Source organism: Streptomyces atratus (genome assembly GCF_014648655.1).
GTDB classification, from domain to species: domain Bacteria; phylum Actinomycetota; class Actinomycetes; order Streptomycetales; family Streptomycetaceae; genus Streptomyces; species Streptomyces atratus.
Genome location: NZ_BMRN01000004.1, coordinates 173015 through 230685, shown reverse-complemented (window position 1 = coordinate 230685; position 57671 = coordinate 173015). Strand labels below are relative to the sequence as shown.

The window sequence follows — 57671 nt, the reverse complement described above, 5'->3', positions numbered from 1 at the left end:
CCTGTTGCAGCCGGAGGCATACGCGCGCGCATCGTTCGCTGACCAGCTTCCCCCATTGTGCGACGAGCAGATCGAGGCCCAGCTCGCAGCGCGGATGGAGCGGCAACGCCTGCTTCGGGATCGGCCGAACACCAACTACAGCTTCATCCTCGAAGAGCATCTCTTCCTGCGACACACAGGTGGGCGGGCCGTCACCTTGGAGCTCATCAACCATGTGCTTGATCTGTCTCAGCTGCGAAACATCGAGATCCAGGTAATGCCGCAGGTACGCCAGCGCCATGCGGGACTGCACGGCCCCATGCAATTGCTGGAAACACCGGAGAACAAGTGGTTCGGCTACGGCGAAGGCCAGGAGCATGGCCACTTCATGTCCGACCCAAAGGTCGTCAGCACGCTCCAGATGCGGTATGCCAGGATGCGTTCACAGGCTCACTCCCTCGAATACTCCGTGAGCCTATTGCAGCGGATGCGAGGAGCAGCATGAGCACCACAGACCTGGCCTGGTTCAAGAGCAGCTACAGCAGCCCCTCTGGCGACTCCTGCGTAGAAGTCGCCCTCTCCTGGCGCAAGTCCACCTACAGCAGCGGTTCCGGCGACGACTGCGTAGAGGTCGCCACCTGCCCCACCACCGTCCACGTCCGGGACTCCAAGGTCGAGCAGGGCCCCCAGCTCGCCCTCTCCCCCGCCGCCTGGACCGGCTTCGTCGCGTACGCCGTGAGCGGCTGACCGGACTCGGACCACACGACGCCGCGCCGCGCAGAGAATCAACTCCGTTGCGCGGCGCGGCAGGTATCAGTGGTCAGCGGTCAGGCGTCAGGACAGCGCCAGCTCGGTGACGTTGTCAGCCTCCAGGACCCACGTCGCCTTCAGGCCGCCTTCCTTGACCCGCGCGTCGCCGTCGCCCTTGAGGACGCCGATGCGCTTGCCGGACAGGGCGATCTGCCTGACGTCGTCGGCCTCCCGGACCCAGGTCGCGCTGAGGCCGCCCTCCTTCACGTGGGCATCGCCGTTGCCACGCAGGGTGCCGATGCGGTTGCCGCCGTCGCCGGAGACCGTGCCGGGCACCGCGTTGGCCGTGGACGCACCGGTGAGGCCCGGCCAGCGCCGGAACGGCGGCGGCCGCGGAGAGCTGGAGAACGTCGACCGGAACGTTGCTGTCGATCAGGGAGTCGTTGCCGAGCTGACCGAAGCCGTTGCAGCCCCAGGACTTGACGGCGCCGTCCGCCGTGAGGGCAAGGACGTGGTAGCAACCGACGGAGATGGAGACTACGTCGGTGAGGTCCTTGACCTTCTGTGGCGTGTTGCGGAACCCCGACCGCGCCGGCGTACGGGCACTGCGCACCGTCACGTTGGAATGAGCGCGCCCGCACGCCTCTGTGGCCCGTCCGCCGTTCTGTTCCCGTCAGTCCAGCAGGGTCGTGACCACGAGGAAGTCGTCGTGGGCCTCGCCGTACTGCTTGGCGGCGAGGAGGAACATGGAACGGTCGGTCAGGGCCCTGGCCAGCAGGGCCCGGCCCTCCTGCGCGCCCAGGCCGTCCAGGCGGCGGGCGAATGCCACACCCTCGTCGAAGACCGGCCGGAGCGGCTTCAGGATGCGATGGGTGCGGTTCTCCCGCTGGAGCGCCGAACGGATGGTCATCCTGCGGTGGGTGGCGATCAGCCCCGGGAGATGGCGGCGGGGGTCGGCCGCGGCCGCCTCGGTCAGGCGGGCGGCCTCCTCTTCGAGGGCGGGGAGGCCCTCGAAGTACGCCTGCCTGGTGTCGCCCGACCAGAGGGTGGAACCGAACGGCGGCGCGGGTGTCCGGGCCGATGCCGCCGGCTCCTCCGCCCGGCCCGACAGGCCGAGCAGCATGGTCCACCAGGAGAGGATGTTGCTCCAGCTCTTGCGCTCCCCCGTCTCCCCCAGCTCGGCAAGAAGGCCGAGAGCCTCTTTCCTGGCCGCCCCGGCCCCGGCCCTGCGCCCGGCCGCATCCAGCATCTGGGAATGGCGGACCAGTTCCCACGTCAGGATGGCCGGCGACGTGCTCCCGGCATCGAGTTTTCGGCGGCAGGCGTCCACCATGTCCGCGAAGGCGTCCAGGGCCGCGTCGTGAAGTCCGGCGGCGTCCAGTTCGGCCGCCCATTCGACCACGGTCCAGAAGGAGACATCGGACGGCTCTTCCGAGCGTGCGGCCCGGACGATCCTCCCGCAGATCTCCGCAGCCTCCCGGTGACGTCCGTCCTCGGCCAGTACGGCGGCCAGCCGCCCGTGCCCGTAGACGGGGCTCGGCACCTGCCCCCGCTCGAACCCCTGCCGCCCGGCCTCCGCCATCTCCTCACAGATCGCGAAGCCCTCCGTCCGCCGGCCCGCGGTGTAGAGCAAACGCTGGTAGGGGGTCAGGGCGTCGATGAGCAATTCCGTCCTCTTGGGCTCCTGCGCGCCGATCCGCCGGGCGGCGGCCACCGCCTCGGTGTGCAGGGCCAGTTGTATGTCCGGGCGGTCCCGGAACTCCGGCGCGTAACCGAACGAGACCAGTGCCTTGGACAGCTTCGGCATGTAGGTCAGCGGGCTCACCTCGGCCAGCACCCGGTACGCGTCGATCTCTTGCTCGACGCTCAGCCCACCGGATCCGAGCAGCATCGTCCGTGCTCGCAGCACCGCGTCCTGATCGACGTTCTCGGAATGATTCATGACGGTGATTCTGAGAGCCGGAAACAGGGCGGGACAAGGCTCCTGAGCTGTGCCGTCGGTCCTACGAAAAAGGGCCGCTGAACTGTCATGATGGGTGTGGTTTCACCTCTCGGCGCCTTGGGTGGCCCACAAGGGCCGGCTGAACGTCAAAACTCCGACCGTGCCGGGCGTACGGGCCCTGCGTACCGTCCCGTTGGACTGAACGCCCCGGCAAAGGATGCCCCGGGCGACCTTCCGGCACGGTGCATGCGGGAGCGGTGCGCCTTGATAGCGTCGCTCCCGCGATTGCGGACCGCTCCCCGCCGGGGTCGTCGCTGCGCCCGGACGGCCTGCCCTCGACGGCCGACGGAGCGGGCGTGCTGACGGTACGGGGACGTTCGCGGCAAGGACGAAGAGGGCCGACGCATGAGCCTCGCGCAGTTGCACTACACCTCTGCCTCTGCGGAGGACGACGGGGGCGGCGCACGGTTCACGGCGGTCAGCGCCGGTATACCCACGCCGGTACTGTCCGAGGCCGAGCAACTCCTCGGCTACGAGCCGCCGGCCGGGGCCCCGTACCATCCCACGACTGATGAACTCCGGTCGTTCCCCGAGGCATTCAGCTTCAGCGCGCTGTCCGACGGCAGCCATCTGCTGAGCCGTACGGTGGCGCTCGGCGGCCCCGGCGCCGGCCGTTTCCACGCGCACGCGGTACATCTCCCGGCCGGTACCGGGCTGCCGGGCGATGTGCCGGCGATCACGGCCTGGCGGTCACCGAACTGGGCCTCCACCACACCGGACGGCGGCACGCCCGGCCGAATGGCTTCCCTGCCCGCCTCCGCCGCCTTCGGGCCGGAGGCGCTGAACGACTTCGCGGTCTCCCGGAGCCCCTGGCTGGCGGCAGTCTTCGCCGACCTGCGCCGGGCGAGCGAGGAATCGTCGTCGACGCGCGTGGTTCTCGTGGAGCGGCAGAGCGCCGATGTGGCCCGGTGGATCGCCCTGGCCGGGGCCGTCCTCCCGCCGGAGAACGCCCGGCGGCTGACCTTCACGACCTACACGCGCCGCCCGGCGCAGTCTCCGCACCGGGTTGTCGGAGTGCTGCCGCAGGACGCACCGGAACCGAACCACTCCGACGACGGGCACGGGCTCCGGGTGCACAACAGCACCGGGCCACGCCCAGCGGGGCCGGCGGACGACGCCTGGGCCGAGACCTGCGCCCGGATCTGGCGGAGTCGGTCCCCGGAGCTGTTCCGGGCGGCGGCGGAGCTGCCCGGAGAGCCCTTCGCCGCCGGACCGCTCGCCGTCACGGCACTCTGCGCGGGCGTCGCGCTCGGCCCCGTCGAACGCGCCGCGGCCGCCGACTGGGCCGCCGAGCGGCCGTACGCGCTGGACGAGGAGCGGACATGGCTGCTGACCGACGCGCTGACCGCCCCAGGCATCGACCGCACGAGCACCGAACTCGCCTCCGTTGCACGGCTGTTGACCGCACTCGATGGGCGGTCGCCCGCCGCCACGGCCGCATCGCTCGCCGCTCTGCTGGTGACGGAGGCGGTACACGGAGGCGATGTCACACTCGAACCCCCCGCGCGCTCGGCCTTCGCCGAACCGGCCGGGGAGCGTGCCTCCGCCGCACTCGTCACGGCCCTGGGCGACGACCTCCGTACCGAACTCGCCACCGGTGCGCCCACCGTGCCCGGCCGCAGCGTGGCGCGCACCGTGCAACTGCTGCGGATCGCGCGGCTGCTCGACGTGGACTGCGCGGATCTGCTCCCCGATGTCGTACACCGGATGGCCCGGTGCCTGCTGGGCGAAGGGGTGGCCGGCTGCGGGCCGGTGCTGCTCGACCTCCTGGACGAACAGTTCGATGTCCGTACCGCGCTGCTGGGCGAGCTGGACCGGATCGCCCCTCACGATCCGGCGGGAACGGAGCGGCTGCTGACCGGTGTCGCCCTGCCGTTCACCGGGACACAGGCGCTGCCGCATTTGCGGATGTGCGCGGCGGCACCGGACGTCAGGGCGGGCGACGGCGACCGGGTGAAGGTGCTGCACACGGTGCTCCGCGCCGGTGGAATGTCACCCTTCACCGAACCACTGGTGCTGCGCACGGCAGTGGGGCTGGTCTGGGGCGAGGACACGCCCACAGCGGGCGAGGCGCGGCTGCTGCTCGGCGGGACCACCTCCGACGCGCACCGTACGGCCGGTACGTGGTCCGTTCTCGTCGCGGCGGCGCTCGGCGCCCCCGCCGACGACGAGGAGGCCCCCGAACTCGCCCATGACCTGCTGCGCGGCTTCCCGCAGGAGATCGACGCGCGGGTGCGCGGCGCCCTGCTGCTCCTGGAGTTCGCGCGGGACGTGCGGTCGGGGGCGGCGGAGCCCGGCTGGGCGGAACGGGCCCGGAAGCTGTGCGCCGGGGCCGACCCGGTGGAGCCGGGCGTGCGCGACCAGGCGTTCGGCGCCCTGGCCGGGAGGCTGCTCGCTCCGGACCGGCCCGAGGCCGAACTGTACGCGTTCGTCCACAGCGACGACGCGGACCTCATCGCGGCCTACGGCAGGGCCGCCCGCCAGGACACGGTCCTCGGCCGGCTGCGTTCCGAACCTGCCTATGTGGCCGACTGCTTCACCGTCTGGAGCTCCCACCCGCATGCGGGCCGCGCCTGGAACGAGACCCGGGCGGCGTTGCTGGAGGAGGTGCTGCGGCCTGTGGCGCGCGGACTGTCCGCCGGTGAGGTGGCTGCCGTGGAGGAGGCCGCCGAGCGCACGGGCAGCAGCCGCACGGCGGAGGCGTTCCGGGCATGGAACCGGCCGGGCGGCTTCGGCAGACGGCTCGGCAGCAGGCTGACGGCACGGGTGCGGCGGTCGTAGCCAAGCCCAGGGCAGCAAGAGGTCGCGATTCCTCGGGCAACCCGCGGGCGTCAGTTGTGCCGGACCGCGCTTCCCTGAGTCCGTGATCAGGCAGAAGTTACCCATAAGTATGTCGTGACTTTGCACGCAATCGACAGTAGAACCTGTTTCTCTCTGTCGAGAGTGAAGGACGCCACATGAGTGACACCACCATGCATGATGCTGGATCCAAGAGTGTCTCGCGTCGAAGGTTCATCGCAGGAACCAGTTCTGTTCTGGGAGCCATGGCTCTCTTCGGCCACGCCACCTCGGCTCAGGCGAAAGCCGTCTCCACTGCGGCTCCGGTCAGCTCCGGGACCCATGTCCCGGTCCTGGTGATCGGCACCGGATACGGGGGCTCCGTCGCCGCCCTGCGTCTCGCCCAGGCCGGCGTCGACGTACACATGATCGAGATGGGCATGGCCTGGGACACGCCCGGCCCGGACGGCAAGATCTTCGCCAACACGACCCAGCCGGACAACCGGTCCTACTGGCTCCGTACCAAAACCAAACAGCCCCTCAGCAACTTCCTCGGCTTCCCCATCGACAAGGCCGTCTCCCGCTACACCGGGATCCTGGACGCCGAGGAATTCGGCGGCATCACGGTCTATCAGGGGCGCGGTGTCGGAGGCGGTTCGTTGGTCAACGGCGGCATGGCGGTGACCCCCAAGCGCGAGAACTTCGGCGCCATCCTCCCGTCGGTGAACGCCGACGAGATGTACAACATCTACTACCCGCGTGCCAACGCCGGGCTCGGGGTCAACACCATCGACCCGGCCTGGTTCGAGACCGCCGAGTGCTACCAGTACGCCCGGGTCGGCCGTAAGCAAGCCCAGCGTTCCGGCTTCCCGTTCGTCTTCGTTCCCACCGTGTACGACTGGGACTACATGAAGCAGGAGGCGGCCGGTACCGTCCCCAGATCGGCGCTGGACGGCGAGATCCTCTACGGCAACAACTACGGCAAGAAGTCGCTGGCGAAGACCTACATCGCCCAGATCAAGGCCACCGGCAAGGTCACCATCTCTCCGCTGCACAAAGTCACCTCGGTCGCCCCGGCGGCCGGTGGCGGCTACACCGTCGTCATCGACCAGATCGACACCAACGGGGACACCACGGCCACCAAGTCCGTGACCGCGGACAAGGTGTTCTTCGCGGCAGGCAGCGTCGGCACCAGCAAGCTGCTGGTCACGCTGAAGGCCACCGGAGCACTGCCCCGCCTGAACGACGAGATCGGCAAGGGCTGGGGCGACAACGGCAACGTCATGTGCGGGCGCGCCAACCACCTGTGGGACCCGACCGGCAGGGTCCAGGCGTCCATACCCACGGGCGGCATCGACAACTGGGCCAATGGTGGTGCGTTCGCCGAGGTCGCGCCGCTGCCCACCGGGATCGAGACGTACGCCTCGTTCTATCTGACGATCACCAAGAACCCGAACCGAGCCGAGTTCTCCTGGAACGCCGCGACGAGCAAGGTCGATCTGAGCTGGCAGACCTCCTGGAAGCAGCCGTCCATCGACGCGGCCAAGACGATCTTCGACAAGATCAACAAGGCCGAGGGGACGATCTACCGCACCGACCTCTTCGGCACCTACAAGATCTGGGGCGATCACCTCACGTACCACCCGCTCGGAGGCGCGGTGCTGAACAAGGCCACCGACAACTACGGCCGCCTCCACGGCTACTCCGGCCTGTACGTCATCGACGGCTCGCTGATCCCCGGCAACACCAGTGTCAACCCGTTCGTCACCATCACCGCGCTCGCCGAACGGAACATCGAAGAGATCATCGCCGCCGACCTGTAACGGTGAGATCGAAGCCCGGGGCCGGGCGGGCTCACCGACCGGCCCCGGACCCTTCAGCGCCCGGGCAGCGCGCACACGGTGTCGAGGCCCAGCACATGGTTGAGCCGGCCGAACGCCAGCCACGAGCCGATGCTCATGCTCAGCTCCACGATCTCGGGCTGACTGTAGTGCGCGGTCATCCGGGTCCAGAACTCGTCGTCGAGGCCGTGGTGATCCAGGGCGTACCGCTCGGCGTACTCGGCGGCCAACCGGGTCCGGTCGTCGAAGGCGTCGGTGGTGCGCCAGTGGGCCACCGCGTCGGCGAACTCCTCCTCGACCTTCGCTCCGTCCCGCTCGGTCCGCCAATCGAGGCAGAACATGCACCCGTTGATCTGTGCAATCCGCAACCGCGCGGCCTCGAACTCGCGTAGTCCGAGGGTCGTGTGGGCATACACCGACATCGAGAAATTCGCGGCGGCGATCCCGATCCCGGGGATCATCTCCCCCCACACGTACTCGATCGCATCCTTGCCTTCGGGGATATCGATGTTCATCGTTGTCTCCTTCCGAGCCTGCCGACCGCGGGGCGCAGTGGGACGTCGAGCGCGTCGTAAAGTCCGGGTTCCGCGCCCACAAGCCAGTCGATGGCGCTCACGAGCCTGCCGACTGCGGTGGCGTTCCCGCCCGCGGACCGGTTCTCGCCCTCGTCGGTGGCCTCGACCGTGACCTCGATGCGCGGGCGACCCTCGATGACCACCCGGTGTGCGCCGTCGCCGTCGGGCGGCGTCGGCCAGTCCGGTGCGCAGGACCGATGGATGCGCGTGATGTGCTCGATGACGATGCGGGGTTCGCCCTCGACGATGCCTTGCACCTCGAACCGGACAGCGCCCTGGGTGCCCGCCTCGAACTCGCCCATCGTCCTGGTACTCACCGTGGTCTCAAGAGGGCGCCGGTCCAACGTCTCGCGGATGTCGTCGAGTTCGACGCCCAGGGCCCTGGCCATCAGCCGCACCTGGCCGCCCCAGACCATCGTGGGGACCGTCGGCGCAAGCATCAGCGGCTCATAGTCCATCGGCTGTCCCATGCCGACCAAGTACCGGACGGAGTCCTCCTGGTCGTAGGTGGAGTAGTCGAAGATCTCCTGACAGCGGATCACGTCCACGGTGGTGCCGAGTCCGCTGATCAGCAGCGGCAGCACGTCGTTGCCCCAGCCGGGGTCGACACCGGAGACGAACAGCGAGCCGCCGCCCTCAGCGATGGCGGCCAGCACCGGATCCCGCAACTCCGGCGGGGCGCCCAGCTGGTCGTAGAGCGCGTACACCGCAGGGGTGACGACTACGGCTCCGCCCCGGATCGCCCTGATGATGTCGGTGAGGGCCTCGTCGGGGCGAATGTCGCCGGACGCCGCGTACACCACCGCTCGGGGACCGGCGGCCAGCACACTGTCGATGTCGTCGGTCGCGGCAACCCCCAGACCGCGGTCGAGCCCTCCGAGGTCGCCCGCGTCGCGGCCGACCTTGTCGGGGTTGTGGACGAGCACGGCAGTGAGCGTCAGCGCCGGATGGGCGTCGACGGCACGGATCGCCGCGCGGCCGACGTTGCCGGTACCCCAGACAACCGTGGAAATCATGCGCGGAGGGTAGCGAGAGGGCGCATAGGTTCATAGTGGCGTGACCGGAAAGAATTCCAATCGCTCGTGCGTAGCAGGGCGGTGAGTGGGCGTTCCCGGACAGCATGCCGTTCCAGCAAGCCTGCGGCAGCCGGCACCGCTGCGCGGATCGCCGAGGCCATTGCCTCCGGGGACGGTGCGGATCTCGTGGATCGGCCCGCAGACGCCCGCTCCCGAACCGTCCCCGCCCTGAGCTTCCGGACCCGGCCGGACATACGTCACGGCTCCCTCGGAGCGACCGGTACCGTAGAAGGCACGATCTCGTGGGCCTCCTGACGGACTGCGTGAACCGCCAGAGGAACAGATGAGGAAGCCATGACGACGAACCGTGGACGCAAGGACGTCATCCGGGACCGGATGGCCGCGACCGGCGAGTCGTACAACGTCGCCGCCCGCAACCTGAAGGCGATGAAGGACATGGGCGCCACGCGTGAGGCCGTCCTCACCCAGCGCTGGCGTCCCGCCGACTCGTTCGACGTTCCGTGCCCCTGCGGTGGTACGTGCGAGCCTGGCGAGCGGTGCGAGCGCTGCCACGCGCTGCACCGGCATGTGGCGCGCTACCCCGGTAGTGTCACGGACGTGGAGACCTGGGCGGACCGTTACGACTGCACGGGCTGCGCGTCCTCGTACATCCTGACGGTCGTGCTGCCCGGCCGGCCATGGGGTGTCGCCGAGACGGTCGTCCAGGGCGGGTCCGCGGAGCCGGTCGTGCGGGCCAGGGTCTTCCCGGGGATCGCCCACCCGCTGCTGCGGCCGGAGAACCCCGAGAGCGAGGACGAGGGCTGACGCCCGGCGTCAGCCCTCGCTCAGGTCGCGTGGCCGTCAGCCCTCGTCGGGCGTCAGGCGCAGTGAGATCGAGTTGATGCAGTACCGCTGGTCCGTCGGGGTCGGGTAGCCCTCACCCTCGAAGACATGGCCGAGGTGCGATCCGCAGCGGGCACAGCGGACCTCGGTACGGACCATGCCGTGGCTGCGGTCCTGGATCAGTTCGACCGCGTCCGTGTCCTTCGGGTCGTAGAAGGACGGCCAGCCGCAGTGCGACTCGAATTTGGTGTCGGAGCGGAACAGCTCCGCGTCACAGGCGCGGCAGGAGTAGACGCCCGTGGTCTTGGTGTCGGTGTACTCGCCGACGAAGGCGGGTTCGGTGCCGGCCTGGCGCAGGACCGCGTACTCGGCGGGCGTCAGCTCCGCCCGCCACTGCTCGTCCGGCTTCTCGATGTCGTACGACACGTCGCTCCCTCAGCTCGACAGGTGGTCCAGGATCTGCGGGCCGAGGTCCGTGACGTCGCCCGCCCCCATGGTGAGAACGAGGTCGCCGGGCTTCGCCATTCCCGCGATGGCCTCGGGGACCGCCGCCTTGTCGTGGACGGCGGTGACATCGGCGCCCGCGGACCTCGCGGCGTCGATGATCAGGTCGCTGGTGATGCCGGGGATCGGGTCCTCGCGGGCCGGATAGATGTCCAGGACCACGGAGGCGTCGGCCAGTGCGAGGGCTTGGCCCATCTCGGCGCCGAGCTCCTGGGTGCGGGAGAAGAGGTGGGGCTGGAAGACGACCAGGAGGCGGGCGTCGGATGCGGCGCCGCGCATCGCTTCGAGGTCCGCGGTCATCTCGGTGGGATGGTGTGCGTACGAGTCGATGACCTGCACGCCCGCGGCCTCGCCCTTGAGCTGGAGGCGGCGCTTGACCCCGGTGTACTTGCCGAGGGCCGAGGCCAGGTTGTGGGCCGGGATGCCGAGGGCGACACCGGCGGCGAGGGCCGCGACCGCGTTGTGGGCGTAGTGGCGGCCGGGCACGGAGACCGTGAACGTGAGGTACTTCCCGTTCAGGATGACCGTGACCTCGCTGGTCAGACCGCGCGGGGTGACCTTGTGGACGCGTACGTCGGCGGTCTCGGACTCGCCGTAGGTGACGACCTTCACCGAGGACAGGGCGCGCACCCGCTCGGTCAGCTCGACGGCGCCGGGCTGGTCGGCGGCGATCACCAGGGTGCCGTCGGGGACGATCTTGCCTGCGAACGTCTCGAAGGATTCGTAGATCTCGTCCATCGAGGCGTAGTTCGCGTGGTGGTCCAGCTCGACGTTGAGGACGATCGCGACCTCGGGGTCGTACTTCTGGAAGCTGCGGTCGCTCTCGTCCGCCTCGGCGACGAAGATCTGGCCCTCGCCGTGCGCGGCGTTGGTGCCGGGGCCCGCGAGGTCGCCGCCGATGGCGTACGAGGGGTCGAGGTTCAGCTCGGACAGGGCGACGGCCAGCATCGATGTGGTGGTCGTCTTGCCGTGCGTACCGGCCACCGCGATCGCGCGCAGGCCCCCCATCAGGGAGGCCAGCGCGTCGGAGCGGTGCACGACGGGGATCGACAGCTCGGCGGCGCGCACCAGCTCCGGATTGTCGGCGCGGATGGCGCTGGAGACGACCACGCACGAGGCGTCGTCCGCCAGATGTCCGGCGGCGTGCCCGATGTGCACGGTCGCCCCCAGCGCACGCAGCGCCTCGGCCGTACCCGACTCCTTGGCGTCACTGCCCGCGACCTTCGCGCCGCGCTGGGTGAGGATCTTCGCAATGCCCGACATTCCGGCGCCGCCGATGCCGATGAAGTGCGGTCGTTCCATGGCGGCAGGAATACCGGGTGCCATGCGTGTGTCTCCCCAGAAGTCGAAACGAGTACCCGCCCAGCCTATTCGCTGTGCGCGAAGAGCTTGAGCACCGGTACGCCGACCTTGTGCCGGGCCCTGGACGCCCAGTCCCTGTGGAAGAACTCTTCCACGTAGTGCGGCGCGGTCAGCACGATGACTTCATCGGCCTCCGCGTCGTCGACCACGGACTTCAGCTTGTCCAGCGGGTGCTCCTCGACCACCTGCCCGACCGCTTCGGAGCCCGCCTGCCGCAGGGCCTCGAGCGACACTTCGAGCGCCAGTTCGGCGGACTCCCTGGCATTCTTGCCCTCCGGCTCCGCACCCTCCCGGGCGGCTTCCTTCAGTTCGCCCATCGCCAGGTCGTCGATGGCCCGCAACAGCACATCTGCCTGGTCACCGCGCGGCTGCATGAGCACGACGAAGGAGGCCTGCTCCTCCCCGTGCAGGGTGGTGACGAACTCGACGTCCTCGGAAGTGAGGGGCTTCTCGATCATCAAAACGCTGGTGAACACCACGGGCGCCCTTCTGCTTCAGTAACCGTCGCCAGTCTCTGCTGAAACCATCCTTCCCCGTGCTCGCACGGGGACTGCGAGTAATTGTGCCCACCGGGGGCTAACCGGAGCGATAAATTCCGCCGATTGTCAGATCCGACGGTATCGGGTGAAGAGGAACCCGGCCTCTTCCAGCATCGATGTCAGGGCGAATCGTTCCGGCACGGCCACCGAGGGGCCGCCGGCGATCCGCTGCGCGTCTCCGGCGGTCAGCATCGGCGAGAGGGTCAGACAGAGCTCGTCCAGCACCCCGGCCGCCACGAACTGGCCCAGCATCCTGGGTCCGCCCTCGGTCAGCAGCCGCTTGAGTCCGCGGTCCGCCAGCTCCCGTACGGCCCTGGCGGGGTCCACCCGGGACCCCTCCCCCGCGATCACCACGTCGGCGCCCGCCTCCCGGGCCGCCTCGATCCGGTCCGCAGGGGCTCCGTTGCCGGTCAGCACGAGAGTCGGGACGAGCGGCGAGACGAAGAGCGGCAACGAGAAGTCCAGGTCCAGGCTGCCGCTCACCACGGCGATCGCCGGTGCGGGCCCCTGTCCGGCCGCTGCCCGGCGGGCGGCGAAGGCCTCGCGGGCCCTGGCGGGCCGGTAGCCCTCCAGCCGTACGGTCTCCGCCCCCGCCACGACCACATCGGCCAGACCGCGCAGGGTGCCGAAGATCCGCATGTCGCTCTCGCAGGAGATCGGCTGCGAGCGCCCTTCGTGCTGAGCGGCGCCGTCGAGCGTCGAAACCATGTTGGCGCGCAGCCAGGGGCCGTCCTGCTCGGGGTACGCGTAGGCGTCGGCCAGATGGTCCAGACTCCACTCCCCCTCGTCGTCAGCCGGTGTCAGGTCGGTCACAGGGAAGAGGCGTCGCATGTCCTGCAGTCTGGCACGGCGCTTAAGGTTGAGAGTTGTGTCGTCCTCCACCGCCGTGCCGGGGCAGAGCCCCATAGCCGAAACGGCCCCGCTGTCCCTGTGTGCCCTTGAGCCGCACGTCCCCGCCGACCGACTGGTCGCCGAGATGGTGCCGCCGCCGCGCTTCGACTCCGTACGCTTCGATACGTATGTCCCGGACCCCAACCAGCCGAGCCAGGTCGAGGCGGTCGAGGTCCTGAGCGGCTTCGCGACCGGGCTCGGCGGGGCGCACGCCACCGGCTCCGGCAAGCGCAAGTGGTTCAGCAAGAAGCCGGCGGCGCCCGCGGCACCTCTCGGGGTCTACCTCGACGGCGGCTACGGCGTCGGCAAGACGCACCTGCTGGCCTCCCTCTGGCACGCCACGCCCGCCGCGCCGTCGCTGAAGGCGTTCGGCACCTTCGTGGAGCTGACGAACCTGGTCGGTGCGCTGGGCTTCCAGCAGACCGTGCAGACGCTGAGCGGGCACCGGCTCCTGTGCATCGACGAGTTCGAGCTGGACGACCCGGGTGACACGGTACTGGTGTCCTCGCTGCTCAGCAGGCTGGTCGAGGCGGGGGTCGCGCTCGCCGCCACCTCCAACACGCTGCCCGGCAAGCTCGGTGAGGGCCGGTTCGCCGCCGCCGACTTCCTGCGGGAGATCCAGGGGCTGTCCTCGCACTTCCGTCCGCTGCGGATCGACGGCGAGGACTACCGACACCGAGGGCTGCCCGAGGCTCCCGCGCCGTACTCCGACGAGCAGGTCACCGAGGCCGCGTACGCCACCGAGGGCGCCAGCCTGGACGACTTCCCCTCGCTCCTCGACCACCTCGCCCGGGTCCATCCGAGCCGCTACGGCGCACTGACGGACGGACTGCGGGCGGTCTGCCTCACGGAGGTGCAGCCGGTGCCGGACCAGTCGACCGCGCTGCGGCTCGTCGTCCTCGCCGACCGGCTGTACGACCGGGAGGTTCCCGTGCTCGCCTCCGGGGTGCCGTTCGACAAGCTGTTCAGTGAGGAGATGCTGAACGGCGGGTACCGGAAGAAGTACTTCCGGGCGATCTCCCGGCTGACGGCGCTGGCGCGCGACGCAAAGGGGCTGGTGGCGCAGTAGGTTCGGGACGTACCGCCTTTCGCGGGGCGTACCCCCTTCGGGGGCGTACCGCCCTTCGGGGACGTACCACCCGAGGTGCCCCGGGCGCCCCGGGGCTCCCGTATCGACCGCGCACACCGTTTGAAGGGATCCAGCATGGCTACCACGCGTCAGGCCCACACGGTCTGGGAAGGCAACCTGATCGAGGGCAAGGGGGTCGTCACCTTCGACTCCTCCGGCATCGGCGAGTTCGACGTCTCCTGGCCGTCCCGCGTGGAGAAGGCGAACGGCAAGACCTCTCCCGAGGAGCTCATCGCGGCGGCCCACTCCAGCTGCTTCTCGATGGCGCTGGCCCACGGTCTGGCCGCGGCCGGCACCCCGTCGACCCAGCTGACCACCACGGCCGACGTCACCCTCCAGCCCGGCACCGGCATCACCGGTATCCACCTCACCGTCCAGGGCGTGGTGCCCGGTATCGACGAGGCGGACTTCATCAAGGCCGCCGAGGGCGCCAAGGCGAACTGCCCGGTCAGCCAGGCGCTGACCGGCACGACGATCACGCTCTCCGCCTCGCTGGCCTGACCGCAGGGGCCACTCCCGGCCCGGGAGACACCTGGGGCTCAGTGACCCGCATGGTTCCCGTGCGGCGATACGCGTGGTACACACATGCGGGTCACTTCTCCTGTCCGCCAGCAGGGAGTTGCCCCATGTCATCAGAAACGTCACGACTGACCGCAGAAACGTCACGGCTGTCCGCCACCCGTCGCCAGGTCCTGGCCGGCAGCGGCGCGGCCGTTGCCTCCATCGCCTTCACCGGGGCGTTGTTCGAACTCTTCGCGGGTACCGCGGCCGCCCGGGGACACAGCGGGTACGGCCCGCTGGTACCCGACCCCGACGGTCTGCTCGACCTCCCGAAGGGCTTCCGCTACCGGGTCCTGTCCCGGGAGGGCGACCCGCTCCGCTCCGGCGAGGGCCAGGTCCCCAGCAACCACGACGGCATGGCCGCCTTCACGGGCCGGCACGGACACGTCCGTCTCGTACGGAATCACGAGAACCGCGCCACCGGAAGAATCCCGGTCCCGACCGTCGAGGGCCTCACCTACGACCCGATGGGCAAGGGCGGCTGTACCGCCCTGGAGCTCGACGGCCGCAACAACGTCCTCGGCGAACGCGTCGCCATCGCCGGCACGGCGGTGAACTGCGCGGGCGGCCGCACCCCTTGGAACACCTGGCTGACCTGCGAGGAGACCGAGGACAAGGCCGGCACCAACGGCTATACCAAGGACCACGGCTTCATCTTCGAAGTGGACGGCGCCGATCCGCACCGCACCGGGGCCGTGCCGCTCACCGCGATGGGCCGCTTCCAGCACGAGGCGATCGCGATCGATCCGAAGAGCGGGATCGTGTACGAGACGGAGGACGCGTTCGACAAGCCGTTCGGACTCTTCTACCGCTTCCTGCCGAGGAAACCGCTCGGCGGGACGGGCTCGCTGCGGGCCGGCGGCCATCTGGAGGCCATGCGGGTGCCCGGCGTTCCCGACCTCTCCGTGGTCCAGGAGACCGGTGCGAGTTTCGAGGGCGTCGAGTGGGTTCCCGTGCCGGATCCGCAGGCGGCCGGGACCCCGATCCGGTTCCAGGACTTCGGCCCGAAGGGCATCACGCACGCGCAGAAGCTGGAGGGCTGCTACTGGGGCGGATCCGCGGTCTACTTCGTCTCCAGTTTCGCGCGCAGCTCGCAGGGTTCGGCGGCCGACCACTACGGCCAGGTATGGAAGTACGAGCCGAAGCGGCGCCGTCTCACGCTGGTGATCGCCTTCGGTCCCGGTACGGACGTGCAACTGCCCGGCGAGTCCCCCGACAACATCTGCCTGGCGTCCGACGGCGGACTGATGGTGTGCGAGGACGGCGACGGCGCGCAGCATGTGTTCGGCCTGACGCGGGGCGGCGAGGTGTACACGATGGCGCGGGGCCGACAGAACATCGGGACGCCCGAGGAGCCCGCGTGGGGCGAGTTCGCCGGGGTCACGTTCGCTCCGGACGGCGGGACGATGTTCGTCAACTGCTATACGCCGGGAACGACGTTCGCGGTGACGGGGCCGTGGCGCTGATGCGTTGATGTGCAGGGGGCGGGCACCTGTCGCCCGCCCCCTGCACACTTCGGGGCCGGGCCCCTGCGAAGCCTTCTCCGTCCTGGCCGGAGTACGCCGTGCGCTGGGCCTCCTGCCATTCGCAGACCGGGCAGAGCGTGACGCCCTTGACCGACTCCGGGTACTCGGTCGGCTTCCGGCACAGCACGCACTCGGCGTACGGAGGTCCCGCGGCAGGCGTTGCGCAGTACGACTCGTCCACGCGTACGTCGATGCGCTCGTCCATGCGTACGAGCCTGCTCAGCCGCGCATCGAAGTGAGTTTGCAGGCGAGCGCGGCCACCGCCGCTGCGAGAGCGGCGGCTGCGACGAGCGGCAGGAGCGGCACGTGCACCGTGCCGGTCCGCGAGCCGGTGACCAGGCCCGTCACGGCGTGGTTCGCGGGCGAGCCGCTGGTCACCAGGGCCAGCAGTGCGGCGAGCACGGTGGTGGCGACGGACCAGCCGCGCCGGTGGAGCAGCGGCCGGGTGCACAGCGCGCCGACGGCCGCCCCCAGCAGCACGCAGCAGACGGCGGCGAGCAGCCCGGCGAGCCCGGCGGGCAGCAGTGGCACCCGCACCGCGTTGTCGGCGCTGGCCGGCTTGCTGATCAGCAGCACGATCAAGGTGGCGGCCGTGCCCAGCAGCCCGGCACACCCCAGTGCGGCGAGCAGCGACGCCAGATGGACCCGCGGCGATCCCGCCACCGCGGCGGTGACGGTCCGGGCGGCGGGCGGCTCCTGGTTGACACAGAGCTGTACGAGCCAGGCGGTGACGGGCAGGAGCCCGGCGGCGGCGTATCCGAGCGAGTCGAGGACGGGCTGCCCCGACTGCACGCCGATGCCGAGGAAGGCCGCGTACAGCAGAACGGGGGCGAGCCAGCGCTGGGAGCGGATCAGCAGGGCGGTCTGGTAGCGGAGGAGGGCGGTCATGGTGCCTCGGAGGTCGAGCGGGCACCGGGGGCCGGGGAAGCCTTCGTATGCGGAGCGGCCTCCGGCTCCGGAGCGGCGCCGGAGGTGGTCGTGAGGTGTCGGATGTGCCAGGGCGGGCGCGCGGCGAGCAGGGCGCGCAGCAGCGCGTCGGAGTGCGTGGCCGCGACGGTGAGCCGTACCGCCCCGTCTGCCGCGGGCGTGCGCTCGGGCGTACCCGGCAGCGCGGCGGGGAGTGCGGCGCCCGGTGGGCCCGCCGCCTCGATGCGTACCTGCGGCCCGGCCCCCGCGGCTCGTGCCACGGGTACGGCGGCGAGCCCGTGCCCCTCGACCCGGAACGCGGCGTCGACCGCCCCGGTGAGCCGGCGTGGGTCGTGGTCGACGAAGACGACGGTGGAGCCGGCCGCGACCCGTTCGGCCACGGCCCGGTCCAGCTCGTCGCGGGCCGCCGCGTCCAGGCCGGTCCATGCCTCGTCCAGGACCAGCAGCTCCGGTTCGGCGAGGAGCGCCTGGGCGACGGCGACCTTCTGGCTGGTCCCTTTGGAGAGTTCCGGAAGAGGTGTAAGGGCATGGCCGGCGGCCCCGAAACGGGCGAGCCACGCCTGCGCCCGGTCCGCCGCCTCGCAGGTCCGCAGGCCGTGGACCCGGCCGAGGTGGACCAGGTACCCGGCCGCGGTGAACGGCAGCGCGGCCGGGAAGCGCTCGGGCACGTATGCCGTACGGGGCCTGCGGCCGGTGATCCGGCCCTCCGTCGGGGCGTCGATACCGGCGAGCAGCCTCAACAGGGTCGACTTGCCGGTGCCGTTGGCACCCTCGATCCGGATCAGGGTGTGCGCGGGCAGGTCGAGGTCGATCCCGCGCAGCACCCATGGGCCGCCGAGGCCGTACCGGCGGCCCACCGCGCGCAGGTTCAGTTGGCCGACGCCCTCTCGGGCTTGAGCTCGCTGGGTCGTACGATCACGAATCCTTCCCCGTCCAGCCGCAGTTGGACGGCCTCTCCGGACCCGCCGCGCATCATGGAGCCGAAGCTCTGCGAGCGGTGCAGCGATGTGGTCAGGTTGGCGCTCCAGCCGACCACCGCGTCGGTGTCGACGCAGACCGGCTGCTGGGGCGTGACGGGTATCACGATGGGGTGGCCCTCACACATGAGGCCGAGCTTGCCATATCCGGTGAAAACGGTGTTGAAGATGCCGCCACCGGTCATCCCGGCGCCCTTCACGGTCTTGATCTCGTAGGAGAGCGTGGAGTCGAAACAGAGCACGTTGCGGCCGTTGATGGTGAGGACGTCGCCCTGCTCCACGTCCACGATGAAGCAGTTGGCGGCCTCGTGCGCGAACCAGGCCTCGCCCTGGCCGCGGACCGCCATCAGCGGCAGCCCCTCGCCGGTGACGGCGCGCTTGAGCATGCCGCCGAGGCCCTGGCCCTTGCGCTCGAACTGGAGATCACCGCGGAAGGCGATCATCGATCCCTGACGGGCGTGCATCTCGCCGTTGACGGCGTACTTGATGGATTTGGCGTTCTGCAGGGTCATCCCGGGGGCGGTTGCCTGCTGCGCCATGTTCTCGCTGGAAAAGAGATCGCTCTTCATGCGGTGCATCCTCCACCGGAGCGATTCATTCCGCCAAGAAGCGATTCTCGGGCGACTGGCAGACTGGGACGAGTGAGCGACAACGACACCCCCGTATCCCTGTCGGAATCCCCGGCCACGTCCTACTCCCCCGCGGCGGACAGCCCGTTCAGGTCCGAGCGGACACCCCGCGACGAGGCCCAGCAGTACGTACTGCCGCTGGTCGTGCACATCGAGAAGACGGCTCCCCCGGCCCGTACCGACGCGCTGCGGACCGCCGCCCGCGCCGTGCTCGTGATGCTCTCCGACGAGCGGTCGGCCGGCGAGGGCGAGTGGGCGCAGGCGATGCGGGACTGGCAGGACGCCCGGATCCGCAAGGTGGTGCGCCGGGCGCGCGGCGCGGAGTGGCGCAAGGCGTCCGCGCTGCCCGGCATCACGGTCGCCGGCGAGAGCGCCGAGGTGCGGGTCTTCCCGCCCGTGCCTCTGGACGGCTGGCCGAAGGAACTGGCGAAGCTCCAGGTCTCGGGGACGGATCTGGACGACCCCGAGCCGCCGGCCGCGCCCGACACCGCGGGCCCGGTGCTGTGGCTGAACCCGGAGCTGGACATGTCGGCGGGCAAGGCGATGGCGCAGGCCGGGCACGGTGCGCAGCTCGCCTGGTGGGAGCTGTCGGAGACGGAGCGCAAGGCGTGGCGCGAGGCGGGTTTCCCGCTGTCGGTCGCCACTCCGGAGGCGGGCCGTTGGCAGGAACTCACGGTGAGCGGGCTTCCGGTGGTGCGTGACGCCGGGTTCACCGAGATCGCACCGGGGTCGTGCACCGTGGTCGCCGACCATCCCGCGCTGCGCGGCTGAGCGGGGGCGGGGGCCGCTCCGCCCTTGTCCCCGGGGCCCGTTGAACATCCCGGTGCGTTGATACGTACCTCCCGGTACTGCCGCACCGGCAGTATTCGACGCCGTCACGCCCCGGCCCGGGAGAGACCTTGTTGCGACGCATCATGCGACGCATCAACGGAACGGCCCTCATCATCGCGGCGCTCGTCGCCACGCTCGGCGCGCTCGGCCGGCCCGACGGGGCCGCCCGCTCCGGCCGGCACAGCCGTACCGCCGGTGGCGGCGGAGCCGACCGGGGACATGTCGTTCACCTCGCGGCACTCCACGATGCCGATGCCCTGGCCGTCCCGGACCGGGAACCTCAAATCAACCTCTGAACGTCCCCCTCTTCGGATTCACCACCGCCCGCCAGGGCCATGAGCCCTGCACACAGTGGAGGAGGGGGACGACATGAAGCTGGGAATCGGCATCGGCTGGCGGCCGGAGATCGCGGACGCCGTCGAGGCACTGGCGGGGATCGACTGGGTGGAGGCGGTCGCGGAGAACATCTGCACCGACCATCTGCCCGATTCGCTGGTGCGGCTCAGGGCACGCGGTGTCACCGTCGTCCCGCACGGCGTCTCGCTCGGCCTCGGCGGGGCGGAGCGCCCCGACGCGGGCCGGCTCGCGGATCTCGCGGCCCGGGCCGAACTGCTCTCCACGCCGCTGGTCACCGAGCACATCGCGTTCGTACGGGCCGGGGGGCCGCGCACCGCTTCGCCGGGGCTGGAAGCGGGCCACCTGCTGCCTGTGCCGCGGACCTGGGACGCGCTGGACGTGTTGTGCGAGAACGTACGGATCGCGCAGGACTCGCTGCCGGTGCCGCTGGCGCTGGAGAACATCGCGGCGCTGATCTCCTGGCCCGACGAAGAGCTGACCGAAGGGCAGTTTCTGGCGGAGCTGGTCGAACGAACCGGCGTCCGGCTGCTGATCGATGTCGCCAATCTGCACACCAACCACGTCAACCGCGGCGAGGACCCGGCCACCGCGCTCGACGAGCTGCCGGTGGAGGCCATCGCGTACGTACATGTGGCGGGCGGCGTCGAGAAGGACGGCGTCTGGCACGACACCCACGCCCACCCGGTCACCGAGCCCGTGCTCGACGTCCTCGCCGAACTCCGCTCCCGGGTCGACCCGCCCGGCGTACTCCTGGAACGGGACGACGACTTCCCGCCGGCCGAGGAGCTGGCGGGCGAACTGATCACGATCCGCGCCACGCTGGACCGGGCTGCCGCCCTCGGCGCCGGTGCGTCGGCGCACGCCGGGAAATCCGTATCGCGACCTGCCCTGAGCCCCGGTCCGTCCCTGGAATCGGTGCGCGACCGGGTCGCGGTCGCCCAGACCGCGTTGCTCTCCGCCCTCGTCGCGGGCACCCCCGCCCCGCAGGGCTTCGACCACCGCCGTCTCGGGATCCAGAGCCGTGCCCTGGCCGCCAAACGGGCCGGGGTCGTCGCCAAGGTGGCACCCGAGCTGCCGGAGATTCTGGGCGCCGGCTACCGGGAGGCCTTCCTCGCGTACGCCAGGGCCCGTCCCATGTCCGCCGGCTACCGGCGCGACGCGCTGGACTTCGCCGAGGGGCTGCTGATCGCCGGCCTGCCGGCCGACGACGCGGCCCGGCGCCGGCTGACCCACTGGTGGCAGGACCGGGCCGCCGCGCGACCGCCGCGCCGCTCCACCCGGCTGGTACGAGCGGCCCGCGCGGCCCTGGTCGGAAGGTGACCGGCATGAACACCCTCGCAGCGCTGGTGGATCTCGGCATCGTGGTCTCGTCGGTCCTCCTGATCGTGGGGCTCGCCCGTGCCCGTGGCGGGTCCGGCGGCCCCGCCCACGACCTCTTCGAAGCAGCTTTCCTGAACGGTGGTCCGGGCAGAGTGGTGGACACCGCGCTCACCGCGATGCAGACGGACGGGCGGCTCGCCATCGGTGGTCCCGGCATCGTCGCCGTCCAGCAGGTGGACGCCCGTGACCCGGTGGAGCGTGCGGTGCTCCAGGTACACGCCATGGCGCCCAGTGGCGCACTGCACACCCTGCGCGACGCGACGATGCGGCACCCCGCGGTGCAGGAGATCGGCGACGGGCTCGCGGCCCGCGGTCTGCTGGCCTCGCCCGCGGTGAGCCGTACGTGGCTCCGCTGGGGCATCGCGCAGGGGCTGGTCTGTGTGCTGGCCATCCCGCTCACGGTCGTGATGACGGCTGTGCAGTCCGTGAACGACTACGCGGCCGACGCGGACTTCTCCGTACCGTTCATCTTCAAAGTCCTCCCCTTCCTGCTGGTCGGCTTCCCGATCGGCTTCGTCTGCGCCGCCATCGCCCGGGGGCGGGTCACCAAGGCGGGACGCCGGGCCGCCGAGGCGTACCGCACCGCCCATGCGTACAACCCGCACCCGGCGCACCTGGTGGCCACGCACGGACTGCGGGCCCTCCCCGATCCCCTACTGCAGACGCAGCTGATCGCGGCGGCCCGGATGCGCCCGGCGGGACGGCCCCTGCACTCGGGCTCGCGCTCGTCCTCGGACTCCTCCGGCATGTTCGTCGCACCGGTGATGTGGTGCGCCGGTGCGGGCCCCGGCAACGGCAGCTACGGAAGCACGAATAATGGTGGCAGCAGCGGAGGTGGCGGCGGGTGCAGTTCGGGGTCGAGCTGTGGTTCGGGGTCCAGTTGCAGCTCAGGGTCCGGCTGCGGCGGGTCGAGCGGCTCCAGTTGCTCCAGCAGCAGCGGTTCCAGCTGCGGTGGCGGGTCCAGTTGTGGCAGCAGCTCATGAGCGACAGCGGCGTCCCGCTCCTCGGCCCACGCCGCCGAACCGTCCGCATGATGAACAGGCCCTGGCGTTCCACGCCCGTCCCGCATAGAAATCCGCCATGCTCTGGGTACTGCTTCTGCTGGTCGCATGGGGTGCGGCAGCCATCTCGTGCATCCGGCTCTGTGTCGTCGCCGCCCGCACGGGGCTGCTGCACGACGCATCCGCGGATTCCGTACGGACGGCGCCGGACGGTCCTGAACTGACCCTGTACGAGACCGCGTTCCTGGCCGGCGGCCCGCACCGGGTGGTCGATCTGGCGCTGGTCACCATGCATCTGCGGCAGCGGCTGCTGCTCGCCCGCACCGGGTGGGCGACGGTCGTCGACCCGGAGGGCCGGAACGAGATGGAGCGCACGGTGATCCGTGCCATCGGTCCGCAGGGCCAGTCCCCCATACCGCCTGTACGGACGGCCGCGGCGGCTGCCGAAACCGTGCGCGCCCTGGCCGACCGGCTCGTCGCCGCGGGCCTGGCCGTCCCCGGCGGCGCCGGAACCGATGTCGCCGCCGCGGTCCGGGCGGTGCGCGGCGCGGCCCTGCTGGTGGTCGCGATGGGTGCTGTCGCGCTGCTGATACCCGGTCAGGAGCACAGCGCCGACGGTCCGGTGGTCCCGCTGCTGATCTGGTTCGGGCTGCCGCTCGCACTGACGCTGGGCTGTCTGGTCATCGCCCGGATGGAGATCCATCCGTACAGCTCCTGGGCCTCACCCGCCGGGCAGCGACTGCTTGCCGCGAACGAGATTCCGGCGTCAAAGGACCATGGCCTCCTGGCGGCGATTGCCGTACGGGGTGTGCGCGCCGTGGGCGATGCGGCGCTGCGGGCCGCGCTCGGGGTCCACCGTCCTTCCACCTGATCACTGACGAGGAGTCAGCTCGTGTCACGGAGACCGCCGTTGACACAACAGGGACAGCAGTGATGCGACGGGCCGACACCAGGACGGGCTGATGCCCCGCATCGCAGCCGGTCCAGTCGGTTGTCACCTTCTCCCGCAGGTAACTCATGCACTCCCCCGGTGCAGGCTCGGCATCAGGAGAGGAAAGGAGTAATGATGGAAAGCGACCAGCCGACGTCATGTATTTCAGTTTCATAATGAAAATGACCGGCGGCCTGACCGGGCTGATGCGAGAACGGTGGCGACCACCAGCCATTCCTGTTGCGACTGTGTCCCGGCAACGTCGCGGTCTGCCGCCCACAACGTGCCTATGCAAACGCCATAGTGGCTGAACCCGCCCTGCCGTTTCCCTGGTGGTCGGTCGGCGCCGCCCCGGGACCTCGGAGCAGAAGAGAGCCCCCGGTGAAGAACATAGTTGAGCAGTTGCGCGCCTCACCCAAGCCTGCGGCCGACACCCCGGCGCGGCCGGCAGTGTCCGCCGGCGACTGCGGGCTGCTTCTCATCAGGATCACGTTCGGCCTGCTGATGGCGGGGCACGGCAGTCAGAAACTCTTCGGAATATTCGGTGGTGAGGGCCTCACCGCCACGGGCAAGGGGTTCGCCGCACTGGGCTACCACCCCGGGACGGTCTACGCCGCCATCTGCGGCGGCTCCGAGTTCCTGGGAGGCATGGGTCTGGCTCTGGGACTGTTCACGCCACTGGCGGCGGCTGCCCTGATCGGCGTGATGATCAACGCCATGGTGACCGTCACCGCGGCACACGGTCTATGGGAAACGCAGGGTGGCGTGGAGTACAACCTGTGCATCGCGGTCGTCGCACTCGCCATCGCCGCCATCGGCCCCGGACAGCTCGCTCTCGACCGGCCCTTCCGCTGGGGAAAGGGCGGTTGGCGTGAAGCCGCCGTCGCGCTGTGCCTCGGCGGCATCGCCGCCGCCATCGCGCTGAGCCTCTAGCCTCGCCGCGTCGGTCGAGGCGGGGCCTGCTGGCGGTTGGCGGTGTGAGTCCCCGTACGTCGCCGTATTCGCGATGCCCGCATGACGATGTCTCGCGGAGCACTCCGGGCTGCGCTGCGGGCGACTCGAAGCGACAGCTGTCCCGTTCGAGCCCGGCGCCTTCAACAGCACCGCAGAGGGGCACGAGCTCCTCGTGCTTCTCTGTGGGTTCCGGGGTCGCCGCAGGTCGGAGCCTGCGGCGAACCCGGAGCCGAACCCGGTGTCGCTGGAACGGCAGGCAGCGCGGAACGCGCCGGTGCCCGTCGTCTGATCTTCCGGGTTGGGGTGGTCGGAGCCCGCTCGCTACGCGAGTCCGGCCACCAGGTCTGCAACCGACTTCCTGCGCCCCGTGTAGAACGGAACCTCCTCGCGGACGTGCATCCGCGCCTCGGAGGCCCGCAGGTGGCGCATCAGGTCGACGATGCGGTGCAGCTCGTCGGCCTCGAAGGCGAGGATCCACTCGTAGTCGCCGAGCGAGAAGGAGGCGACGGTGTTGGCCCGGACGTCGGGGTAGCCACGGGCCATCTTGCCGTGGTCCGCGAGCATGCGGCGACGGTCCTCGTCCGGCAGCAGATACCAGTCGTAGGAGCGCACGAAGGGGTAGACGCTGATGTAGTTGCGCGGCGTCTCGTCGGCCAGGAACGCCGGGATGTGCGACTTGTTGAACTCGGCGGGGCGGTGCAGCGCCATGTTCGACCAGACCGGCTCCAGCGCCAGGCCCAGCTTGGTGCGCCGGAAGAGGTTGAACGCCTCCTGCAGCTCGTCCGCGGTCTCGGCGTGCCACCAGATCATGATGTCGGCGTCGGCACGCAGACCGGAGAGGTCGTAGGTGCCGCGGACGGTGATGTCCTTCGCCGCGAGCTGGTCGAACAGCTCCTGGACCTCGTCGGCGTAACCGGCACGGTCCGCGGGCAGGACATCGCGCAGCTTGAAGACGGACCACAGTGTGTAGCGGATGACCTCGTTGAGGTCCTTGGCCTTCTTACCGGCGTTGGGGATCTTCTCAGGCGCACTCATACGGCTATTGTCCCGCCTCGCTCCGTGTGCCCTGAACCAGGGTCGACGTGGCGATGATCTCTTCCCCGGACCCGCCGGTGAGGTCGCGGGCGATCTCGTCGGCGGCACGGTGGGCGCTCGCGATGCACGCCGGGATACCGACCCCGTCGTAGACCGCTCCGCAGACCCGCAGGCCGGGCAGCTTGGCGACCTCGTCACGGATCCGGGCGACCCGGGAGAGGTGGCCCACGGGGTACTGGGGCAGCCCGCCGATCCACCGGGTGACCTCGGTGTCCACGGGCTTCGCAGCCAGTCCGGTCGCCTCGGCGAGGTCACGCAGCGATACATCGACCAGCTCGCTGTCCTCGCGGTGCAGGTGGTCCTCCTCGCCGTACCGGCCGACGGAGGTGCGCAGGACGAAGAGGTCGGGGGCGGAGTCGGCGACCCAGTTCCACTTGTGGGTGGAGAAGGTGGAGGCCTTGATGGTGCGGCCGTCGACCGGCGGTACGAGGAAGCCGGAGCGTCCGTCGAGTGCGCCGGTGGCGGCCACGTCGGAGCGCCGGAACGCCATGGTGACGAGCGCCATCGACGCGTACTCGACACCGGCGAGCTCGGCGGAGGCGGCCGGGGACTCGGCGGCGAGCAGGGTGGAGGCGGACCAGGCCGGGGCGGCGAGCACGATGCCGTCGGCGGTGATCACCCGGGTCTCCGTGCGGACGTCCCAGCCGTCGGTGGTACGGGTCAGACCGAGGACGGGGGTGGCGGTCAGGATCTCCCCGCCCGCCGCGCGTACGGCGTCGGCGACCGCGTACGGCAGGGTGCCGATGCCGCCGTCGATGCCCTGGAAGACCGGTCCGGTCTGCTGCCGGGCCGCGGCCCGCTCCTGGATGCGCCGGACACCGTCGAGCAGCGAGCCGCCCTCCCGCACCACCTCAAAGAGCTGCGGCACGGCGGCGCGCATCGAGATCCGGTAGGCATCGCCCGCGTACACGCCGCCGAGCAGCGGCTCCACGAGCCGGTCGACGACCTCGCGGCCCAGCCGGTCGGCGACGTACGCGCCGACCGCGACATCGTCGCCGACGGTGGTCGGGGTGAGGTCGTGTTCCTGAGCGATGCGCGCGAGGCCCTCCGGGGAGAGCACCCCGCTGAGCGCCGCCGGGTCGCCGGGCACGCCCATCACATGGCCCTTGGGCATGGGCCGCAGGGCGTCGCGCGTCCAGACCGACGCGGTGGCGGTGGCGGGTGGCTGGAGGCGGTCGCCGAGCCCGACGGCGCGCGCCAGGGCGACCGCTTCGGGGCGCCGGGCGAGCATCGACTCGGCGCCCAGGTCGACCCGGGTACCCGCGATGTCACCGGTCATGAGTTTGCCGCCGAGCCGTTCGGTGCCCTCGAGGAGGGTGACCCGCAGCCCGGCCCCGAGGAGCCGGTGGGCGGCGGCGAGACCGGCGATGCCACCGCCGATGACGACGACATGACCCGTATCTGTGTCCGCGCGGTTTATTGAACGCTGCATGCCTCCACTCTCTCAAACCTCTTCCGAGTCCTGAACGTGACCGCTTCGAAACCGGTTTCAGGCAACCCGCACCACCGCCCCGCACGTCGAACCGGCACCATCAACCACCCACCTCGGGGGAGCAGTTATGCAGACAGACCGGCATCCTGGCCGTTCATCCGCCCGTCGTTCGCGCACGATCCTGGCCGCCGGGCTGCTGGCCGGCCTCCTCGCGCTGAGCGGCTGCGGCGCCGGCGACATTGCGAGCGACTCGAGTTCCGGGGACAGCAAGAAGGCGATCTCCGCGGACGAGCGGGGCGCCGCGGACACCGCGGCCGGGAAGACCGCACAGGATCCACAGGAGGCCGGCGGTTCGTCGGCGGAGCGGAAGAAGCCCGACGCCCTGCCCGCCGGCACCCATGTCATCCGTACCGCCACGCTCTCGGTGGAGGTGAAGAGCGTGCCGAAGGCCGCCGCGGCCGCTCGCTCGGTCGCGGAGAGTTCGGGTGGCCTGGTGGCCCGCGAGGAGACGGAGCGGGTCGACGACACTCATGAAATGTCACATATCGTACTGCGTGTTCCGCAGGGTGAGTACGACGCGGTGCTGCGGAATCTCACGGGCGCCGGGAAGCTGTTGTCGCGCACGTCGTCCGCGAAGGACGTCACCGACCAGGTGGTCGACGTGGCGAGCCGGATCACCACACAGCGGGCGAGTGTGGCGCGGGTGCGCAAGCTGATGGACCGGGCCGAGAAGCTCACCGATGTGGTCGCGCTGGAAGGTGAACTGAGCAGTCGTCAGGCCTCCTTGGAGTCGCTTCTCGCCCAGCAGGAGTCACTGAAGGACCGCACCACGCTCGCCACGATCACGCTCGATCTCTCCGAGCCGGAGACGATGGCGAAGGACGGCGACGACGACCCCGGTTTCCTGGACGCGCTCGGCGGCGGCTGGCACGCGTTCGTCACGATGCTGCGGTGGCTCGCGATGGCGGTGGGTGCCGCGGCCCCGTTCCTGGCCGCGGCCGCCGTACTCCTGCTGCTGTGGCGGCTGATCCCGGGCCGCCGTCCCGGACGCCGCGCGCCGCGGGCACCCGAGCGGTCCGAGTCCTCGTCCACGCCCCCGGCGTCGTAGCGTGGTCCCTTCGGACTCGGTGTCGAAGGGACCAGGCATGACGGCGGAGCGACTGGTGGTCATCGGCGGTGACGCGGCGGGCATGTCCGCCGCGTCCCAGGCCCGCAGGCTCAGGGGCCCCGACGAGCTGAGCATCGTCGCCTTCGAGCGGGGCCATTTCACCTCGTACTCCGCCTGTGGCATCCCGTACTGGGTCGGTGGCGATGTCGCGGAGCGGGACGACCTCATCGCCCGTACGCCGAAGGAGCACCGGGCCCGCGACATCGACCTGCGGATGCGAACAGAGGTCACGGAGATCGATGTGGCCGGGCGGCGGGTGCGGGCCCTGGACCGGGAGACCGGTGAGACGTACTGGACGGGCTTCGACAAGCTGGTGATCGCGACGGGAGCCCGGCCGGTGCGTCCGGCGCTGCCCGGCATGGACGCGCCCGGGGTGCACGGGGTGCAGACGCTGGACGACGGGCAGGCGCTGCTGGAGTCGCTGGACCGGGTGGCGCCGGGCCCCAGGCGGGCGGTCGTCGTCGGGGCGGGCTACATCGGCGTCGAGATGGCGGAGGCGATGCTGAAGCACGGCTTCGAGGTGACCGTGCTCAACCGCGGCGAGCAACCGATGGCGACGCTCGACCCCGACATGGGGCGGCTGGTCCACGACGCGATGGACGGCCTGGGCATCACCACGGTCAACCGGGCCGAGGTCACCGCGATCCGCACCGGCCCGGACGGTCGGGTCCGCGCCGTCGCCGCGGGCGACACCTCCTACCCGGCGGATGTGGTGGTGCTCGGTATCGGTGTGGAGCCGGAGACGACGCTGGCGCGGGCCGTCGGCCTCCCGCTGGGCCCGCACGGCGGCCTGCTCACCGATCTGTCGATGCGGGTCGTCGGGCACGACAACATCTATGCGGGCGGCGACTGTGTCGAGGTCCTCGACCTGGTGGCGGGCCGTACCCGCCATATCGCGCTGGGCACCCACGCCAACAAGCACGGCCAGGTCATCGGGGCCAATGTGGGCGGTGGCTACGGGACGTTCCCGGGGGTGGTGGGCACCGCGGTGAGCAAGGTGTGCGACCTGGAGATCGCCCGCACCGGGCTGCGGGAGAAGGACGCCCGCGCGGTGGGTCTGCGGTTCGTCACGGCGACGATCGAGTCGACGGGCCGGGCGGGCTACTACCCGGGGGCGCAGCCCATGACGGTGAAGATGCTCGCGGAGTACCGCACGGGGCGGCTCCTCGGTGTGCAGATCGTGGGCCGGGAGGGGGCGGCCAAGCGCGTGGACATCGCGGCCGTGGCACTCACGGCCGGGATGACGGTGGACCAGATGACCGCCCTGGACCTGGGCTACGCCCCGCCGTTCTCACCGGTCTGGGACCCCGTCCTGGTGGCGGCCCGCAAGGCGGTGACGGCACTGCGGAGGGCGGGCACCGCCTGAGTGCCCGGTGCCCGGTGTCCTCTCCCGCTCAGCGCGCGGTCCGTTCGTGCACGTACTCCACGAGCCGCGTCAGCGCGTCCGGGTCCATCGACGGCATGACGCCGTGGCCCAGGTTGAAGACGTGGCCCTCGAGACCTGCGGCCGCGTCCAGCACCTCCTGGGTCTTCTCCTCCACCGTCGCCGTCGGCGCGAACAGCACCGCGGGGTCGAGGTTGCCCTGGAGCGCCTTGCCGGGGCCGACGCGGCGTGCGGCCTCGTCCATGGGAACCCGCCAGTCGACGCCGACGACATCCGCGCCCGCCTCGCCCATCAGGCCGAGGAGTTCGCCGGTGCCGACACCGAAGTGGATGCGGGGGACCCCGTACGGGGCGACGGCCTCGAAGACCTTCGCCGAGGCGGGGAGAACCGAACGCCGGTAGTCGGCGGGGGCCAGCGCGCCCACCCAGGAGTCGAAGAGCTGGACGGCCGAGACACCGGCCTCGATCTGGACCTTGAGGAAGGCGCCGGTGATCTCGGCGAGCCGGTCGAGCAGATCCGCCCAGAGCTGCGGGTCGCCGTACATCAGGGCCTTGGTGTGCTCGTGGTTGCGGGACGGGCCGCCCTCCACGAGGTAGCTCGCGAGCGTGAAGGGCGCGCCCGCGAAACCGATGAGCGGAGTGGAACCCAGTTCGGCGGTGAGCAGGCCGATGGCCTCGGTGACGTAGCTGACGTCCTCGGGCGTGAGGTCGCGCAGCCGGGCCAGATCGGCGCGGGTGCGGATCGGATCGGCGATGACCGGGCCGACGCCGGGCTTGATGTCGAGGTCGATCCCGATGGCCTTGAGCGGTACGACGATGTCGCTGAAGTAGATCGCGGCGTCGACCTTGTGGCGGCGGACGGGCTGCATCGTGATCTCCGCGACCAGCTCCGGCATCATGCAGGAGTCGAGCATCGGGATGCCCTCTCGCACCTTCAGGTACTCCGGCAGCGAACGCCCTGCCTGGCGCATGAACCAGACCGGCGTGTGCGGCACGGGCTCGCGGCGGCACGCCTTCAGGAACGCCGACTCATGGGTGGCGGAAGTCTTCGTCTGCTGGCCCATGGGGCGGTCGTTGGCACTCACACACAGAATCTTCGCACGAAGCCGCAAGCAGCCGGGCCCGCCCGGGTGTCCCTCCCTGCGCGAGGCTCCGGTTCCGCCTACTCTTCCCCGCATGGCTCCGGCTCAGGAACAGTTCTCCGATCAAACCGATGGCGCTGACAGCAAGGACAGCGCGGAGGGTGGTTCCGTCCCGCCCGCGTTCCGGTCGGCAGTGGACGCGCTGCGCTCGGCGCGGCTGCGTCCCGAGCTGGAAGTGGAGCCGACGCGGCCGCCCAAGCGGCTCGCCCCGTACGCGTACGCACTGGAGGCCACGGTCGTGGACGGCGAGGACGATCTCGCCGACGGCCGCCTCGTACTGCTCCACGATCCGGCCGGGCACGACGCCTGGCACGGCACTTTCCGGCTGGTGACGCTGGTACGGGCCGAGCTGGAGCCGGAGATGGCCTCCGATCCGCTGCTGCCGGAGGTGTGCTGGTCATGGCTGACCGGTGCGCTGGAGGCGCGCGGTCTGTCGTACGGGGAGGCGAGCGGCACGGTGACCCGGGCGGGGTCGCACTACTTCGGTGCGCTGGCCACAAGACGCCCGGCGACGCAGATCGAGATCCGGGCGTCATGGACACCGCGCGAGGGCCGTGGCGGGGTGCCGGACACGGCGGCGCATCTGATGGCGTGGGGCGATCTGCTGTGTCAGATCGCCGGCCTGCCACCATCCGGCCCCGCCGATGCCGCAGTGGTGACACTCCCCCAGCGGCGCGGCCCCCAGGTTCCCTGAACCTGTCCTGAATCTGTCCCGAACCCTTCACCTTGCCGGTAACACTGCGTCACAACCGTCGCAATGTCACCGGCATTTTTTCGTACAATCGATCGCATGTCCGATTTGTCCGAATTGTTACTCACCAAATAGTGATCTTCCCCTAAAGGAGGACGGGTCTGCTGCCGAAGAGGTCAATGACCCTTCAAGCACGGTTCGCCCCGGCTTCATCCCCGAGCCGGCCCGTCCCGCCACTCCCCAGGAGGCCTGGTGTCCGTTCTCCTAGAGCAGCCCGCAAGCCTGGTCGCCTACCGCCCGAACAAGCCGACGGCCATGGTCGTCGTGGCCGACCCGCGCGTCCGTTCCACCGTCACCCGCCATCTGTGGGCACTCGGAGTACGTGACGTCATCGAGGCGTCGTCCATCGCGGAGGCCCGTCCCCGCGTCGGCAATCCACGCGACATCTGCGTAGCCGACGTCCACCTGCCCGACGGTTCCGGGCTGACCCTGTTGTCCGAGACCCGAGCCGCCGGCTGGCCGAACGGCCTCGCCCTCTCCGCCGCCGATGACATCGGCGCCGTACGCAACGCCCTCGCGGGCGGCGTGAAGGGCTACGTCGTCACCGGCACCCGAACCAATATCGGCCACCCCACCCGTCCCGGCGTCGCTCCCATCGGCGCCACCGCCGCCCGTATGCAGCGCCGGCCCCCCGGCACCCCGAGCCACCCGGGCGGCTACCGCGAACTGTCCGGCCGCGAGGTCGAGGTCCTCCGGCTGGTCGCCGAAGGCCAGTCCAACAAGGCCATCGGCGTCTCCATGGGCCTGTCCGCCCTGACCGTCAAGAGCCACCTCGCCCGAATCGCCCGCAAGCTCGGCACCGGAGACCGCGCAGGAATGGTCGCCGTCGCCCTGCGAACGGGCATCATCCACTGACCCCCGCACCCCGGCAAGTGCACACAGCCGGCCGCACCGGCTGGTTTACATTCATCGGCGCCCGTCGACGGAACGTTCCGTCGACGGGCGCCGTACATACACAGATACCCTTGACACGTGACCGACGCCCAAGAGACCGCAGCAGACACTTCACTGCGAACCACCGGGGGCGCTCCCCCGGACGACGTCGCCCCGGCGCCGATCCCCTTGCTCGAACCTCGAGAGGGCATTCCCCCGGTGGTGGCCTCCGACGACGCCCTCGCCCGGGTGATCGCCGCCTTCGCCGCGGGCTCCGGTCCGGTGGCCGTCGATGCCGAGCGCGCCTCCGGCTACCGCTACGGCCAGCGCGCCTACCTCGTGCAGCTGCGCCGCGACGGCGCGGGCAGCGCACTGATCGACCCTGTCGGCTGCCCCGATCTGTCGGGACTCGGCAGCGCCCTGAGCGGCAGCGAGTGGATCCTGCACGCCGCCACTCAGGACCTGCCCTGTCTGCGCGAAATAGGGATGACTCCCACCGGGCTCTTCGACACCGAGCTGGCCGGACGGCTGGCCGGATTCCCGCGGGTCGGCCTCGGCGCCATGGTCGAGAGCGTGCTCGGGTACTCACTGGAGAAGGGCCACTCCGCCGTCGACTGGTCAACCCGTCCGCTGCCCGACCCCTGGCTGCGCTATGCGGCGCTCGATGTCGAGCTGCTCATCGATCTGCGCAACGCCCTGGAGGACGAGCTCGACCGGCAGGGCAAGCTGGAGTGGGCGCGGGAGGAGTTCGACGCGATCGCCTCGGCGCCGCCCCCTCCCCCGCGCAAGGATCCGTGGCGCCGCACCTCCGGCATGCACAAGGTCCGCCGCCGCCGTCAGATGGCGGTGGTACGGGAGCTGTGGACCGCCCGTGACCAGGTCGCCCGGCGCAGGGACATCTCCCCCGGCAAGGTGCTGGGTGACGCCGCGATCGTCGAGGCGGCGCTCGCGCTCCCGCCGAACACGCATGCGCTGACCGCGCTGCCCGGGTTCGGCCACCGCATGGGGCGGCGTCAGCTCGAGCAGTGGCAGGCGGCCATCGACCGGGCCAAGGCGCTGCCGGACGCCGAGCTCCCCCAGCCCGGCCAGACCCTCGCCGGTCCGCCGCCGCCCCGCGCCTGGGCGGACAAGGACCCGGCGGCGGCGGCCCGGCTCTCGGCCGCCCGCGCCGCGGTGTCGGGGCTCGCCGAGCGGCTCCACATGCCGCAGGAGAACCTGATCACCCCGGACACGGTGCGCCGGGTCTGCTGGGAGCCGCCGAAGAATCCGACCTCGGACGCGATCGAGTCCGCGCTCACCGGGTACGGCGCGCGGCGCTGGCAGATCGAACAGGTGGCCCCGCTTCTGGTCCGAGCGCTGATGTCGGCGGCCTGAGGGCTCGCCCCTGAGGGTCGAAATCACGCCAGGTTGCGCGGCCTCCGGCCGAACTCTGTCCTCAATCGCCGGACGGGCTGCTTTCACCGCCCCGCCCGGCGATTGCCGTTTCCGGCGCAGCCCCGACACGTCCGGCGGTCCACTGTCGGCCCGTCCGGCGTCCGAGGCCGAAACGGCCTTCGCGCCCGCCCATCCGCATGTGACCTTCGCCGCTCCCGCCACAGGGGCTGGGCAGTCTGGTTACCCGCAAGTAGCATGAGGGGAGCGGCGCGCCTGTGTGCGTGCCCCGCAGCAGTGCCATCCCGCACCCTGGAGGAGAGCCACCGTGCCTCGTACCATCCGGGACGTCGTCTTCGTCGACGGCGTCCGCACCCCGTTCGGCAAAGCGGGCCCGAAGGGCATCTACCACGAGACCCGCGCCGACGATCTCGTCGTGAAGGCCATCCGGGAGCTGCTGCGCCGCAACCCGGCCCTGGACCCCGCGAAGATCGACGAGGTCGCCATCGCCGCGACCACCCAGATCGGCGACCAGGGTCTGACGCTGGGCCGCACCGCCGGAATCCTGGCCGGTCTGCCGCAGTCCGTCCCCGGTTACTCCATCGACCGCATGTGTGCGGGCGCCCTGACCGCCGTCACCTCGACGGCCGGCTCCATCGCCTTCGGCGCGTACGACGTCGTCGTCGCCGGTGGTGTCGAGCACATGGGCCGCCACCCGATGGGCGAGGGCGTGGACCCGAACCCGCGCTTCGTGTCGGAGAAGCTGGTCGACGAGTCCGCCCTGTTCATGGGCATGACCGCGGAGAACCTGCACGACAGGTACCCGCAGATCACCAAGCTCCGCGCCGACGAGTACGCGGTCCGCTCGCAGGAGAAGGCCGCCAAGGCGTACGCCAACGGCAAGATCCAGCAGGACCTGGTGCCGATCTCCGTGCGCCGCACCAACGCCGAGGCCGGCGAGACGGGCTGGGGCCTGGTCACCGCCGATGAGCCGATGCGTCCGGGCACCACGCTGGAGTCCCTCGCCGGTCTGAAGACCCCGTTCCGCGCCCATGGCCGCGTCACCGCGGGTAACGCGGCCGGTCTCAACGACGGCGCCACCGCCTCGCTGCTCGCTGCCGAGGACGTCGCCCGCGAGCTCGGTCTCCCGGTCAAGATGCGTCTCGTCTCGTACGCCTTCGCGGGCGTCGAGCCCGAGGTCATGGGCTACGGCCCGATCCCGTCGACGGAGAAGGCCCTCGCCAAGGCCGGTCTGTCGATCGGTGACATCGGCCTGTTCGAGATCAACGAGGCGTTCGCCGTGCAGGTGCTCGCCTTCCTCGACCACTACGGCATCGCCGACGACGACGCGCGCGTCAACCAGTACGGCGGCGCCATCGCCTACGGTCACCCGCTGGCCTCCTCCGGCGTGCGTCTGATGACGCAGCTGGCCCGCCAGTTCGAGGAGCAGCCGGAGGTCCGCTACGGCCTGACGACGATGTGCGTCGGCTTCGGCATGGGCGCCACGGTCATCTGGGAGAACCCGCACTTCGACAAGGCAGACGGAGGCAACAAGTGAGCTCCACCACTGAGCTTCTGAAGGGTGCGGCCGAGCTGTTCCCGGGTGAGGTCGTCACGCAGGCGCACGTACGCCACCTCGACCTCCCGGCGGGTGCGGGCAGGTTCGCCCTCATCACGCTGGACAACGGCCTGGACCACACCAAGCCGACCACCTTCGGACCGCAGTCGCTGGCGAACCTGAACGCCGCCGTCGACCAGGTCGAGAAGGAGGCCGCCGAGGGTGCGATCACCGGTATCGGCATCACCGGCAAGCCGTTCATCTTCGCGGTCGGCGCCGACCTCAAGGGCGTCGAGCTGCTGAAGAACCACGACGACGCGCTGGCCATCGGCAAGGGCGGCCACGACGTCTTCCGTCGCCTCTCCGGCCTCGCGGTCCCGACGTTCGCGTACTACAACGGCGCGGCGATGGGCGGCGGTGTCGAGGTCGGTCTGCACTGCTCGTACCGCACCGTCTCCAAGGCGCTGCCCGCGTTCTCGCTGCCCGAGGTCTTCCTCGGTCTGGTTCCGGGCTGGGGCGGCTGCGCACTGCTGCCGAACCTGATCGGTGCCGACCGCGCGGTCTCGGTGATCATCGAGAACTCGCTGAACCAGAACCGTCAGCTGAAGGGCAAGCAGGTCTTCGAGCTCGGGATCGCCGATGCCCTCTTCGAGGGTGCGGACTTCCTGGAGCAGTCGCTGATCTGGACCGCGAACGTGCTGAACGGCACGGTCACGGTGGAGCGCCCCGAGGTGGACCGCGGTGACGCCTGGGACCAGGCCGTCGCCCGTGGCAAGGCCATCGCCGACTCCAAGGTGCACGGCGCCGCCCCGGCCGCGTACCGCGCGCTGGACATCATCGCGGCGGCGAAGGACGGCGACCTGGGCGCCGGCTTCGACGCCGAGGACCGGGCCCTCGCGGACCTGATCATGGGCGGCGAGCTGCGCTCCGGGATCTACTCCTTCAACCTGGTCCAGAAGCGGGCCAAGCGCCCGGCCGGTGCTCCGGACAAGGCCCTGGCCCGCCCGGTCACCAAGGTCGGCGTCGTCGGCGCCGGTCTGATGGCCTCGCAGCTGGCGCTGCTGTTCCTGCGCCGCCTGGAGGTTCCGGTCGTGCTGACCGACATCGACCAGGAGCGCGTCGACAAGGGTGTGGGCTATGTCCACGCCGAGATCGAGAAGCTGCTCGGCAAGGGCCGGATCAACCAGGACAAGGCCAACCGCCTCAAGGCCCTGGTCACCGGTGTGCTGGACAAGGCCGAGGGCTTCTCCGACGCCGACTTCATCATCGAGGCCGTCTTCGAGGAGATCGGCGTCAAGCAGCAGGTGTTCGCGGAGGTCGAGGCGGTCGCCCCGGCGCACGCGATCCTCGCCACCAACACCTCGTCCCTCTCGGTCACCGAGATGGCGTCGAAGCTGAAGCACCCGGAGCGGGTCGTCGGCTTCCACTTCTTCAACCCGGTCGCGATCCTGCCGCTGCTGGAGATCGTCCGCGGCGAGCAGACCGACGACGCCTCGCTGGCCACGGCGTTCGGTGTGGCGCGCAAGCTGAAGAAGACCGCGGTGCTGGTGAAGGACGCCCCGGCGTTCGTCGTCAACCGCATCCTCACCCGCTTCATGGGCGAGATCCAGAACGTCATCGACGAGGGCACCCCGGTCGAGGCCGCCGAGAAGGCCATCGAGCCGCTCGGCCTGCCGATGTCCCCGCTGGTGCTCCTGGAGCTGGTCGGTCCGGCCATCGGGCTGCACGTCTCGGAGACCCTGAACCGCGCCTTCCCGGACCGGTTCACCGTCTCGGAGAACCTGGCCGCGGTCGTCAAGGCCGGCAAGCGCGGCTTCTACGTCTACGACTCCGGGAAGCCGGAGCTGGACCCGGAGGTCGCCGCGCTCCTCAAGCAGGGCGATGTCGTCCTGTCCGAGGAGCAGGTCCGCGACCGCGTCCTGGACGCGGTGGCGCAGGAGATCGGTCTGATGCTGGACGAGGGCGTCGTCGCCGAGGCCCAGGACATCGACCTCTGCCTGATCACCGGCGCGGGCTGGCCCTTCCACCTGGGCGGCATCACGCCGTACCTGGACCGTGAGGGTGTCTCGGAGCGGGTGAACGGCAAGAAGTTCCTGGCGCAGGGTGTGGCGAGCGTTCCGGCGTAACGGATTCGCTCCGTCCCGGCCGGCTGAGGGGCGTGGGGCGACTGCCGACCGGCTGTGGCCGGTCGGCAGTTCCCCGCGCCCCTTTCGGGCGTGCCGCACAGCTGGTCGCGCCCACGCGGCGGAACCACACATTCGGCCCGTCGGCGGCGCGTGCGGCCCTGGGCGCATGTAGGAACTGCTGGTGGTCGACGCGGCCAACGTCGTCGGGTCCGTGCCGGACGGCTGGTGGCGCGACCGGCGAAGCGCCACCGAGCGCCTGCGCGACCGGCTGGTGGCGTACGGGGAGCAGCAGGGCGTCGACGTGATCCTGGTGGTCGAGGGTGCGGCGCGCGGGGTCGAGTCCGTGCCCGGGGTACGGGTGGAGTCGGCGGCGGGCAGCGGGGACGACCACATCGTGGAGCTCGTGGGGCGGCTCGGACGCCCGTGCACCGTGGTCACCGCCGACCGTGGACCACGGCGCAGGGTGAGTGGGTGCCAGGTGTGGGGGCCGAGGACCGTGTATGCGTGACGGCCTCCGCGTCACCAGGCGGGCAGAGCCGGATAGTGCTCGCAGTCCGGGCCGCAGGGCAGGCGCGCGGACATCGACGTGTGCAGCCAACTGTCCTCGGGAACGCCGTGCACCTTCAGCTCCAGACGCGCCGGAGGTGAGTGGATGGCGCTGAACACCGCGACGAACTCCACCGTGTAGGTGCCCGGTCGCCAGTCGTGGGGGTGCGTGACCCGCCAGCTTCCGTCGTCCTGCACCGGGGTCTCGGCTATCAGCCGGCCCTGCTCCAGCACCATGACCTTCTGGACGCCGCGCCCGGCCTTGCCCGAGAACCGGGGGCGGGGGCCGCTCCACGCTCCCCGGCGCGGCCCGATCGTCTCGGGTGCCTCCAGCCGGTCGAGGACCTCGAACTCCGTCTCCGCCGCCGTGGACACCGCGTTGCCCGCGAGGGCGATCGCGGTCACCTTGTGCCGGCCGGCGGGCCACTGCACGGCGCGCCGCCACTGCCATGTCCCGTCATCGGCGGTGCGGGTCCCACCGAGGTAGTCGCCCTCCTCGAAGAAGATCACGTACTCGGCGCCCTCCGGCGCCGTTCCCGTCAGCTTGCGTCCGGCACCGACCAGTTCGGCGGGGGCCGGCGACGTGACGGCCGGGGCGACGGCCACCTCGGGCTGCGCGGTCAGCGCGAGCTGCGGCTGCTGCACGGTGAACTCGGTCTGCACCGGCGGCATCTGCCCCGGCACCAGCCGTTGGACGTCCACCATCCCGGGCGGCAGTCCCGGCAGGCCGGCCAGTCCGCTCGCCACCAGCCGCGCCGCTTCCCGGGCCCCGGCATGGTTGTAATGGGAGGCGTCGACGATGCCGTGCGGGTGCGCCGGGTGCTCGCCCGGGTCCAGCCACCGGAAGAGACCCCGGGCCCGCATGGGACCCAGCTCGGCGAGGAGCTGGGTGGTGGAAGCGGTCATGTCGATGACCGGGCAGCCGAGTTCCGCGGCGGCCTCCAGCGTCAGCCGCGGGTATCCGTCGTGGGTGTCCACCGGATTTCCCGAGATGTCGAAGACGCAGCGGGCAGCCGGGGTCACGAGGACCGGCACGGCACCCTCGGCCCGGAGTGCCTCGACATACAGCCGCAGATACTCCTTGTACTCCAGCGGGCCGTGGTACCGGCCCAGCTGGTTGACGCGCTGCTCGACATGGCCGAAGGCGATGAGCACGAGGTCACCGTGACCGACGAGCGTGAGCAGCGCCGCGAACCGCTCGGTGTAGTAGTCCCGCAGCGTCATGGCATCGCGCGCGTAGTTGCGTACGTCGCAGTCGGGCCCCAGGAACTCCTCGAGGTACTGACCCCAGCCCGCGAGCGGCGCCTCCTGCGCGGTGCGGGAGGCGGCCACCGAGTTGCCGATGACGCAGATCTTTCGCATGTCTTCTTCTCGTCTCCGTTGTCGCGTGGCCCCAGGTCTGGGGTCAGCACGCCTGCCAGGGGCCGAAGCCGACGCCCGGCCGAGATTCTTCCTGCCGCGCCCAGTGCAGCCGGCCGTCCGTACCGAGCACCGCGACGACCGCCCGGCCGTGCGCGTCGGCGGCGATCGCCGGTGCCCCGACCATCTGGATCTCGTGGCGTTCCCAGTCGGGCCGCGCCGAGATGTGGTCGTCGGCGGACAGCACGGTCACCGCGGGCCTGCTCCGCTCGTCCCTGCGGGCGACGACCAGAAGATCATGGTCCGGGGCGAGCAGCCGGGCCGCGGCGACCGCCCCGGTGCCACCGTCGTCGCTGAGCCGCTCCACTCGCTGCTCCCACGTTCCGTTGGGGCGCTGCTGGTGGCGCATCACCGCTCCGGAGTCCTCCTCCCGGTAGAACAGCGCCATGCGGTTGCGGCCGACCTGCACGGGAGTGAGGCCGGAGGCCGGCCGCCAGCTCTCCGGCACGCCGGTGACCAGCTGGTCCTCCAGCTTGAACGGTCCGTATACGGCGTCCTGCCGCCACCGCACCCCGCCGGTGCGGTTCGTGGCGTACATGTCGATACGGCCCGTGGAACGCAGCACTGTGGTCAGGGAGTCCTGCATCCAGCGCCCGCCGAGCGCCTCCCAGGCGGTGAGCCCCTCCGGCGTCTCGCGTCGCATGCTGACGCCCACCGAGAAGTTCCGTGCGAAGACGTGGAGGTGGCCGGCCGGGTCCACCAGGGCCGCGGGCACACCGACCTCGCGGCAACGCCGCCAGTCGCGGGTGGTCTCGTCGGGGTTGCCGAGGGACTCCCAGGGCAGCACGGAGCCGGTGTGCGCCTGGCGCCACATGCGCACCACTTCGACATCGACCCGGCCCTCGGCGCCCGGGACGCGGCGCAGTCCGACCAGGTGGACGCCGCCGGTGCGGTCGGGGGCGACGGCGAGGCACGGCAGGAGGTCACCGCCGGGCAGCAGGAGCGGTCCCTCGAAGCGTCCGGCACCGGCTTCGGTCTCCGTCCACACCGCGGCCTGGTCGCCGAGGACCGCGTAGGCGGCGAGCCGGCCGTCGGTCTGCCGGTGCAGCCACTGGGTGCCCTGCGGGTAGCGGCTTCGGGTGCTCCAGCCGTAACGGCGGATGTCGGCTCCGTCGCCGAGTTGGAGGTCGCCGCAGTAGCGGTGCGCACAGGCGTGGCCGTCGGCCCCCGCGTACACATCGACCAGGGACTTCTTCAGCGCATGGGAGCGCTCGCTCAGGTTGCTCGGCCAGTTCTTGTTGCCGTAGCCCGTGAAGTGCTCGGTCAGCGGCGGACGGCCTCCGGCGCGCAGGTGACGGCGGAGCGCCTCGCGGGCGAACTGGGCTGTGGCGGTGTGGTCGGCGTGGTCGCTGGAGGTGATGCCGCGTGCCTCGTCGTACGACTCGTGCAGCGGGTCCGGGTCCATGGTCCACAACAGCGTGGGCTGCGCGTAGGAGAGCAGTTGCGCGAGGGCGGCTACGACGTCCTCGCGGCCGAGGGCCTGCGGCTGGTGCAGCTCGGACTCGGCGGCGACGAGGGTGGGCTGACGGGCGGCGCGTCCGTCCCACAGGCTGGTCAACCGGGCCGACGGCTGGTCTGCGGGGAAGCCGTGTGCGGCGTCCGCCATCCGCAGGCCCAGGAAGAAGAGCTGTACGTGCGGCGCCTCCGACAGATAGCACCGCTCCGCGGCCACGCCCGGTACGAGTTCGACCGGCTCCCGGACCCAGGGGGCCTCCCTCTTGCCGAGGACCATGGTGGCGTAGGCGGCGCGCAGTCCGTTCTGGCGTGCCTCCATGTAGCCGGCGAAGTCGACCGGGGCCTGCTCCCGCAGCGGGTCACGGGTGTCCACGTTGCGCCCGTCGGCCTCGCCGGCCGTGAGGTAGACGCTGGTGACACGGTGGCCTGCGGCCAGCAGCCGGTACAGGTCGGGATTGACGAAGTAGAGATCGTCGTCGGCGTGGGCGAACACCTGGAACAGCGAGGTGGAGTTCGCCTCGGCGGGCTGGGTCATGGTCGGTGGACGCTCCGATCGGGCGCGGCTGACGAACGGGAGGCGGTGCGGGACACGCTCACAGCGGCCACCCCGGCAGATGTCCGGCGTGGAAGCGCTGGTTGCGCGGTGAACCTGCCTCGAACTGGCAGGCCACCGGGAAGTACGAGGGCAGGAACGCCGCCAGGACGGCATCCTGCTCGTCCTCGGTGACATCGCCGTCGTGGTAGTCGTTCAGGCAGAAGACGTCGTGCGGGCGGTTGAGCTGGAGGCGGGAGAGCCGCTGCTTGTGCTCGCTCAGACCCACGTTGACGAAGCCGCAGTTGATGCTGCCCGGTGCCGAACGCTGGGTGTGGAAGCCGAAGTAGTGGTGCAACGACGATGCGATCGCCAGGTCGGAGTGGCTGCGGAAGCGGCTGGCGGCGGTCGCCGCGACGGCGTCCGGGTAGTAGCGCTCGATGTCCGCGAGGACGCTGCGGCGCAGCGGGTGCGGCGCGTGCAGGAACGAGTGGGCGAGAACCTGCCCGAAGGTGCCGGCTATCAGGCCGCGGTTGTTCTTGGCCGCGCTCATGTTGAACTCGTCGCCGGTCGTGGTCGGCCCCATGGGCACAGTCGTCGGGGACATGAAGTGCTTGGCGACGCCGTTGCTGTGGAAGAACATGCTCGGCTGGAGCACACGGCCGATGAACACGTCGTCGTTGAAGTACAGGAAGTGCTCGGACAGCCCGTCTATTCGGTGCAACTGGCTCTCGATGGCATGCGAGTTGTACGTCGGCAGCACCGACGGGTCGGCGAAGATCTCCCTGTGGTCGACCACCCGGACCCGCGGATGGCTCAGGTCGAGCCATTCCGGCACCTGCTGGTCGGTGGCCAGGTAGATGGTGCGGATCCACGGGGCGTACATGTCGATGGAGCGCAGCGAGTAGCGCAGTTCGTCCCGGTTACGGAAGCGGGCGGCGCTGCTCGCGGAGTCCTCGGTCTGCATGCCGAGGGAGTGCATCACCGCGTTCTTCCGCTCCAGCCAGGCGATGTCGCCGCCATTGACCCATGTGTACACGGCGTCGATGGGGAAGTTGACGTCCCCGTGGACGGCATGGGCGTACGGCTCGATGGTGGGATAGGTGCGCCCGCCGAGCACGGTCCCGGTCACCTGCATGGTCTGTGTGGGCACCTTGTCGCCCACCACGGTGCGGACCGGGGAGACCATCATGTACGGGTCCTCCGGGTCCTCCTCCCAGAAGTTGATGGTGCAGCCGTAGACCCCGGCGAGGCGGAGGGTGCGGGCGGGCGTGACGGCGTTCTGGTATACGCGCACGGCCGAGCAGGGGGTCTGGGCGTACTGCTCGGCGAAGGCGGCGAGGACTGTGGTGGTCGGGCTCTGGCGTTCGTTGAGCAGCGCCACGTAGACGGCGCTGCCGCCGTGCGCGGCGGTGAGCGCCTTGAGCACGAGCTGCCGGTTGGAGGCGTGGACGGCGACCGCGTGCCGGACGTTGGTGTCCCGGGTGACGAAGTACGGGATCTGCGCGTGTTCCAGGGCTGTGGCGACCAGCGCCAGATTGTGCTGGACCACGTCCCAGGGCGATTCGCTCCCCATCCGACGGCACAGCTGTCCGCCGTCGCGCACGAGGCCTCGGTCGGAACGGAGCAGCCGCTCCTCCAGGGCCCGCTGCTCCTTGGTGTCGATGGTGGTGGCGGGGGCCGGGGCGGCGGGACGGAGGATCCCTTCCTGGCCGCTCATCAAGGAGTGCAGGGCCTGCCGCTCCGCCTTGCGGGCCTCGCGCTCCCCGGACGCCCGCTCGCTCTCCAACTCGGCGAAGATGTTCTCCCACATCGCGGTCACCACGGGCGGAGCGAGCCGGGCGACCGAATCGGCGGCCGCCTGCCCCATGCCGTGGCGCAGCGGGGCGTCCTCGATGAGCCGGATGAGCGCCTCGGCGGCGGCATCGGTGTCGCCCGCCGGCACGAGGATGCCGGTCTGCCCGTCCAGGACGACTTCGCGGGGGCCGTTGGGGCAGTCGTAGGAGACCACGGGCACACCGGCGGCCTGGGCCTCGGTCAGCACCAGCGGGAAGGCCTCGTTGCGGGAAGTCATGAGAGCGAGGCTGGCCTTGGCCCACTCCTCGGCCAGGTGGGGGGAGTTGCCGTTGAGCTGGACACTGTCCTGCAGGCCGAGCACGTCGATCTGTCGCCGCAGGGCACCGGCGAGCGGGCCGTCACCGAAGATGCGCAGCGTCCAGGTGGGGTGGCGGCGGGCCACGGTGTCCCAGATGGTGATGGCGTGGTCGATCTGCTTCTCGCCGACCAGACGGCCCGCGATGACGACGGTCCGGGTCTCCAGGGTGGAGCGTGGCCGGAACCCGCGCGGCAGGGCGTTGGGGACGACGTCGATACGGGGCGCGCTGTGGCCGAGGGTCTCGGCGAACCAGTCGCGCGTGCGGTTGCTGAGCACGGCGAGCGCGTCCAGGCGGGAGGCGTAGCGCAGCAGCGGTTCGGCGCTGGGGCCCCGCAGTTCGGAGACACGGTGCTCCTGGTGGAGCGTCATCACGTGCGGGGGCGCCAGCTGCACCGCGAGCGCCATGAGCGCCGGTGTGGTGGTGATCAGCAGATCCGTGTCGGTGTGCTGGAGTGCGTACTCCAGTTCCAGGTCGGTCAGCCTGCTGAACGCCGCTTCCCAGGCAGGGTCCACCAGGGTGCTCGGCCGGTCGGCCACCTGCGCCCATGCCTCGGCGGCCAGGCCGGTGGGGCGGATCGGGACGGGGGCGGGCCCGGTCCGGTCGATCAGATAGTCGACACGGATGCGCTCGTCGATCGGGAAGAACAACTGCGGCTGGGTCTTGAGGATGCTCAGTACGCGGACGTCGTGGTTGCCCACGAGTTCGGCGGCCTGGTTGAACACTGCTCGTTCGGTGCCTCCGACGGCGTCCGCGGTGAGCAGGAGAAAGGTGATCTTCATTGTGTGCGGTTACGCGGCTTCCGTCATCGGGCTGCACTGGATGCGGAAGTTACCCGCGGGTGTGTAGCGGGGCAGTACGAGCATGGGGTGCCGGCCGACGGGCGTCACCGCGGTCTGCCGGAAGGCGAAGACCCGCCCGGGGTTGCGAACGTCGTGCAGGCGTCGCCCCAGGCGCATGTCGCGCAGGTTGTCCGAGCACATGACCAGGTCCCACTGCTCGGCGTGGTCTCGGCGCGGCGCCATGAGGTGCAGCGGCACGGACACCTGCCACAGCCCTCCGTCGAACCGGTCGACGTCCGCCTCCAGACGACGCCCGGAGGCGACGAACTCGGCCCAGGGGGCTTCGGGTTCACCTCCGACGACGCGGAACGTGACCTCGATCTGGCTGTGGGTCACGTGGACACGCACGACCTCCGCCGAGGGCCGGGGCGGGCTGAACGTCACCCGGGCGCTCCCGGTGACACTGCGGCCCAGCCGATATCGGGCGCCGGTCGCCGCGGACGCCTCCATGGGCCGCGTCGGCCCGCCGTACGGCACGGGAAGGTCGACGAGGAGCAGGGGCAGTGTGCGGCGGCGCAGTCCCCGTGACAGGCGCAGCCGGATCTTCCAGCGGCCGGGGGTCAGGGGCAGGCCGTTCACGTCCTGCCCGAGCAGGATCGCGGCGTCCATCGCGACGCCTCCGTCGTGGTCGGTGTAGACCTTGGCGGCCGTGGCGAGCCGACGGCCCCGGCGCCTCAGTTCGATCCGGGCGCCCTCGTCCGGCCGGACCCAGTGCGGCATCCGGGCGTGCAGGTTGACGGTCTGCCCGTCGAGCACGGCGGCATAGCGCAGTACGGCCGCCCGGCCCTTGCGCCGGGGCAGGAAGAACCGACGCAGCAGGACCGACCGGACGCGAGTGGTCTGGCGGCGCATCCGGCGGCGCAGTGCGCGCAGGGGTCTTCGGCGCTTCATCGGGCGACTCCGTCGGCGAGGCCGTGGTGGGTGGGAGCCGCGTCCAGACTCGGGGGCAGGACGCGGCGGTCGGTGAGCCGGGTGGGACCGGTGGCCCCGTCGGGCAGCTCGTATCGGCTGGCGACGGGGAAGTAGCTCTCGAGGAACGATCGGACCATGCGGTCCTGCGCCTCGGGGTCGGGGTGCACGACCGTGTCGTTGAGGCAGAACGTGTCGAAGTCGCGGCGGGCGAGCAGCGAGTTCAGGCGGCGCCGGGCCTGGTCGGCGGCGAGGTCGACATAGACGTAGCGCAGGTTGCCGACGGTCGCGCGGCTGGTGTGGAAGCCGTAGTAGTGGTGCAGGGACGAGGCGATCGGGACATCCTGGGGCGAGCGGAAGCGTGAGTGCTGGGTGCGGCGGTGCTCCTCGCCGTACACCAGCTCGATGTCGGCGAGGACGCTGCGGCGCAGTGCGTGCGGGGTGTGCTTCATCTTCTGCGCGATCCGGGTGCCGAAGGACCGCTCGATCAGGGCCCTGCTGTTCTTGCCCGCGGCGTTCACCGGCAGCTCGTCGTCGCCCGAGGAGCCGGTCGGCACGAGCGCCTTGGACTGGAAGAACTTGCTCAGCCCGTTGGCGTGGAAGAAGTGTCCGGGGGTGAGCGGGCGGCCGAAGAACACGTCGTCGTTGAGGTACAGGAAGTGCTCGGACAGCCCGTCTATTCGGTGCAGCTGACTCTCGATGGCATGCGAGTTGAAGGTCGGCAGAGCGGTGGGATCGGAGAAGATCTCGCGGTGGTCGACGACCTGCAGGCCCGGCACGTCGGTGTCGAGCCACGCGGGCACCTGCCCGGCGGTGACCAGGTAGACGTTGCGCACCCAGGGTGCGTACTGGTGCAGGGAGCGCAACGAGTAGCGCAGCTCGTCGCGGCTGGTGAACCGGGCGTCGTTGGCGGCCTGGGCGTGCAGACTCGGGGCGGGGGCGCCGGGGCGGCCCGAGCGGGCGGCGTCCCGTTCCGCCGCCCACACCGGGTCGGAGTCGTCGACCCAGGTGTAGACGACGTCGATGGGGAAGAGGTGGTCGTCCGGCAGCGGCTGGGTGAACTCCGGCAGGGTACGCGTGACGCCTGTGGTGTAGGCGCCGGGCACGAGGGCGAACAGGGCCTGCGGAGCGGCCGGTCGCGGCGTGTCCGCGGGGACCAGATCGACCACGCGATTGGGGCGGGGAGCCTCGTACTGGCCGTCCCGTTCCGTCCAGAACTCGAGGTCGCACCCCTGGTCGGTGCCGAAGACGAGGTGCTGCGTGGGATCGGTGACGTACCAGGCGACCCGGAGGGCGTCGTGCTTGCGCAGCTGGCGCCAGGACCTGTCGTCGTCGCCAGGTCGCATGTCCGACTCCGATGCGTTGGCCGCGCCCACGTAGCCAGGGGTCTGCTCGAAGGCGATCTGGAGCATCTCCTCCGCCGACTCGCGCAGCGCGACGGGCACCGCGACCGTCGGGACGTCCTTCGTGGCACCGCGGACACAGAAGTATTCGATGTCCCCGGCCTCCAGCGCGGAGATGAGAATGTGCAGATTGCGGGCCCGGGCCGCCCACGCCGTGGCGCCCTCCACGAGCAGGGCATGCATGTGCCGGCCTTCGACGCGTACCACCCGGCGCACGGCGGCCGCACTGTGCCGGGGCGCCTTGCGGCGGCCGCCCATCGCCCAGACGACCGTCGCCGACCGAATGGCGTCGACGGAGGTGAACGAGGACTTGACCGCGGAGCGCAGCGGGGCCGGCACCTTGCGGACGATGCCCCTTCGCGCGCCCACCGGCACCACGGACCGATATGCCGAGACCAGCGATCCAGCCTCCGGATTACCGGAACCGGCCACGAGGCATCCACCACCCACGCCACTGCGGTCCAGCGCCTGCCGCGACCAGGCACCACCTCGTGCCCGGACGGCGGACGGTATGAGACCGAAACCTGTCATCCACCATGCAGACCGCCCCACCGGACGGTCAGACCTGCCTACCCGCGAGCAAGTCACAGAACTTTCACATAAAGAACCGATCAACGTCCAGCCAAAAAAGTGGACATATACGACATGTGAGCGTGAGGAATCCCACCGGCTACTTGTACAACCTTTTACAACTTCACGAGAACATCGCATGACATCGAGGTGACGCACCTATGTCGCTCGGCACCCCGGAGGGCGATCCGGGACGCCCTCCTCCGTCGGGTCACAGCCGGTGCCAGTGCGGCGAGAGCGTGAGCCCGGGCCCCACTTCCTGCCGGGCGACGGACACGACCCCGTCCCGCCCGCGAATCGCTACGACGACGCGACCGTGTCCGTCGAGGGCCAGCGCGGGGTCACCGACGCACTCCTCGGTGGTGTCCGACCACCAGACGCCGTGCTGCTCCCCCTCGGTACCGCAGACCCCGATCAGCAGAGTGCCACCCGCCCCGCGCTGCGCGAGAACCGTGCAGTCGTAACCGTCGAGCGGGGCGCGCAGCGCCACGACGGCGCCGTCCCCGGGGTACCCGCCCACCGGCACCGGCCAGGCGCCCGCACGGTAGGCGACGACGCCTGCCGTGTTCGTATCGGTCCAGTAGTAGGTGAGGCGGTCCGGCGCCGTCTCCAGCGCCGTCACGGAACCCGCCAGCGCATAGAACTGCAAGGGCGGGGCGATCTGCAGCGGGCCGTCCGGATCATCCTGACGCCACTGCTGCACCCCGTGATCACTGGGCGCGAAGACCTCCACGAGCCCGCTCGAGGTCACCGACGGCACAAGTTCGGCGGCGAGCCCGGCCCCCTTGAGGTCCTGCCAGGCTCCCCATTTACCGCCCTTCCCCTCACGGCGCACCTGTAGTCCGCGACCCGCGTTGCGCACGAAGACGAAGACAGTGCCCTGCGCGTCGACTGCCCCGGCCGGCGCACCGACCTTCCGACCCGCCTCCCGGTCACGGTAGAAGTTGCCGAGGGAGCGCCATTCGGTGACGGGACGACCGGTCTGGTACTGGATGGCGTGCACGAAGTCCACGCCCGGCCCGTCGGAACCACGGCGTTCACGCCGCCCGAGGAAGTGCACGTACGAGTCGGCACCCTGAACGACGGTCAGGTCCGTCAGGTCCGCGATCGGCACGAACTCCGGGCCGTCCCACCGGTCCCCGCCCGGACTCCGCTGCGTCCAGCGCAACAGACCGCCGTCCGTGCGGGCGTAGAGCGTGAGCCTGCCGTCCCTGCCGAGCGGCATCCAGCGGCCACGCGGCGTTCCGGAGACCTGGTGGCACCCGGACGACGGGACGAGAGGGCGGGCACTGCTCACGGAGTCCGGTCCTCTTCTCCGCATGACCCGCGACACCCTCTCCGCCTCACCGGTTCTTCATCCTGCCCTCACAGGGCCGACACATCATATGCTCAGCGTCGACCCGCCCCGGCGGGTCGACGACACTCGGTTCAGCGCCGCGCCTGCGGCATCCGCAGACACCACCCGGCCCATGCCGAAGCGACCATGGCACGCGCATCGTGCTGCGCGTGCCAGCCCAGCTCGCCGCGGATTCGGTCGGCGGCGGCCACGACGCGGGCAGGGTCACCGGCCCGGCGCGGGGCGCTCACGGGCGTGGCGGCGGCACCGTATCCGGTCACTTCCCCGATCAGTTCGATCATCTCCCGCACGGAGACACCCTCCCCGCGGCCGATGTTGACGGTCAGGTCGGTTCCCGGCTCACGGTCGAGGAGTGCTCGCGCCGCGGCCAGGTGCGCCGAGGCGATGTCGGCGACGTGGATGAAGTCGCGCACGCAGGTGCCGTCCTCGGTGTCGTAGTCGTCACCGAACACCACCGGCGCCTCGCCCCGCGTGAGTTTCTCGAAAACCATGGGCACCAGGTTGAAGACGCCCGTGTCGGCGAGGTCCGGTGTGGCCGCGCCGGCGACGTTGAAGTACCGCATCGAGGCGGTGGCAATGCCGTGCGCCTTCCCCGCGGCACGCACCATCCACTCGCCCGTCAGCTTGGTCTCGCCGTAGGGGTTGATCGGGGCGCACGGGGTCGTCTCCGTCACCACCGGTACGTCGGGCATTCCGTAGACGGCCGCCGACGAGGAAAAGAGGAACGCCCGCACCTCGCTGTCGGCCACGGCCTCCAGCAGGGTCTGCAGGCCCTGCACGTTCTCCCGGTAGTAGAACAGCGGGCGCTCGACGGACTCCGCCACCTGCTTCTTCGCGGCGAGGTGGACCACCCCCCGCACCGGCAGTTCCGCCAAGGTGCTGCGCAGCAGGGCCGCGTCGAGCGTCGATCCCTGGACGAACGGGACATCCGCGGGCACGCGCGAGCGGTCGCCCGTCGAGAGATCGTCGTACACGACGACCGACTCACCGGCCTCGCGCATAGCGCGGACGACATGCGCCCCGATGAAGCCTGCCCCACCCGTGATCAACCAAGTCATGAACGAATAGTAGTTCGAGCAGTGCAGATCATGATTCCAGGGCCAAAACACCCATTCGCACGATCCTCTGTTCTATAGTGCACGCTCAGTCATGCATGCACGGACCGGCCACACCCCCCACCCGAGTCCCACGCACTTCACAGCCCACCTCGGGCCATGAGATTTGAGGACTCGACCAGGATGAGCCACGACGCCATGACACAGGGCACGCACGACGGTCGTCCGGCCTCCGGTGGCGGCGGACGGAAGCGGCAGGGAGCCCCTCGCAAGCGCCGCCGCGGCCTCAAGATCACCCTCAGCGTCCTGCTCATCCTGCTGCTCGCCGCCGGTGGCACCGTCTACTGGCTCTACAGCAGCCTCGACGGGAACATCAAGGGCGTCGACATCGACAAGGCGCTCGGCGACGACCGCCCCGAGAAGCTGCCGACCAGCGGTCAGAACCTGCTGGTTCTCGGCTCCGACTCGCGGGCCGGTGCCGAGAACAAGGAGCTGGGCGGCGGCGGAAACGTCAGCGGCGCCCGGTCCGACACCGCGATGGTGGTGCACATTCCCGAGGGCCGCACCAAGGCCGTCGCCGTGTCCATACCCCGTGACACCCTGGTGACCCGGCCCGAGTGCACGAAGGCCGACGGCTCGGCTGTTCCGTCGGCGAACCGCGTGATGTTCAACTCCGTCTATTCGCAGGTCGGTCCGGCCTGTGTGGTCAAGACCGTCGAGAAGATGTCCAAGGTCCGGATCGACCACTACCTGGAGATCAACTTCGCCGGGTTCAAGGATCTGGTCGACGCGATCGGCGGCGTCACGGTCGATGTTCCGCAGGACATCCACGACAAGTCGTCCGGCCTCGACCTCACCAAGGGCCCGCACAAGCTCGACGGCACCGAGTCCCTCGCGTATGTCCGTACCCGCCATGGCATCGGGGACGGCAGCGACCTCGGCCGGATCGGGCTTCAGCAGCAGTTCCTCCTCGCCCTGCTGAGCGAGGTCAAGTCGCAGGATCTGCTGAGCAGCCCGACGAGCACGTACAAGATCGCCAACTCGGCGACCGAGTCGCTGACGACCGACGACGGTCTCGCCTCGCTGACGTCGCTGTCGAAGTTCGCCCGCTCCATGCAGGGCGTCGATCCTGCCTCGATGGAGACGATCATGCTCCCGGTGGCGTACGACAAGGCCGATCCGAACCGGGTCGTGGCGGCACAGCCGCAGGCCGACACGTTGTGGAAGGCGATCCGCGAGGACGCCACGATCCCGGAGTCCGCGAAGAAGTCACCGGCCACCGGCGGCTGACGGACTCCGGCCGCGGTCGGCACATGGCACCCTTCGGGAATGCTGAGCGAACCGACCCTGCTGATCGTCGACGCGGCCAATGTGGTCGGGTCGGTACCGGACGGATGGTGGCGGGACCGGCGTGCAGCGGCCGTACGGCTGCGGGATTCGCTGGTCCCGTTCGCCGCGGACGGTCTGGACTCCTTTCCCGGTCGCGCCGAGCTGATCCTGGTCGTCGAGGGCGCGGCCCGGGGCGTCGAATCGCTTCCCGGGGTACGGGTGGAATCGGCCCCCGGGAGCGGTGACGACCGGATCGTCGAGCTGGTCGCCGACGCCATGTCCCGTCCGCAGGCCCGTATCTGTGTGGTCGTCACCGCCGACCGGGGGCTGCGGCAGCGGGTGGAGGCGTACGGAGCGCAGTGCGTGGGCCCTCGTGCGGTACGGCCGCCGCCTCCGTCGCGCAGCGACTGATCTACGGCCGGCCGACGGGCTCGTTGATCCGGCTGCGCCTGCGCCCGTACGCGAAGTAGATGACCACGCCGATGGCCATCCAGACAGCGAACCGCAGCCAGGTCTCGGCCGGCAGATTGAGCATCAGCCAGACCGAGGCGGCCACCGAGAGGATCGGGAGCAGCGGCACCCACGGGGTACGGAACGCGCGGTGCAGATCGGGGCGGGTGCGGCGCAGCACCATGACACCCAGGGCCACGACGACGAACGCGAAGAGCGTGCCGATGTTCACCAGTGTCGCCAGTTCGTTGATGCTCGTGAAGCCCGCGACGATCGCGATGATCACGCCGAGCAGGATGGTCGGGCGGTACGGCGTGCGGAAGCGGGGATGCGTCACGGAGAAGAACCTCGGGAGCAGACCGTCGCGGCTCATCGCGAAGAACACCCGGGTCTGCCCGAGCAGCAGGATCAGGCAGACCGTGGTGAGGCCGATCGCTGCGCCGAAGCTGATGAATCCCGCGTAGACAGGATGGCCGACGGCCTTGAAGGCATCGGCCAGCGGGGCCTCGACCGACAGCTCTCTGTAGTTCTGCATGCCCGTGACCACAAGTGACACGGCGACATAGAGCACGGTGCAGATGAGGAGCGAAGCGAGGATGCCACGTGGCATGTCACGTTGCGGAACCTTCGTCTCCTCGGCGGCGGTGGCCACCACGTCGAAGCCGATGAAGGCGAAGAAGACGACGGAGGCGGCGGTGAAGATGCCCAGGACGCCGAAGTTCGTGGGCGCGTAGCCGAAGATCAGCTGGATCAGCGGTGCGGTCAGTCCGGAACCGGAGGGCTGTGGCTGTGCCTCGGGGATGAAGGGCGAGTAGTTGGCGGCGTTGACGAAGAACAGTCCCGCGATGATCACGATCAGGACCACGGCGATCTTGATGGCCACCACAATGGTGGTGACCCGGGCGGAGAGCTTCATGCCGAGCACCAGCACGACGGTCAGGACGAGTACCAGGCCGAAAGCCAGGATGTCGAAGCCGAATCCTTTCGCCACATCGGGTCCGGAGAGCACTTCGGGCATGTTCCAGCCGAAGTTGTCCATCAGCGAGCGGACATAACCGGACCAGCCGACCGCCACCACCGCCGTGCCGAGTGCGAACTCCAGCACCAGGTCCCAGCCGATGATCCAGGCGACCAGTTCGCCGAGCGAGGCGTACGCGAAGGTGTAGGCGGAGCCGGCGACCGGGACGGTGGAGGCGAACTCGGCGTAGCAGAGCGCGGCCAGGGCGCAGACGATGCCCGCGACCACGAAGGCGAGGGCGGTGGCGGGACCCGCGGTCTCCTTGGCCACCTTGCCGGTGAGCACGAAGATGCCGGTGCCGATGATGACGCCCACTCCGAAGACTGTGAGGTCCAGCGCGGAGAGGGACTTCTTGAGCGCGTGCTCCGGCTCCTCGGTATCGCGGATGGACTGTTCGACCGTCTTGGTCCGGAACAGTCCGCCACTGCTGGGTGGTGTGTCCTGCTGGGCAGTCACCGGCGTACCTCCACGCACTCGTCGTGTACGCCATGATTGGGACCGTATCTGCGGCGCAGGGCTCCGCATCAGGAGATTTCACGCGAATGGGCCGGTCGAACCACTCGTACAGGGTGGCCGACCGGCCCATTGGCCGTATCGCGTACCGGCCGCGAGGACCGGGGTCGTACGGGTCAGTCGCGGACGGGCTCGATCACGGAGCTGCTGCCCGTGTCCGTGTCGTAGCGGCCGTCCAGCTTGGCGACCAGGCCGGTGACCTGACGGGCGATGTCCGGCGCGGTCAGTCCGATCTCGGCCATGACCTCCTTGCGGGAGGCGTGGTCGAGGAAGCGCGGCGGGATGCCGAAGTCGCGCAGCGGTACGTCCACCCCGGCGTCGCGCAGCGCCTGGGCGATTGCGGAGCCGACGCCGCCGGCCCTGCTGTTGTCCTCGACGGTGACGACGACGCGGTGCTGCTCGGCGAGTGGGGCCATGGCCTCGTCGACCGGCTTGACCCAGCGCGGGTCGACCACCGTCGTCGAGATGCCCTGGGCATCCAGCAGATCGGCGATCTCCAGGCACATCGGGGCGAGCGCGCCCACGGAGACCAGGAGGACGTCCGGCCGGATGGTGCCGGGCTCGCGCAGGACGTCCATGCCGCCGACCCTGCCGACGGCCTTGACCGCCGGGCCGACCGCGCCCTTGGAGAAGCGGACCACGGTCGGTGCGTCGTCGACCTCGACGGCCTCGCGCAGCTGGGCGCGGACCTGGTCGGCGTCGCGCGGGGCGGCGATCCGCAGGGTGGGCACGCACTGCAGGATCGACATGTCCCACATGCCGTTGTGCGAGGCGCCGTCCGTGCCGGTGACACCGGCACGGTCCAGGACGAACGTCACACCGCACTTGTGCAGGGCGACATCCATGAGGACCTGGTCGAAGGCGCGGTTGAGGAAGGTGGCGTACACCGCGAAGACGGGGTGCAGTCCGCCGGTGGCGAGGCCGGCCGCGGAGACCGCGCCGTGCTGCTCGGCGATGCCGACGTCGTAGATCCGGTCCGGGAACGCCTTCTCGAACTTGGTCAGGCCGACCGGCTGGAGCATGGCCGCGGTGATCGCGACGATGTCCTTGCGCTCCTTGCCGAGCTTGACCATCTCCTCGCCGAAGACGGAGGTCCAGTCGAGGCCCGATGTGGCGACCGGGAGGCCGGTGTCGGGGTGGATCTTGCCGACGGCGTGGAACCGGTCGGCCTCGTCGAGCAGGGCGGGGGTGTAGCCGCGTCCCTTCTCGGTGAGGCAGTGCACGATGACGGGCCCGCCGAAGCGCTTGGCGCGCTGGAGCGCGGACTCCAGGGCCTCGATGTCGTGGCCGTCGATCGGACCGACGTACTTCAGGCCGAGGTCCTCGAACATGCCCTGCGGGGCGATGAAGTCCTTCAGCCCCTTCTTGGCGCCGTGCAGCGTCTCGTACAGCGGCTTCCCGACGACGGGGGTGCGCTCCAGGATGTCCTTGCCGCGGGCCAGGAAGCGCTCGTAACCGTCGGTGGTGCGCAGGGTGGCCAGGTGGTTGGCGAGGCCGCCGATGGTCGGGGCGTAGGAGCGCTCGTTGTCGTTGACGACGATGACGAGGGGGCGGTCCTTGGCGGCGGCGATGTTGTTCAGCGCCTCCCAGGCCATACCGCCGGTGAGCGCACCGTCACCGATGACCGCGACGACGTGGTCGTCCTTCTTGAGGACCTCGTTGGCCTTGGCGAGGCCGTCGGCCCAGCCGAGGACCGTGGAGGCGTGCGAGTTCTCGATGACGTCGTGCTCGGACTCGGCCTGCGAGGGGTAGCCGGACAGGCCGCCCTTCATCTTGAGCCTGGAGAAGTCCTGGCGGCCGGTGAGCAGCTTGTGCACGTAGCTCTGGTGGCCGGTGTCCCAGAGGACCTTGTCCTTCGGCGAATCGAAGACCCGGTGCAGGGCGATGGTCAGCTCGACCACACCCAGGTTGGGGCCGAGGTGGCCACCGGTCTTCGATACGGCGTCGACCAGGAAGGTCCGGATCTCTTCGGCGAGCTGGTCCAGCTGCTCGGGAGTGAGCCGGTCCAGGTCACGCGGTCCACCGATGCGGGTCAGCAGAGCCACCCGTTCCTCCTTGCGTTCGAGCTGGTCGAGCATGCCGATCCGATGAGTCTAATGTTCCGTCCGTCGTCGCAGGCATCGGGCAGGGGAAGTGCTGTCACACCCCTCCCCGCAGCCGACAGTGCCCGGCGCCTGAATCGGGCGCCGGGCACTGGATCGGGCGGGCGCGATGTCAGGCGCGACCTGCGGTCTTCTGGGTGCGGCGGGAGACCGAGTCGATGACCACGGCGGCCAGCAGAACCGCGCCGGTGATCATGTACTGAATGGCATTGGCCATACCGATCATGTTCAGGCCCTGCTGGATCGACTGGATCACGATCATGCCGAGCAGCGCGGACCAGACCTTGCCCCGGCCTCCGAAGAGGCTGGTGCCGCCGATGACGGCGGCGGCGATGACCAGCATCAGCGTGTTGCCGCCGCCGACGCTCTTGGTGGCGCCGCCGGAGAGGCTGGCGATGAAGAGGCCGCCGAAGGCGCCCAGCGTGCCGGACAGGGCGAAGACGGTGATCCGGACCCGGTCGACGTTGATACCGGCCCGGCGCGCGGCCTCCGGGTTGCCGCCGACGGCGAAGACCTGACGGCCGAAGCTCGTGCGCCGGGCGACGAAGTCCGCGACGATCAGGACGGCGAGGAAGAGCACCAGGGCGAGCGGCAGGCCACGGGCGCCCTCGGGTTCGTTCAGGACGTACGCGACGACGAAGCACAGGACCGCGACGACGGCGGTGCGCAGCACGACCTCGCTGGTCGGCCGGGCGGGCAGGCCTGCGGTCTTGCGGCGCCTGCTGTCCACCAGGAGCGAGGCGGCGTACGCGAGGACGGCGACCAGGGCGAGTCCGTAGCCGGCGGCCTTGTCCTCGAAGAAGTAGTTGGTCAGGTTCTCGACGGCGCTGCCGGACGGCGTGTTGATCGAGCCTTCCCCGCCCATCATCCAGTCCTGAAGACCGCTCCAGCCGAGAAAGCCAGCCAGGGTGACGACGAACGCCGGTACACCGATCTTGGCGAAGAAGAAGCCGTGCAGCGCACCGAGAGCCATTCCGGAGAGCACGGCGACGATGATCGCGAGCCACTCGTTCCAGCCGTTGTTGACGTTGAGCACGGCCCAGACGGCCGCGCCGACGCCGGCTACCGAGCCGACCGAGAGGTCGATCTCGCCGAGCAGCAGGACGAACACGATGCCGACCGCCATGATGCCGAGGCCGGAGCTGTAGACCGCGACGTTGGCGACGGAACTGGCGGAGAGGAAGTTGCTGTTCTGGAACTGGAAGACGATCGCGATGACGATCAGGCCGACGAAGACCGGCAGGGAGCCCAGCTCACCACCACGTACCTTGCGGGTGAACTCCGACCAGTAGCCCTTGAAGCCCTCTTCACGTACGAGGAGCCGCGGGTCCACGGCTGGGACCGGGGCTGCCGGCTGCTCGGCGGCCGGTGCCGCAGCGGCGGGCTTCTCGGTGGAAGTCCCGGGGGTCTTGGCGAGGTCGCTCACTTCGCGTCCTCCTTCGTATCTGTGCGTGCCTGGCGGCGCGTGACGGCATTGTCCGTGGCGCCGGTGATCGCGGCGATGATCTCTTCGTGGGAGGTGCTCGCGACGTCGAAGACACCGTTGTTGCGGCCCAGGCGGAGCACCGCGACCTTGTCCGCGACGGCGCGCACGTCGGCCATGTTGTGGCTGATGAGGATGACGCCGTGGCCACGCTCGCGCAGCCGCTCGACCAAGTCGAGGACCTGGGCGGTCTGTTCGACGCCGAGGGCCGCGGTCGGCTCGTCCAGGATGACGACCTTGGGGTCGCCGATCAGGGCGCGGGCGATGGCCACGACCTGGCGCTGACCACCGGAGAGCGAGGCGACCGGGATGCGGACGCTGGGGATCCGGATGGACAGCGTGTCCAGCAGTTCCTTGGCGCGCTTCTCCATCGCGATCTCGTCGAGGACGGAGGCCTTGCGCAGTTCGCTGCCGAGGAAGAGGTTGGCGACGACATCGAGGTTGTCGCAGAGGGCCAAGTCCTGGTAGACGGTGGCGACTCCGAGCTCCTGGGCGTCGTTCGGCCGGTTGATCCGGACCGTCTCGCCCTCCCACTCGATGGCGCCTTCGTCGATCGGGTGGACACCCGAAATGGTCTTGACGAGGGTCGACTTGCCGGCGCCGTTGTCGCCGACCAGGGCAACCACTTCGCCGGGGTGAATCTCCAGGTCCACGTCGGTGAGCGCCTGGACGGCGCCGAACCGCTTGGAGATTCCGCGCAACGCCAGCACGGGCGTAGCGGACACGTGAATCATCTCCTTCGCCGCCTGACCGGCGGGGATGGTGCTGCTGAGCACAGGGGGGTAGGGCCGTCGTCCGACCGCTGTCCTGCCCCGGAGGGCCGTCGCTCGACAGACAGCGGGGTGACGACGTGCCTCCAGGTCCCGTCGTCGGGCCGCCGCCGTCGCCCGAGGGGGCGGCGGCGGTCAGACAACCGGACCTGGGAAGGAGTCCGGCGCCCACCCCCGCTTGCGGGGCGTTGACGGGGTGGGTGCCGGACTGGCAGAGGTGCCCGGGGGAGCTTGCCCTCGGGTGTTACTTGATGCCGGCTGCGTCGCAGGCCGCCTTGTACTGGGCGGTGCAGATCTCCTCGACCTTGTAGACCTTGTCCGCGACGATCGTGGAGGCGATGTTCTCCTTGGTCACGACCGAGGCGTCGTACAGCTTCGACGGGGTGCCCTTGAACTCGCCCGAGAGGCTGTCGACCTTGATCGGGGCCAGATCGTCGATCTTCTCGCCCTTGAGCAGCCTGACGGCGATCTCGGCGGTGGTCTCGGCCTCCGGCTTGATCTGCTTGTAGATCGAGAAGGTCTGCTCGCCCGCGATGACGCGCTGCAGACCGGCGAGCTCGGAGTCCTGACCGCCGACCGGAAC

The 57671-nt window shown here is 70.3% G+C and carries 49 protein-coding genes and 3 pseudogenes (2 of these 52 running past the window's edge); 24 read left to right on the top strand and 28 right to left on the bottom strand.

Annotated elements, in window-relative coordinates; translation table 11 throughout:
• Together IEZ15_RS09035 and IEZ15_RS09030 are read left to right on the top strand one after the other, a co-directional pair.
• A protein-coding gene (locus IEZ15_RS09035; protein ID WP_189275628.1) for a helix-turn-helix domain-containing protein crosses the window boundary here: on the top strand, positions 1-484 show its 3' portion. It extends 371 nt beyond the left edge of the window; 484 of the gene's 855 nt are visible here — the last part of the coding sequence; the start codon falls outside the window, past its left edge; its stop codon occupies positions 482-484.
• Positions 481-726 carry a DUF397 domain-containing protein gene (locus tag IEZ15_RS09030; RefSeq protein ID WP_189275626.1) on the top strand — a complete coding sequence of 82 codons (246 nt, stop codon included), beginning with the start codon at positions 481-483 and terminating at the stop codon, positions 724-726. The genes IEZ15_RS09035 and IEZ15_RS09030 overlap by 4 nt, the downstream gene beginning before the upstream one ends.
• A gap of 87 nt (positions 727-813) precedes the next feature.
• On the opposite strand, the gene IEZ15_RS44555 is transcribed toward IEZ15_RS09030, so the two are convergent.
• The 3 genes and pseudogenes from IEZ15_RS44555 to IEZ15_RS09020 all read right to left on the bottom strand — a co-directional run bounded on the left by IEZ15_RS44555 (position 814) and on the right by IEZ15_RS09020 (position 2671).
• Positions 814-1065: a hypothetical protein gene (locus IEZ15_RS44555; RefSeq protein ID WP_229845825.1), complete on the bottom strand. Its 252-nt coding sequence runs from the start codon at positions 1063-1065 to the stop codon at positions 814-816.
• 70 nt (positions 1066-1135) lie between these two features.
• Positions 1136-1342, bottom strand: a pseudogene (locus tag IEZ15_RS44550) (hypothetical protein); the annotation flags it as partial.
• A 60-nt stretch (positions 1343-1402) separates the two neighbouring features.
• Entirely contained in the window at positions 1403-2671 is a 1269-nt protein-coding gene (locus tag IEZ15_RS09020) for a hypothetical protein (RefSeq protein ID WP_189275622.1), read from the bottom strand.
• A gap of 405 nt (positions 2672-3076) precedes the next feature.
• On the opposite strand from IEZ15_RS09020, the gene IEZ15_RS09015 reads away from it, so the two are divergent.
• The gene (locus IEZ15_RS09015) at positions 3077-5512 is read left to right on the top strand and encodes a GTPase-associated protein 1-related protein (protein ID WP_189275620.1); all 2436 of its coding nucleotides are present in this window, start codon (positions 3077-3079) and stop codon (positions 5510-5512) included.
• Between the two features lie 176 nt (positions 5513-5688).
• Positions 5689-7332: a GMC oxidoreductase gene (locus tag IEZ15_RS09010; protein ID WP_114247303.1), complete on the top strand. Its 1644-nt coding sequence runs from the start codon at positions 5689-5691 to the stop codon at positions 7330-7332.
• A gap of 53 nt (positions 7333-7385) precedes the next feature.
• Here IEZ15_RS09010 and IEZ15_RS09005 read toward each other — a convergent pair whose 3' ends face one another.
• Positions 7386-7865 carry a carboxymuconolactone decarboxylase family protein gene (locus IEZ15_RS09005; protein ID WP_114247302.1) on the bottom strand — a complete coding sequence of 160 codons (480 nt, stop codon included), beginning with the start codon at positions 7863-7865 and terminating at the stop codon, positions 7386-7388.
• The gene (locus tag IEZ15_RS09000; protein WP_189275617.1) at positions 7862-8941 is read right to left on the bottom strand and encodes an NAD(P)H-dependent amine dehydrogenase family protein; all 1080 of its coding nucleotides are present in this window, start codon (positions 8939-8941) and stop codon (positions 7862-7864) included. The genes IEZ15_RS09005 and IEZ15_RS09000 overlap by 4 nt, the downstream gene beginning before the upstream one ends.
• Positions 8942-9295: 354 nt before the next feature.
• Between IEZ15_RS09000 and IEZ15_RS08995 the strand changes: the two genes are divergently transcribed.
• Positions 9296-9766, top strand: coding sequence for a hypothetical protein (locus IEZ15_RS08995; protein WP_189275615.1), 471 nt, complete (start codon positions 9296-9298; stop codon positions 9764-9766).
• A gap of 36 nt (positions 9767-9802) precedes the next feature.
• Here IEZ15_RS08995 and msrB read toward each other — a convergent pair whose 3' ends face one another.
• The 4 genes from msrB to IEZ15_RS08975 all read right to left on the bottom strand — a co-directional run bounded on the left by msrB (position 9803) and on the right by IEZ15_RS08975 (position 13020).
• Entirely contained in the window at positions 9803-10210 is a 408-nt protein-coding gene (gene msrB / locus IEZ15_RS08990; protein ID WP_114247299.1) for a peptide-methionine (R)-S-oxide reductase MsrB, read from the bottom strand.
• 9 nt (positions 10211-10219) lie between these two features.
• Entirely contained in the window at positions 10220-11614 is a 1395-nt protein-coding gene (gene murC / locus IEZ15_RS08985) for a UDP-N-acetylmuramate--L-alanine ligase (protein ID WP_114247298.1), read from the bottom strand.
• Positions 11615-11655: 41 nt separating this feature from the next.
• Positions 11656-12108 (bottom strand): indole-3-glycerol phosphate synthase, encoded by a 453-nt coding sequence (locus tag IEZ15_RS08980; RefSeq protein ID WP_114249369.1) that lies wholly within the window; start codon positions 12106-12108, stop codon positions 11656-11658.
• 147 nt (positions 12109-12255) lie between these two features.
• A complete protein-coding gene (locus IEZ15_RS08975; protein ID WP_229845805.1) occupies positions 12256-13020 on the bottom strand; it encodes a pyrimidine reductase family protein in 765 nt (254 codons plus the stop codon).
• Between the two features lie 37 nt (positions 13021-13057).
• Here IEZ15_RS08975 and zapE point away from each other — a divergent pair, with 37 nt between their 5' ends.
• The 3 genes from zapE (at position 13058) to IEZ15_RS08960 (ending at position 16236) form a co-directional block, all read left to right on the top strand.
• Positions 13058-14149 (top strand): cell division protein ZapE, encoded by a 1092-nt coding sequence (gene zapE, locus IEZ15_RS08970; protein WP_189275610.1) that lies wholly within the window; start codon positions 13058-13060, stop codon positions 14147-14149.
• Between the two features lie 135 nt (positions 14150-14284).
• On the top strand, positions 14285-14710 hold the full coding sequence (locus IEZ15_RS08965; protein WP_114247295.1) for an OsmC family peroxiredoxin: 426 nt from the start codon (positions 14285-14287) through the stop codon (positions 14708-14710).
• Between the two features lie 125 nt (positions 14711-14835).
• Positions 14836-16236 carry an alkaline phosphatase PhoX gene (locus tag IEZ15_RS08960; RefSeq protein WP_114247294.1) on the top strand — a complete coding sequence of 467 codons (1401 nt, stop codon included), beginning with the start codon at positions 14836-14838 and terminating at the stop codon, positions 16234-16236.
• 85 nt (positions 16237-16321) lie between these two features.
• On the opposite strand, the pseudogene IEZ15_RS44545 reads toward IEZ15_RS08960, so the two are convergent.
• The 4 genes and pseudogenes from IEZ15_RS44545 to IEZ15_RS08945 all read right to left on the bottom strand — a co-directional run.
• Positions 16322-16501: pseudogene (locus tag IEZ15_RS44545) on the bottom strand (hypothetical protein); the annotation flags it as partial.
• Between the two features lie 14 nt (positions 16502-16515).
• Entirely contained in the window at positions 16516-17184 is a 669-nt protein-coding gene (locus IEZ15_RS08955) for an ABC transporter (RefSeq protein ID WP_189275608.1), read from the bottom strand.
• Entirely contained in the window at positions 17181-18047 is an 867-nt protein-coding gene (locus IEZ15_RS08950; RefSeq protein WP_189275957.1) for an ATP-binding cassette domain-containing protein, read from the bottom strand. Before IEZ15_RS08950 ends, IEZ15_RS08955 begins: the two co-directional genes overlap by 4 nt.
• Positions 18048-18091: 44 nt before the next feature.
• Positions 18092-18769 carry an AIM24 family protein gene (locus tag IEZ15_RS08945; protein WP_189275606.1) on the bottom strand — a complete coding sequence of 226 codons (678 nt, stop codon included), beginning with the start codon at positions 18767-18769 and terminating at the stop codon, positions 18092-18094.
• A gap of 72 nt (positions 18770-18841) precedes the next feature.
• Between IEZ15_RS08945 and IEZ15_RS08940 the strand changes: the two genes are divergently transcribed.
• The 6 genes and pseudogenes from IEZ15_RS08940 (at position 18842) to IEZ15_RS08915 (ending at position 24262) form a co-directional block, all read left to right on the top strand.
• Positions 18842-19600 carry a peptidyl-tRNA hydrolase gene (locus IEZ15_RS08940; protein ID WP_189275604.1) on the top strand — a complete coding sequence of 253 codons (759 nt, stop codon included), beginning with the start codon at positions 18842-18844 and terminating at the stop codon, positions 19598-19600.
• 143 nt (positions 19601-19743) lie between these two features.
• A pseudogene (locus IEZ15_RS47645) lies at positions 19744-19836 on the top strand (DUF4142 domain-containing protein); the annotation flags it as partial.
• Between the two features lie 193 nt (positions 19837-20029).
• Entirely contained in the window at positions 20030-21337 is a 1308-nt protein-coding gene (locus tag IEZ15_RS08930; protein ID WP_189275602.1) for an MbnB/TglH/ChrH family RiPP precursor modification enzyme, read from the top strand.
• 5 nt (positions 21338-21342) lie between these two features.
• The gene (locus tag IEZ15_RS08925; protein ID WP_189275599.1) at positions 21343-22380 is read left to right on the top strand and encodes a TIGR04222 domain-containing membrane protein; all 1038 of its coding nucleotides are present in this window, start codon (positions 21343-21345) and stop codon (positions 22378-22380) included.
• 97 nt (positions 22381-22477) lie between these two features.
• Positions 22478-23269: a TIGR04222 domain-containing membrane protein gene (locus tag IEZ15_RS08920; RefSeq protein ID WP_189275597.1), complete on the top strand. Its 792-nt coding sequence runs from the start codon at positions 22478-22480 to the stop codon at positions 23267-23269.
• Between the two features lie 510 nt (positions 23270-23779).
• Positions 23780-24262 (top strand): DoxX family protein, encoded by a 483-nt coding sequence (locus IEZ15_RS08915; protein WP_373302538.1) that lies wholly within the window; start codon positions 23780-23782, stop codon positions 24260-24262.
• 342 nt (positions 24263-24604) lie between these two features.
• Here IEZ15_RS08915 and hemQ read toward each other — a convergent pair whose 3' ends face one another.
• Both hemQ and hemG read right to left on the bottom strand, forming a co-directional pair.
• Positions 24605-25318, bottom strand: coding sequence for a hydrogen peroxide-dependent heme synthase (gene hemQ, locus IEZ15_RS08910; RefSeq protein WP_114247285.1), 714 nt, complete (start codon positions 25316-25318; stop codon positions 24605-24607).
• A 4-nt stretch (positions 25319-25322) separates the two neighbouring features.
• The gene (hemG, locus tag IEZ15_RS08905; RefSeq protein ID WP_189275593.1) at positions 25323-26810 is read right to left on the bottom strand and encodes a protoporphyrinogen oxidase; all 1488 of its coding nucleotides are present in this window, start codon (positions 26808-26810) and stop codon (positions 25323-25325) included.
• A 127-nt stretch (positions 26811-26937) separates the two neighbouring features.
• On the opposite strand from hemG, the gene IEZ15_RS08900 reads away from it, so the two are divergent.
• Together IEZ15_RS08900 and IEZ15_RS08895 are read left to right on the top strand one after the other, a co-directional pair.
• Positions 26938-27918, top strand: a complete 981-nt coding sequence (locus tag IEZ15_RS08900) for a DUF4349 domain-containing protein (protein WP_189275591.1) — start codon at positions 26938-26940, stop codon at positions 27916-27918.
• Between the two features lie 37 nt (positions 27919-27955).
• Positions 27956-29344, top strand: a complete 1389-nt coding sequence (locus IEZ15_RS08895; RefSeq protein ID WP_189275589.1) for an FAD-dependent oxidoreductase — start codon at positions 27956-27958, stop codon at positions 29342-29344.
• Positions 29345-29372: 28 nt separating this feature from the next.
• On the opposite strand, the gene hemE is transcribed toward IEZ15_RS08895, so the two are convergent.
• Positions 29373-30446, bottom strand: a complete 1074-nt coding sequence (hemE, locus tag IEZ15_RS08890; protein ID WP_373302530.1) for a uroporphyrinogen decarboxylase — start codon at positions 30444-30446, stop codon at positions 29373-29375.
• A gap of 91 nt (positions 30447-30537) precedes the next feature.
• Between hemE and IEZ15_RS08885 the strand changes: the two genes are divergently transcribed.
• From IEZ15_RS08885 to IEZ15_RS08860, 6 genes are all read left to right on the top strand, one after another.
• Positions 30538-31197: a DUF3000 domain-containing protein gene (locus tag IEZ15_RS08885; protein ID WP_114247280.1), complete on the top strand. Its 660-nt coding sequence runs from the start codon at positions 30538-30540 to the stop codon at positions 31195-31197.
• 249 nt (positions 31198-31446) lie between these two features.
• Entirely contained in the window at positions 31447-32109 is a 663-nt protein-coding gene (locus IEZ15_RS08880) for a helix-turn-helix transcriptional regulator (RefSeq protein WP_114247279.1), read from the top strand.
• Between the two features lie 117 nt (positions 32110-32226).
• Complete coding sequence (locus IEZ15_RS08875) at positions 32227-33501, top strand: HRDC domain-containing protein (protein ID WP_114247278.1); 1275 nt, start codon at positions 32227-32229, stop codon at positions 33499-33501.
• A 325-nt stretch (positions 33502-33826) separates the two neighbouring features.
• Positions 33827-35056 carry a thiolase family protein gene (locus IEZ15_RS08870; RefSeq protein WP_189275587.1) on the top strand — a complete coding sequence of 410 codons (1230 nt, stop codon included), beginning with the start codon at positions 33827-33829 and terminating at the stop codon, positions 35054-35056.
• A complete protein-coding gene (locus IEZ15_RS08865) occupies positions 35053-37182 on the top strand; it encodes a 3-hydroxyacyl-CoA dehydrogenase NAD-binding domain-containing protein (RefSeq protein ID WP_189275585.1) in 2130 nt (709 codons plus the stop codon). Before IEZ15_RS08870 ends, IEZ15_RS08865 begins: the two co-directional genes overlap by 4 nt.
• Positions 37183-37357: 175 nt before the next feature.
• A complete protein-coding gene (locus IEZ15_RS08860) occupies positions 37358-37690 on the top strand; it encodes an NTP pyrophosphohydrolase (RefSeq protein ID WP_189275952.1) in 333 nt (110 codons plus the stop codon).
• Between the two features lie 11 nt (positions 37691-37701).
• On the opposite strand, the gene IEZ15_RS08855 is transcribed toward IEZ15_RS08860, so the two are convergent.
• The 7 genes from IEZ15_RS08855 to galE all read right to left on the bottom strand — a co-directional run bounded on the left by IEZ15_RS08855 (position 37702) and on the right by galE (position 49426).
• The gene (locus tag IEZ15_RS08855; protein WP_189275582.1) at positions 37702-39090 is read right to left on the bottom strand and encodes a GDSL-type esterase/lipase family protein; all 1389 of its coding nucleotides are present in this window, start codon (positions 39088-39090) and stop codon (positions 37702-37704) included.
• A gap of 43 nt (positions 39091-39133) precedes the next feature.
• The gene (locus tag IEZ15_RS08850) at positions 39134-41137 is read right to left on the bottom strand and encodes a PIG-L family deacetylase (RefSeq protein WP_189275580.1); all 2004 of its coding nucleotides are present in this window, start codon (positions 41135-41137) and stop codon (positions 39134-39136) included.
• A gap of 58 nt (positions 41138-41195) precedes the next feature.
• Entirely contained in the window at positions 41196-44069 is a 2874-nt protein-coding gene (locus IEZ15_RS08845; RefSeq protein WP_189275578.1) for a stealth family protein, read from the bottom strand.
• Between the two features lie 9 nt (positions 44070-44078).
• Positions 44079-45020 carry a hypothetical protein gene (locus IEZ15_RS08840; RefSeq protein WP_114247271.1) on the bottom strand — a complete coding sequence of 314 codons (942 nt, stop codon included), beginning with the start codon at positions 45018-45020 and terminating at the stop codon, positions 44079-44081.
• Positions 45017-46810 (bottom strand): stealth family protein, encoded by a 1794-nt coding sequence (locus IEZ15_RS08835; RefSeq protein ID WP_506353618.1) that lies wholly within the window; start codon positions 46808-46810, stop codon positions 45017-45019. Before IEZ15_RS08835 ends, IEZ15_RS08840 begins: the two co-directional genes overlap by 4 nt.
• Before the next feature lie 412 nt (positions 46811-47222).
• A complete protein-coding gene (locus tag IEZ15_RS08830; RefSeq protein WP_229845804.1) occupies positions 47223-48308 on the bottom strand; it encodes a PLL family lectin in 1086 nt (361 codons plus the stop codon).
• Between the two features lie 131 nt (positions 48309-48439).
• Positions 48440-49426: a UDP-glucose 4-epimerase GalE gene (gene galE, locus IEZ15_RS08825; protein WP_189275573.1), complete on the bottom strand. Its 987-nt coding sequence runs from the start codon at positions 49424-49426 to the stop codon at positions 48440-48442.
• 195 nt (positions 49427-49621) lie between these two features.
• On the opposite strand from galE, the gene IEZ15_RS08820 reads away from it, so the two are divergent.
• On the top strand, positions 49622-50713 hold the full coding sequence (locus IEZ15_RS08820) for an LCP family protein (protein WP_373302537.1): 1092 nt from the start codon (positions 49622-49624) through the stop codon (positions 50711-50713).
• 39 nt (positions 50714-50752) lie between these two features.
• Entirely contained in the window at positions 50753-51163 is a 411-nt protein-coding gene (locus tag IEZ15_RS08815) for a PIN domain-containing protein (RefSeq protein ID WP_189275569.1), read from the top strand.
• 1 nt (position 51164) lies between these two features.
• Here the strand turns inward: IEZ15_RS08815 and IEZ15_RS08810 are convergent, their stop codons facing one another.
• The 5 genes from IEZ15_RS08810 to IEZ15_RS08790 all read right to left on the bottom strand — a co-directional run.
• Positions 51165-52676: an amino acid permease gene (locus tag IEZ15_RS08810; protein ID WP_229845803.1), complete on the bottom strand. Its 1512-nt coding sequence runs from the start codon at positions 52674-52676 to the stop codon at positions 51165-51167.
• Between the two features lie 173 nt (positions 52677-52849).
• The gene (gene dxs / locus IEZ15_RS08805) at positions 52850-54778 is read right to left on the bottom strand and encodes a 1-deoxy-D-xylulose-5-phosphate synthase (protein ID WP_114249366.1); all 1929 of its coding nucleotides are present in this window, start codon (positions 54776-54778) and stop codon (positions 52850-52852) included.
• A gap of 169 nt (positions 54779-54947) precedes the next feature.
• Positions 54948-56261: a sugar ABC transporter permease gene (locus tag IEZ15_RS08800; RefSeq protein WP_189275565.1), complete on the bottom strand. Its 1314-nt coding sequence runs from the start codon at positions 56259-56261 to the stop codon at positions 54948-54950.
• Positions 56258-57052 carry an ATP-binding cassette domain-containing protein gene (locus IEZ15_RS08795; RefSeq protein WP_114249365.1) on the bottom strand — a complete coding sequence of 265 codons (795 nt, stop codon included), beginning with the start codon at positions 57050-57052 and terminating at the stop codon, positions 56258-56260. Before IEZ15_RS08795 ends, IEZ15_RS08800 begins: the two co-directional genes overlap by 4 nt.
• Positions 57053-57332: 280 nt before the next feature.
• Positions 57333-57671 carry the 3' end of a substrate-binding domain-containing protein gene (locus IEZ15_RS08790; RefSeq protein WP_373302528.1) on the bottom strand. The gene runs 759 nt beyond the window's last position, so only the last 339 of its 1098 coding nucleotides appear in the window; its start codon lies beyond the right edge, outside the window — the gene reads right to left on this strand; the stop codon is at positions 57333-57335.

Coding starts and splice junctions, on each gene's coding strand:
- IEZ15_RS09030 (WP_189275626.1), top strand. CDS start 481: ATGAGCACCACAGACCTGGCCTGGTTCAAGAGCAGCTACAGCAGCCCC.
- IEZ15_RS09020 (WP_189275622.1), bottom strand. CDS start 2,671: ATGAATCATTCCGAGAACGTCGATCAGGACGCGGTGCTGCGAGCACGG.
- IEZ15_RS09015 (WP_189275620.1), top strand. CDS start 3,077: ATGAGCCTCGCGCAGTTGCACTACACCTCTGCCTCTGCGGAGGACGAC.
- IEZ15_RS09010 (WP_114247303.1), top strand. CDS start 5,689: ATGAGTGACACCACCATGCATGATGCTGGATCCAAGAGTGTCTCGCGT.
- IEZ15_RS09005 (WP_114247302.1), bottom strand. CDS start 7,865: ATGAACATCGATATCCCCGAAGGCAAGGATGCGATCGAGTACGTGTGG.
- IEZ15_RS09000 (WP_189275617.1), bottom strand. CDS start 8,941: ATGATTTCCACGGTTGTCTGGGGTACCGGCAACGTCGGCCGCGCGGCG.
- IEZ15_RS08995 (WP_189275615.1), top strand. CDS start 9,296: ATGACGACGAACCGTGGACGCAAGGACGTCATCCGGGACCGGATGGCC.
- murC (WP_114247298.1), bottom strand. CDS start 11,614: ATGGCACCCGGTATTCCTGCCGCCATGGAACGACCGCACTTCATCGGC.
- IEZ15_RS08980 (WP_114249369.1), bottom strand. CDS start 12,108: ATGATCGAGAAGCCCCTCACTTCCGAGGACGTCGAGTTCGTCACCACC.
- IEZ15_RS08975 (WP_229845805.1), bottom strand. CDS start 13,020: ATGCGACGCCTCTTCCCTGTGACCGACCTGACACCGGCTGACGACGAG.
- IEZ15_RS08965 (WP_114247295.1), top strand. CDS start 14,285: ATGGCTACCACGCGTCAGGCCCACACGGTCTGGGAAGGCAACCTGATC.
- IEZ15_RS08960 (WP_114247294.1), top strand. CDS start 14,836: ATGTCATCAGAAACGTCACGACTGACCGCAGAAACGTCACGGCTGTCC.
- IEZ15_RS08955 (WP_189275608.1), bottom strand. CDS start 17,184: ATGACCGCCCTCCTCCGCTACCAGACCGCCCTGCTGATCCGCTCCCAG.
- IEZ15_RS08945 (WP_189275606.1), bottom strand. CDS start 18,769: ATGAAGAGCGATCTCTTTTCCAGCGAGAACATGGCGCAGCAGGCAACC.
- IEZ15_RS08930 (WP_189275602.1), top strand. CDS start 20,030: ATGAAGCTGGGAATCGGCATCGGCTGGCGGCCGGAGATCGCGGACGCC.
- IEZ15_RS08925 (WP_189275599.1), top strand. CDS start 21,343: ATGAACACCCTCGCAGCGCTGGTGGATCTCGGCATCGTGGTCTCGTCG.
- IEZ15_RS08920 (WP_189275597.1), top strand. CDS start 22,478: ATGCTCTGGGTACTGCTTCTGCTGGTCGCATGGGGTGCGGCAGCCATC.
- hemQ (WP_114247285.1), bottom strand. CDS start 25,318: ATGAGTGCGCCTGAGAAGATCCCCAACGCCGGTAAGAAGGCCAAGGAC.
- hemG (WP_189275593.1), bottom strand. CDS start 26,810: ATGCAGCGTTCAATAAACCGCGCGGACACAGATACGGGTCATGTCGTC.
- IEZ15_RS08900 (WP_189275591.1), top strand. CDS start 26,938: ATGCAGACAGACCGGCATCCTGGCCGTTCATCCGCCCGTCGTTCGCGC.
- IEZ15_RS08895 (WP_189275589.1), top strand. CDS start 27,956: ATGACGGCGGAGCGACTGGTGGTCATCGGCGGTGACGCGGCGGGCATG.
- IEZ15_RS08885 (WP_114247280.1), top strand. CDS start 30,538: ATGGCTCCGGCTCAGGAACAGTTCTCCGATCAAACCGATGGCGCTGAC.
- IEZ15_RS08855 (WP_189275582.1), bottom strand. CDS start 39,090: ATGCGAAAGATCTGCGTCATCGGCAACTCGGTGGCCGCCTCCCGCACC.
- IEZ15_RS08850 (WP_189275580.1), bottom strand. CDS start 41,137: ATGACCCAGCCCGCCGAGGCGAACTCCACCTCGCTGTTCCAGGTGTTC.
- IEZ15_RS08845 (WP_189275578.1), bottom strand. CDS start 44,069: ATGAAGATCACCTTTCTCCTGCTCACCGCGGACGCCGTCGGAGGCACC.
- IEZ15_RS08840 (WP_114247271.1), bottom strand. CDS start 45,020: ATGAAGCGCCGAAGACCCCTGCGCGCACTGCGCCGCCGGATGCGCCGC.
- galE (WP_189275573.1), bottom strand. CDS start 49,426: ATGACTTGGTTGATCACGGGTGGGGCAGGCTTCATCGGGGCGCATGTC.
- IEZ15_RS08820 (WP_373302537.1), top strand. CDS start 49,622: ATGACACAGGGCACGCACGACGGTCGTCCGGCCTCCGGTGGCGGCGGA.
- IEZ15_RS08815 (WP_189275569.1), top strand. CDS start 50,753: ATGCTGAGCGAACCGACCCTGCTGATCGTCGACGCGGCCAATGTGGTC.
- IEZ15_RS08795 (WP_114249365.1), bottom strand. CDS start 57,052: ATGATTCACGTGTCCGCTACGCCCGTGCTGGCGTTGCGCGGAATCTCC.